Genomic DNA, 42,294 nt, shown 5'->3' with positions numbered 1-42,294 from the left:
AATTAATTTGATGGCTTCAGCTTTAAATTCTGTGGTGTAAGTCTTGTGTTTCTTGCTCATGGTAAACTCCTGATGAGTGTGTTTAGTTTACCAAGTTAAAACCTCCTGTTTTTTCAGCACACATCAAGTAATGGAATAGCATCATTTACATCTTTTAATGCTTCTTTATATGCTCCCAACTCCAAACATCGTAGACGTGCAGCTCCATAATGTGCATGTGCTCTATTTCTTATTATTTCAGAAGAGGATATATCATTATGTAATGTCGTACAAATTTCATCATAAAGAGATAATGAACATTGGATATCCAATAACTCTAAAGAGCGTGCTAATATGCCTAATGTGCGAAAAGGCTCACCTATTTTATTATTATTTTCCCGAATTCTAGCAGCCTCTCTATAATGAATTACCCCCTCATCGATCCTTTTATTCTTAATTAAAGATGCACCTAAATTATTGTGGCACCAAGCTATATTTTCAAATCCAACCTTCTTTAAACTCGAATCAAGAACGCTCTTATAAATTTGTATGGCTGTATCTAAATGTCCCTCTTTTGCATAACTATTTGCATATGATAAAGTGATTCCTACTCGAGTATCATCATCCATTTTCAGTTTTAATGCTTCTTTTAAATATCCTTTTGCAACATTAAAGTCGTTAGAATTTTCAGCAAGCAACCCTGTACGTACCAATATTTTCAGATATGATTTTTTCCATGATTTCTGTTTTAAAGACTGATTTACTAATGAATAAATTTGCTGTCTTACATTTGGATCATCTTCTTGATAATGACTCAAGGCCTCCAAAAAATCGTTTTCAGAATTTTTCTCCAAAGCAAGCTCTAATTTCTTAGGATCTGTTTTAAAAAAATCCAACAAACTTTTCCTTAAAATATTAGAAATATTTTCCGTGATTGAGTCACTTTCAGATATTTTATCTAAATCAATAAAAGATAATGTTTGAATCTGAGCATTAGTCCTGTCAAAGGCAAAAGAAATTTTTATCTGATTAGGAGGCTCATTTTGTGCTAAAGTATCTACATTGGAATTACTATTCATATCTACTATTCAGCCCCTATTTGACTGTACATTACTGTTTAGTATTTATCTTCGAAACCTAGGTGTCCAGCTCTCTATCAACTTCTCCTCATCATCGTCCTCATCTCCACTATAAATCTCTTGGCCAATTTTTGAAGAGGAAAGTATAGTCAAAGTTTTTCCATAGTTACCTAGCCCAATAACTTCCTCGGTAAGTATGCTTGAATTTGTTCCTCCAAGCCAATCAAGGATATCAATTTTTATACTGGATCGTTCACCACGTAATCCCCTTGATGGATCAGCATTAAATCGAGCAGTCTCAGTATTTAACGGTACTAATGCTCCTCGTTTGAACCAAGTTAAATTTCGAAATGATTTCATCGCCTCAGACATAATACAGTAATCAATTGTCGAACCAGTGCTGACAATAATTGCAATAGCATCACTGGTTAGTTCAACATAACGAATTGCTGTAGCAGTTAAAGATGTTTTGCAAGTCTCAGCAGCAGCTTCAATATCTACCAAACCAAGAGGATGACGACCAATTAAACGCCTGAAAAGCTTAGAAGGCATTAATAAACCTACAGCAAAACTATCAGCTTCACGCTCATACGGATCTTGAGAAGAAAAACCAGCATGAGACTGATGAAAACCATCGTTAGGAAGAACATGATCAATATGACCATCAAGAAAATAATGCCCTAATTCATGTGCTACGCTAAAACGTTGAAAACCATCACTGGGAATATCAGAGGCATAAAGAATTCCAAAAGTATTGCCATGTCTCAAAAGCATTCCTGAAACACCAGATGCTACATTTGGCTTTGCCTGAACAACAATATCTCGACGCTCTGCAATTTCAAATGGATCTATGGGCAAACTTACTAGACCTTCTTCAACTAGAAGCATTTCTCCTTTTTGTTTTGCAGTTTTTAAACGCAGTGCAAGACTCATATTTTATTTCCCCTGCTTATTTCGATTAGCAAGCATTTGTAGAAAATCTTTCGCAAGCTCACGATCATGCCCAGTCAACTTACTAACATCTCGAAAAAGTGGATCAGCCGATTCAGCCATAGAGGGATCATCTACCCGCCCAAGCAAATAATCTGTTGTTACTGTTAATGCATTTGCAAGGCGCCGAAGAGTGTCAAATGAGGGTTTACGTGATCCAGACTCGAAATGAGCTATGGAGCTTGGTGGCATATTTGCTTTAACAGCTAGATCACTCTGACTCCATTGGCGTAATTCTCTAGCAGATTTTAATCGCTCTTGGAATAGCTCTGAAGGTGAAAGTTCATTACTCATGTCTAATTCGCCATAAAATAGTTGACTAGTTTTTCAATGTATATTATAAACTAGACATATACATCATGTCGATCTCGATATGTAATTTATGGAGTATACTAATGACCCGAGAACATGTAAGTCATAAAGATATTGCCCGTTTTGCTCAAGAAAGGGTCAATCTCCCAAAAGTAAAAGCAGATGAATTTCGTGCACAAGCTAAACGCCTACGCGACAAACTTGAAACGTATCTTGGTGAGCATCCAGATTTCACCCTAAAAAAAATGCTGCTTTCAGGTAGCCTTGCAAAAGGCACTGCACTACGTTCACTCAATGATATAGATGTAGCATGCTATATCAGTGGAGCTGATGCACCTCATGATGTGAAATTACTCCTCGAATACCTTGCTACGAGGTTACGTAAGGCTTTTCCAAACTTCTCACCAGACCAAGTTAAACCACAAACCTATAGTGTTACAGTATCATTTCGTGGTTCAGGTTTAGATGTAGATGTAGTACCTATCTTGTATGATGGAAATTCCTCTTGGTACGGAAATTTAGTAAGCCAAGATGATGGTTCATTATTAAAAACCAACATACCTCTTCATCTTGAATTCATGCGGAAACGTAAACAAGCTCAACCAGAGCATTTCTCTCAAGTGGTTCGTCTAATCAAGTTCTGGGCTGCACGTTTAAAAGCAACAAACGAAAATTTTAGATTTAAGTCTTTCATGATTGAGTTAATTCTTGCTCGTCTAAGCGATCAGGGCCTGTCGTTTAATGATTATCCTGAAGCACTTCAACATTTTTTCACTTATTTGGCTCAAACAGACTTACAAGAGTTAATTCTCTTTACTGACAATTATCCTGCATCATCTATAGGAAACTTTAATGATCGCATTCAAATCATTGATCCAGTTAACGCATTGAATAATGTAAGCCGACTGTATACCGAGGTTAATGCAAATGCAATTTACGAAGCTGCTCTTGATGCTGGTGATGCAATCGATTCCGCTTTAGCTGCACCAACTAAGCGGGAAACAGTGTACTACTGGCAAAAAGTATTTGGTTCATCATTTCAGGGGTAAGTAAGATATGTCTAGTTTTACCATTACTGAGTCAACAACTTTTACCATTACTCATGCACGTCATATGGCAGCTAAAGTTTCTGCTGACTTAAAACGTATGCAACGGTTCTATGGAAGTCCAACAGACAACTATATTGGAGAAATTGAAATTGAAACCATTGAACTTCTGAAAGCAGGCTACTTCGGTACTCTAACCGTGGGATTTAAACATAATGATAAATGGATAGAACCAACGCTTAGATATACTGCACGTGATCTTTATGGAATGGCAGCTGATGATGATGATCCTGGTCGTGTTAAACCTGGGGCAAATACTTCAGGAGCATCATTCTATAATTATCTAACATATTCATCTGCATGGGATGTCCTCACTCAAGCTGAAAAAGATGCTTTCAAAGCACGAATGCCTTATCAGCGTACTAGTGCCCAAGAACCTTTGGTAAATGGATATATGGAAAACGATAGAAACTATTCAGCTGGTGGTAAAGCATTAAGCAGAGCCAGCGTAAGGAGCTACAAATGACTTCACATAACAGACCACCACTTGATCAACTATTTGAACATCGACTTATTTTTCCAGATTTCGAACCTCAGGAAAGATTAGGAAAACTTGTTGGGCTTGATGATCAAAAGGCTCGCCTCATTAAAATTCTCAGTCTTCTAGTTAACCCTTCAGGTTTAAATAACTGGGCACAAAGATTTCATCCAGACGCTAAAGATTTATTAAAGCATGTACTCCGTCGCCCACCACTTGTAGTATTAGCAGGAGATGTTGGCTCAGGAAAAACTGAACTCGCAGAAACGATCGGTGATGCCGTTGCACGCCAAGAAAAAATTGATATCACACTATACCCTCTTAGTTTATCAAGTAGAGGACAAGGTCGTGTTGGAGAAATGACTCAGTTGTTATCAGCTGCATTTGATTATACAGTTGAAGCTGCTGCTAGCCTCAAAAATGTAGATGGTACAGCACGTGGAGCTGTCATACTTTTAGTAGACGAAGCAGATGCACTTGCTCAATCTCGTGAATCAGCTCAGATGCATCATGAAGACCGTGCTGGAGTAAATGCATTTATTCGAGGTATTGATCGAATTGCTAATGGTCAATTACCAGCTGCCGTAATTATGTGTACAAATCGCCTTGGTGCACTAGATCCTGCCGTTAAACGCCGAGCAGCAGATATTCTGACTTTTGAACGACCTAATGAAGGGCAACGCCATGCTGTTCTCAATGAATCACTTCAAGCCCTAGGATTTAGTGATAATGAAATTAATCACTTTGTGGCCGCAACAGGAGAGAAAGCCGATCGTTATGGCTTCACTTTCTCAGATTTAACTCAGCGACTCCTCCCAACAATTGTCCTTGATGCCTATCCTTCAGAATGTGTGAAATTTGAACGAGCATTAGCAATTGCTAAACAAATGAATCCAACTCCACCCTTTGAGGAGAAGAAACTATGAGTGCATGGTCATTATCTGTTCTACTTGCTAGTCTGCATGATGATATTCAGCATCGACTAGAGACTGCTAGGAAATCATTCTCTCACCCTGGAACAAAGGGCGATGCTAGTGAAGAGGTTTGGCTTCAGATGCTTAAAACCTATCTTCCACAACGTTATCAAGCTGATAAAGCATTTGTAGTTGATAGTACAGGAACTTTCAGTGAGCAGATTGATGTTGTGATATATGATCGGCAATACTCACCATTCATTTTTCAATATCAAGGACAAATCATTGTCCCAGCTGAAAGCGTTTATGCCATTTTTGAGGCGAAGCAGACAATTAATGCGAAGTATGTTGAATATGCACGTCAAAAAGTAGCCTCTGTGCGTAAGCTTCAACGCACAAGCCTGCCAATCCCATACGCAAAAGGAACCTATCCACCAAAACCATTAATTCCAATTATAGGGGGCATTTTGACACTTGAAAGTGATTGGACACCATGTTGCGGCGATGCTTTATGGAAAGCTTTAGGCGACGGCAATGGCAGTAATGAAGATCACTTAGAAATTGGATGTGTCGCAGCACATGGACACTTTATTTGGGAGCCCACAAATGGTAAATATGAATTCACACAAGAAGGGAAACCTGCCACCGCATTTCTGTTCAAGTTAATTTCAATGTTGCAATTTAGCGGTACCGTTCCAATGATTGACGTGAATGCATATGCTGAATGGTTATCAAAGTAAATTATGCTATTCCAAAATTTTATTCGTACAAATCACGATATTATTCAGGCTAATGAATCAGATTTTGATTTCTTAGATCGTTGTGCTTGGCCAAAAGCTAAACAAATACGATTACTATTAGAACAGTGCCTGAATAATTATCCTGTAACTGAAAAACTCGAGATAATTGCTCGTCTAAAATCAGGTGATCATCGACAATTCACTTCTACTACTTTTGAACTTTTATTACATGAATATCTAGTATATCAAGATTTTATATTATCCCCTCACCCAGAATTAGCAAATGGTTCATCTAAACGTCCAGACTTCTTGGTTACATGCCCAGATGGACAGCAGTTTTATTTAGAAGCAATTTGTACTTCAGAAAATAATGGTAAAAACGATTCTGCTGAAGCACTAAAAGATTCAACCCTAGACTATCTAAATTCTAGACCTCATAAAAATTTTGTTCTTTCGATTAACTCTTCTGGAGATCCCATAACTCAACCAAGTGGTAAAAAATTATACTCTATAATTAAGACCTGGCTAGATTCACTTGACCCTGATATAGTCTTAGCAGATTCAGAAAATAATGGATACTCATCATTTCCAGAAATCTCATGGGCACATGAGGAATGGAAAGTAATTATAGAAGCAATTCCTTTAGCTGTTAAACATCGTGGAACACATAAACAACTTATCGGAATCCAAAATTACGATGCAAGTTGGATTAATAGCTGGATACCTATTCGTGATGCAATTCAAAAAAAGACAAATAGATATGGGCAACTTGATTTACCACTAATTGTTGCAGTCAACATTAATAGTTTCAAACTCAACCCAATTGATGAAATGCAGGCACTCTTTGGTGAGGAACAATTTAGCTTTAATTTGGCTAGTTTAGATAATCCACATTTTTCCAGAGTTTCAAATGGTGCTTGGTTTGGTCCAGCTGGACCAAAGGGAAAAAGATGTAGTGCTGCTTGGCTGTTTGGAAATCTTTCCATATATTCATTAACAAATATAGACCATACGCTTTATATAAATCCTTGGTCAACTTTACCAATACCTTCATCAGCATTAATAATGCCAAATGCAAAAGTAGAAGGTCATCAACTTAAATTAATGGAAGGCAAATCATTTAAAGATATTTTCAACCTCAGTAAGGGTTGGCCAGATGAATAACACTTTTTAGGTTTACTTGAGCTAGTCTCAGAAGCTTTTCAGTTAGTTTTATAAATAACCAATACTGGATCAAATTAACTTAACATAATCTAATTTGATAAAAAACCACTGTCTAATAAAAAAAGTATATTGATTTTTTATTTGTCATATTTTTACACGTATCTCGGCTGTACCCGTAGTCCATAGGCAAGGCTTTTCCCTGCGCCTAAATATTCATGTTCTGGTGAAACTGTTTTATTTTGTTCTGTCATTTTTATATCCCCTATTTTTTAACTTTGCTCTTAGCTGCCACGATACGTTGAATATGCAAATGGGCTGATGAGTAAAGGAATATGAAAATGCTGCGAGGCATCTTTTACATAAAAATGAATCACAGCTTTTGGAAAAAAGGTTTCGGTATTTAAAGTCTGAAAATATTCAGCAGTCGCAAATTCAAGGCTATAAGCACCTGCTGTAAAGTCCTTCAGCGCAAAATCATTGACACGACCATCTGCATTGGTTTGGGCTGAACCTAGTAACTCTCCGTGTGCATTAAATAATTGAATGCTGACGTTTGCTGCGGGTTTGCCTAGATTGGTATCTAAAATATGTGAGCTAATCATGCGCTAAGCTCCTGTTTTAATCTTAATAAGGCAATTTCAGCCAGTTGATGATGAACAATTCGTTTTTCGGTTTCAGGATCATTCAATAATCGATATTGCAGCGCCTGTAGTACATCTTCACTACTGAGGCCAGAAGCTTTGATTAAAAAGAGGTATCCGTACTTTTTCTCATACGCGACATTGCCTTTGAGCAATGCAAATTGAGTTTCTTCATCTGCTGAAATTTCAGACTGTTCTTGAGTTGAAAATTGTTGTTCCAAACAACTTAATTCTGCCTGTGCCTTTTTTTCACCAATCCGTGGATGGTTATCTAGAGCATTTTTGATTTCATCCCAAGTCCAAGCATTTGCAGCTTTTACTGCTTGCTCTATGATTTGTGTGACACAGGTATAAGGACGCTGCGCTACAATATGTTCTGCCCAGCCTTCAATTTGCACACAGTGCTTTAAAAAAGTTTTTACATCTGCTTCGGATGCTTTATTAAATTCAACAAGTTGCACTATAAAATCGCCTAAAATTATTGAATGATTGTTCAAATTTAGTTTTGCAATATCAGTGCCAACCTAGGTCTATGATGTCAGTTACCTAAGTACAGGCCTAAAAAAAGAGGAGCTAAGCTCCTCTTTATCCAAATATTTTTTTACTAGACTGCATGATGTGTATACCAATGTTCCGCGATATCACCACGGCGACAGATCCAGACTTTTTCATGTGATTGCACATAATCTAAGAATCGTTGTAGTGCTTTAAAACGGCCTGGTCGCCCTAAAATACGACAATGCATCCCTATCGATAACATTTTTGGCGCGCTTTCACCTTCTGCATATAGCACACCAAAAGCGTCTTTAAGGTATTGATAAAATTGTTCACCACTGTTGAAACCACCCGGTGAACAAAACTTCATATCATTGCTTTCGAGTGTATAAGGAATAATTAAATGTGGACGGGTTCGACCATTTTCATTTGTCAAACGACTCCAAAAAGGTAAATCATCACCATAGTGATCGCAGTCATATTTAATTTGCGGAAATTCAGCCAATAGCTGACGTGTGTTGGGACTGTCACGCCCTGTGTACCAGCCAATAGGCGTCCTTCCAAATAAAGCTTCAAGCACACTAATTGCCTGATCCATGTGCTGACGTTCTAGCTCTATCGGCATATCCTGATAATGTAACCAGCGTTGACCATGTGAAACGACATCATAGTTGGATTGTCTGATCGCATCGACGATATAAGGATTACGTGCTAAAGCCATACCAACGCCAAAGACCGTCATGGGTAAATCACGTTTTTTAAATTCTTCATGAATCCGCCAAAAACCGGCTCTAGAGCCATATTCATACATCGAGTCCATCGACATATGTTTGGCAGGAAAACTGGCCGCTCCAATAATATCGGATAAGAATTGTTCTGATCCTGCATCCCCATGTTCGATATGGTTTTCTCCACCTTCTTCATAGTTCAACACGAACTGCACTGCGATACGTGCCTGATTAGGCCATACGACTTGAGGTACATCGCCATGATATCCAATTAGATCTCTGGAATAATCCTGTTGTTGGATCTGATCAATTAAGTCTTGTCCACGTAAGTAGCCTGTAGTCACTTCAACTTCCTAATTTGTTATATCAAACAGTAAAAAATTAGGTAGAAACAAGCAAATTATGCGCCAATGTCGTAGACGGCTAAATAACTTTTCATATCAATGACCATTGCCTTTTTTTATAATATTGAATGGTTGCCCTGAATCATCTGCAATGATTGAAATTTGCCAAATTTCATCTATTTCTGGAAAATTCTGATGCAGTTGATCAATGAAATAGTAATAACCCAGTGTATTTTCGGTAATATAAATGATTGTATTTGAACACAATATATAGAGTTGAATCTCATCAATGGTTCCAATATTTTGGCGTACGACATCTATACTTTGAATATCTTTCCATAATATAGTTTTTGTGCTTATTTCAGGCCCAGTTATAGTGTATGTGAAACCATCATTAAAATATTCAAAATCACCTTTATCCTGTCTTATAATCTCAAATTCATTTGTTTTATTTTTTATGTCTTGTTTTAAATCAATTGAATCTACAAACCAAATATGAGGATGATAAATTATTGCATTCCAAATAATAAAAATACAAAGTGTAATAAACCATATATTAGCTGTAATTACTATTGTAAGCACTGCCAATATAAATAAGATAAAACCCAAATTTATGTTTAAAAATAATATAGTTGAAGTTCTTATTGGTAGTTGTACTTTCATTGGTAACTGCTTGAACAAAATATCATCATCATTCAATTTTTCGTTATATTTAAAGTAAAAACAAATTGCCAGTATTAAAAATGATATTAAGCCAATGAATGTAAAATTTTTTTCCCATATTTGCCAATTAGATAAAAAATATATAAAAATGACCATAAATATTGAAATTGAACAATACATCGTAAGTAAGGAATTTAAAAAAATATGCATTCTCATTGATTTTTTAATCTTTTAAATTTTTTAATGGTATAACTATACTTAAATATACATAAATTTAAAGCATCATGATCAAATATCTTTGTAAAATCAACACACTTAACTCTGAAAATTAATTTATATTCATAAGTCATTTTTCACTCAGTTCCAAATAAAAGATTCAAACAATAAGATTGGCTAGCAATTGATTAATCCACGCTTTGGAGAAGACAAAAGATTTTGATTAGGCCCACCTCACATCCAAGTAAGTTACATAAGTTTTAGTGACTTATGGTGGTCTGTCTTAAGAATCTTTATGCAATAGAGCCATAAACGAGCAAAACTCTACAAAATATTAAAAAAAATATTTACTCATAATTTTTAAATTTTACTCTTCACTCAACAATGCAATATATTGAAAATAAATAAATTACAAAAATATAGATAAACCTAATATAATATTCATAAACTTCACTTTCTTTTTTTATCTTCCCGATCAACAAATAACTCCCATTATAAATTAGATCAACAAAGATAATAAAAAAAACTACTGCACCAATAAAACTCCAGAAACCTATCCCAAAAAAGTAATACTTTATTAAAAAAATCAAAAACTCAATAATAAAAAAAATAGCTATAATTAGCCTTTTATAATCGTGATAAACTCTAATTACAAATTTATCCATTATTGTTCCTTTTTAAACTATCGATCCATCTCATTACGAACTGCATCATTATTTACTTCTTCAGTAGACATCAATTATTTAATACACATCACGGCGGTAACGACCTGCTTTACGCAGTGTATGCAGTTGTTCAATGCCCAGTATCTCTTGCAAAGTGGCATCTACCGCTTAGGCCATATTCAAACTGCCGCAGATATAGAGACAAGCCCCTTGCTCTAGCCAATCAAACAACTCAGCTTTTTTTACAACTAGGACATCTTGCACATACTTTTCAGCAAAACCATCACGAGAAAATACCCGATCGATTTCTGAAATTTTACCTTGGTTTTGTAATTCATGCAGTTCATCAGCAAAAATTGCATCGAAATCTTGTTGATGCTCACCATAAATTAACCAGTTTTGATAGTGCTCTGTTGCGACACGTTGCTTAAGATGTGAAAGCAAACCCGCCATTCCTGAGCCATTGCCAATCATAATTGCCGACTTAACGCCCTCTGCTAAGTGAAAATTTGGATTCGCACGAATATAGGCATGAATACATTGTCCAAGTTTTAAATCGTGCGTTAATAAGCCAGAACCTAAACCTAGTTCATCGCCATGCTGCTCTTGACGTACAACGAGCTCTAAATATTTTTAATTAAATAGAGTTTGATAATTTCACGCTTAGACTAAACAACTAAAGAAAGATTATAATTAAAGCTTAGAATTCATTCGCCATTTGCGAAATCTTCGAGCAATCATGTCCAAAAATCTTGCAACGCTGATTGGATTCAGTGCAATCTTACAATGGTCTTCTATTGTTGGTTTACTTAAGAAAATTAGTTTCAGTATTGGCCCTGATCTTGCTGTGCTCTTTATGTATACCTTGAGCGCAATTATTCTATTGCTCTTATTTAAAATTCCAAACCTTAAACTGGTTCCGCGCCAATTTTTGATATACGCCACCCTTTTATTTGTGATTTATGAGTTGTGTTTTTCGTATGCCATTGCTTTGGCTCAAACAGCTCAACAAGCGATTGAAATCAGTTTGGTCAATTATTTATGGCCGAGTCTGACAATTGCCGCGTTAATCTTATTTAAAGAATTAAAATTTAACTTTTTCGTAATCATTGGTTTAGCCATTAGTTTGGGCGGCATTATTTTGATCCAAACGGGTAATGGAAGTTTTAACTGGTCTACAGTCTTTACGAACATTCAGTCCAATACATTAAGCTATTTTCTTGCTTTTATGGGCGCGAGTTTATGGTCACTCTACTGTGTGATTACCCGTAAATACAGTCATGGACATAACCCTATTTCATTCTTTTTCGTCGTGATCACCATTGTGCTATGGCTAAAAATGTTGATATTTCACAGTATCCCGCGAATGCCTGCCGTAGACTTACATACTGGTAAGTATATGTTAATCGTGTCCATCGTGACCGCATTGGGCTATGCAGCGTGGAATGTAGGTATTATTAGAGGCAATATTACGATATTGGTGACCTTATCGTATTTTAGTCCGATTTTTTCTTCATTAATTTCAATGTTTATTTTACAGACACCACTGAGTTTAAGTTTTTGGCATGGTGCCATTTTGGTGACGTTAGGTTCGCTTGTATGTTGGATTTCAACCAGCTGGCCACAAATAAAAGCCAAATTAATGCAATTGCGCCATGAATAATATGGCGCAGTTAATTGCCTCTGATTATCTTAAACTGAATAACAAAACCGCGATTAGGCACAGCATATGAAGTAACTGTATTGGTGCAAAATATAGAAAATATTTCCAGCCACCTGTGAGAAATGCATTCACACATTTTGAAATTGCATGGGCTGATAATCCAATCACCACAGCATAGACCAGTGTCAAATTATCGATATTACCTTGCATCACAACGGTTGCCATAGCTGCATGGACTTCAAAGAGTGATGCTAATAATGTCCCTAAAATTAAGCCTTTATCACCTAAAGCGAGATTTAATCCATAAACAAGTGCTTGGATCAAAGTAAGCGTGATGGCAATGATTGCCGCCTGTTTTAAGCTAAACATTCGACTATCAGTATTTTCTAACGGCACTGTTTCATTCGCCTCTACACGAAGCATTTCAGGTTCTGACTCTTTATTATGCTGAACTTGAGATGAGCCATAAATCAGATATAACGCAGCAAGGACCAATATCAAGATGCCGACGATACTTGGTATAACTAATATTTTAAACCAAGCAAAACTCACCCCAAGGACAATGATCAAAAGTTGAACCAATGTCGCAACACATGAAATAAGTCCTGCCCCTGCATTACTTTTGGCACTGGCTTTTCCTGCTCGTACTTCCATACCTAAGCTTGCGATTGTTGCTGTGCTCGACACAAAACCTGATGCCAAGGCCGATAAGATAATCGCTTTATCAGAAGATAGAAGCCGCTTGGCGATGTGCGCTAATGACTGCACCACCAAGATCAATATCAGTAATTTTAAAATCACATAGGGATTTAATACAGAACCCCAATAGGCCTGATTCGGCGTTAACGGTAAGGCAATTAGGATCAATGCCAGTAAAAATACACCATCTCTTAACTCATAGTCTTTGATCCAATGTGCTGCAAAATGATGTAAGCCTTTTTTTCCAACTAATATGAGGGTCAACACCACAGCCAAACACGCAGCCAATGGAATATTAAATACACAAGCAGCGCCGATTAAATAGGTCATAACAAAAGCTAGTTCTGTGGTTGTGCCAATATCTTGTTTTTGCTGGCTTAATCCATAATAGCTAAACATACTGACGACAATTGCACCGATTACACCAACAGCTAAATGGATTAAAAAACACAATGCTCCAAACAGCGCACAAATGGTAAATGAGCGTAAACCGGCAAAGCTCTGTTCACTGTCCAAATTGTTGTTACGTTGACGCTCCAAACCGATGAGCAATCCACAGCCTAAAGCCGAAGCTAAAATAGTTAACAACGCTGGGAAGGATAATGTTTGTATGAGTATTTCCAAATTTAAGCCCTCCCATCAATACATTGTTTATTTTGGCAATATAAATAAAAAATAATATAAAAATTTAACGCTAAAATTTGAAAAAAACATATAAATTGAACAACTTGAGAATTTTCAATCATGTTCAAAGTTTAGTCATACTTTAAATCATAAACAATTCCATGATAAATATGCTAGTGGACATCAAATATTTCTCATCTTTTAATTAAAAAAAATATTCGAAAATCTGACTTAAATTCGGACTTTTTTACCTTCATGTCTGTTTAAAGCACACATTAAGCCCAAATCACCATAATCGCCGCAATCACCACTAGGGCTAAACCCCAATGATCAGTTCTTGCGAGTTTTTCCTTAAAGAAATAGGCAGAGATTAAGAGGCTAAATAATATTTCGATTTGACCTAGGGTTTTGACAATCGCAACCGTTTGCATACTCATAGCAGTAAACCAGCCCAAGGATGCTAGAAAGCTACAGACACTAACGCGAAAGGTCAGACCGACTCTATCCCACATGGCAATGAGCGTTTTGCGGCTAAATAGACTGAGGTACAGCAGCATAATCACACATTGAAAGCCAATTACACTCAACAATACCCACGCCGCACGATACAAAGTCGGTAAATCACTTAGCTCTAAACTGGCTTCACGAACCAATAAAGAGGTAATAGCAAAACTTAATCCACTCCCTACACCGATGCATAAAGTTGGCAAAGATAACTTTTGTCGTTGGGAACCTTTGCTTAAAAGAAAAACGGCTATGCCACCAACCAAAACACCAATCCAACCAAATAAACTTAAATGTTCACTTAAGAAAATCACCCCCACTATGGCCGCAAAGATGGCTTCACTTTTCGCTAAACCGACGCCGATGGCATAATTCTTTTGCTTAAAAAGCAAGACCATTAAAATCGTCGCTAAAATTTGACTTAGTCCTGCAATCACCACATAGATCCAAAACATAGGTGTAAATGTGGTCACCTGAGTCACAGGCTGTTGTTGGTACAGCACAAATAAATAAATGCAGGCAAATGGGAGCCCAAAAATAAACCGTGCAAGGGTGACACCATACACATCAACAGTGGTACTGAGTTGTTTTTGAAATGCATTGCGCCATGACTGCATAAAAGCAGCCATTAAAGTGAATAAGATCCAAACTGGAAACATAAGAAAGGTGGTTTAACGGTGGATGCCTCATCAATTTACGCTTTTATTGAATTGAATGCGACCCAACACGGCTAGATTATTCATTGAACTTGGTTATGGATTTATTGAAAAAAATTTATTTAAAAACCTCATATTAAGAATATGGTATTTATCAAAATTTAAGTTTTTATAAAAAAAAACGCAAAGGCATGTTACCTTTGCGTTTTGCTCCTTACTAACATTTAGTTAGTGACTTATATTAAGTTAGCTTTCAAGTAGTACAGCACCAAATTGCTCACGTAGATCTTTTTTCAGCATTTTACCTGTTCCGCTCAAAGGAATAGCATCCACAAAAATCACTTTATCTGGTACCTGCCATTTAGCAACTTTATCTGCATAATAATCCAAAATTTCTGTATCAGATAAATCGACATCTGGCTTTTTAATTGCAATCAATACAGGACGCTCATCCCATTTCGGATGGGTCGCTGCAATCACTGCCGCCATTGCAATTTTAGGATGTCCCATAGCTAAATTTTCTAACTCAACAGAAGAAATCCATTCACCGCCCGATTTGATCAAATCTTTTGAACGGTCACTAATTTTTAAGAAACCGTCTTCGTTCAGGGTTGCAATATCCCCGGTATCAAACCAACCATCTGAGGTTAATGCAGACTCTGTTTTGCCAAAGTAATTGCCAATAATCCAATGCCCTTGGATCTGTAAATTACCCGTCGTTTCACCATCACGTGCAACTTCGTGTGTCCCGTTTTCTTCATCGGTAATACGTAAATCGACCCCAAATGGTGGACGACCTTGTGACAATCGTACTTGTAATTGTTCTTCTTCAGATAATAATAAATGTTTGGCTTTAAACTGGTTTGAAGAACCTAATGGACTGGTTTCGGTCATTCCCCAAGCATGAATCGTTTCGCAGTTAAATTGTTCTTTAAACACTTTCAACATCGCAGGTGGGCAAGCAGATCCACCAACCACATTACGCACTAAACTTTCAAGCTGACTACCCACTTGTTGCGCAGCATTGATTAAACCCTGCCAAATCGTTGGAACACCCAATGCAACGGATACTTTATAATCATCAATCATTTGCGTCAGGCTCGCACCATCTAAACCTGGGCCTGGTAGCACTAAAGTGCAACCTACCATAGCCGCAGCATATGGCGTACCCCATGCATTGACATGGAACATCGGCACAACAGGCATCATAATATCTCGCGCTGAGATATTTAATGAATCCGGCATACAAATCGCATAACTGTGTAAGACTGTTGAACGATGGCTATACAACACACCTTTCGGATTGCCTGTGGTACCCGAGGTATAACATAAAGAACTAGCCGATAATTCATCTAATTCTGGCCATGTATAATCTGCAGATTGCCCCGCGATGAGTTCATCATAAAACTTCACATCTGGCACCGCTTCGACAATCACTGCATCTGGTGCATCCAAACAAATAAAGTGCTCAACAGATTTTAATAGTGGTTTTACTGCTTTGATTAAAGGCAAAAAGGTTTTATCAAATAACATCACGCGGTCTGCGGCATCATTGATGATAAAAATTAATTGTTCTGGAAATAAACGCGGATTAATGGTGTGACAAACATAGCCGCTACCTGAAATAGCGTACCAAGATTCTAAGTGACGATGGTTATTCCAAGCGATCGTTGCAACACGATCCCCTAAATTTAAACCGAGCGAAGCAAGAACATTGGCAAATCGTTTTGAATTTTTATGAACATCACCCCAAGTGGTTTTCGTAATCGTCGTGTCTGTATTTTTTGAAATGACTAAACTATCCGCATGATAGCGACCCGCATGTTCAATCATGCTACTAATCAAAAGCGGTTTAAACATCATATTACCAAGCATTCTTTGCTCCCACATTCATCCATATTGAGTTGTTGTTTTTCCACACTGTCCTGCAGATTTTTTAAAACTTTGCACCATGTCAAAAGTGATTGTTCTTTATCGACAAGGTTAAAGCAGTAGATATGAAACGCATATCCAAAACTGATTCTTATGTTTTAACCTTAATTGATTTTAGAATCCACTGTTTTATTGCTCAAAATATGAATGCTTTAGTGGTATATAATGCAAAAATTAATAGCATCATCCCAATTCAAAATATGTTCCTATTTTGTTTCCGCTCTGTTGCTTTAAAAAATGTCGATTTCAGTTATCAAATAATTGACTGAATCAATTGGCATAAAAAAAACCCAGTCTAGATACACTGGGTTCGACGCATTAGCCGTTGTAGTTAAGTTGAAATAGTTACAGCACTTCAAACTCAATACGACGGTTTTTCTTACGACCTTCAGGCGTAGCATTGTCTGCTACAGGCTTATTTGAGCCCATCCCTTCAGTACTTAAGTTCGCCGCCGCAATATTTTTTGAAATCAGGTAGTTTTTAACTGCATTAGCACGATCTTGGCTTAAACTTAAGTTTTTCTCAGGATTCCCTGAGCTGTCTGTGTGACCAATAATTCGTACTTTTTTCCCACCGACGCGATTCAGTGCGATAACCATTTCATCTAAGATCTGTACCCCAGATGGCGCTAAAATAGCACTGCCCGATTCAAATTCAATAATACGATTACGTAAAGCCGCATTAATAATTGCCTGTTCAGCCTGATTGACAGAAAGCTGTGCATTGAAACGAAAAGGTGCTGTGACCAAAGACTGAAACTTGGTGGTCGTGGGTTGGATATCGTTTTGATTCGACATCTTGCCACTTAAATCGACTTGCGTTCCGCGAACAGAGAGTTTTCCCTGTTTTACTTTTTTTAAGTCATCATTAATCATTTGGCTTACGCTATTGCTCCAACCATTGGGTGCAGTAACCGCTCGAACCTGAATTTTATCAACCACATTTGCCTGACCATAGGTCAAATAGGCTTTATTTAATATTTCTTGCTTGGTTGCTTCATTCGGTACAGCGCCTTCAATCACAATAGGCTCTGCCCAAAGCAAAGTCGAACAACCTAAAATGCACACACTCGCAAGAAATTTGGGCAACATTGGTAAGATTCTTTGCATCATTATTCTTCTATAAAAGTCTGTCTAAAAAGTTTAATGCCATGAATAAGGCTGATCTGACGCTCACTCAAAGACTGTTCCAATACGGCTAAGCCTGCATTTTGTTCAAGATAAGGATCAATCCAACTGGCATCAATCAAGGAAACCCAATGATCACTTTGCATATTTTGGGTAAAAACATCATTGAGTGCAGTAATATCAGCACCTTGAAAACCAAATAGTAAAACAGGTGAATCACTGTGTAGGATGCCAATGAGTAACTCAGCATCTTGGTTTTCGACAAAACGACTAATCAGGTTGACCCAAAAAGCCGCAATTTCATAGCAGTAACTAATATTATTGATCGGTAAGATCAACACTTTATTCAACCGAGACGTACCCTGATGAATAATCGGTTGTAGCAGCAAACCGAGACCAATCATGCTTTGCGCCAACTGATAAGGCGTAAAATTCAATAAACGTGCAAATGAATGCAACGTATGGTGCTCATAAAAAGAAGAGGTTTCCTCTGTTCCGAACACTTGGATTTCGTTATTCAATTTACCTAATTTATCGAGCAAAATATCGGGATCGCGAATTGAACGCATCACTCGGTTACGCTGATATAAGTCAATTAAGGTCTGTTTATAACGATATGGTGCATACAAAATATTATCGAAAGGATCATCAATTTCTAGCAAATGAGCCAGCACCATTGGAAATTGACGCTTTGAACTGTCTTCACTACTAATCAAATTGGCAACCAAAAAACGCTTATCTTTTGGACTGGCAATAAAGAAATCTAATGAAGGCAGTGAGTTATACGCTGCATTAAAATTGTCTGAACGCATAGCGAATTCAAGCGCCTCCGTGATCCACTGATCAATTAACTGGATCAGTGAATATTGTTCACGGCTCTTTAAGAAGTCACCACGAGCTGGACATTTTCCATAATACAGCGGTGTTGTTCTCACTTCATACATCGTCACACTCCTTGTTCTTTTGCACGAATGCCAGCGCTCCCGCTCCTATTTTTAAATTCATCATCATGGTGTTGCTGTTCCTTGTACAACACTCATCGGTGAAGTCGCGGGCGGCGCTACAGGCGCTTGTCCTGCAGGCATCGTTTGCGCTGCGACGACACGAACACCTTTATTCGTCACCACTTGATCAACGAGAGTCATACCTGAATAGCCTGAACCTGTAGTTGGGCCAGATGCGTTACCACTGATTAAACGGAAGTTCACTTTTACAAACACTTTTGGATTTTGTTTGCTACGCCATACCATTTCAAATGAATTACCATTTTGTGTACGCTGAGCGCCTTCAACCAATCGGTTAATACCATATTCACCCGGCTCATCAAAAATCGTATGCGTTTGACCATCCAAGTCAATCGCGGTAATACGTGCACCCGGAATTGCCCCTTTATTTGGCCAAACGAAGTTCACCCATTGCTGAACACCGTTTTCATACACCATACGTTGACCATCAATATCAATGGTATATGAGAGTAACTGCGTATTTTCTAATGGGAAGAACTGGAAGTTCGATTGATTAGTTGCTGCAGGTGCTGCTTGACTCAATTCCCCTGTAGCAACGCCATTACTTGGCGCTACATAGCGTTGGAAATTTGCCACAAATTGTGGATTTAAACCAATACCCAAATCTTTCCATGTTTTCGTGGTTAAGGTATAGCCACGACGAATCACCAATGGATCTAAATATTCTTTTACAAAGCGCGCGATACTTCCGTTTTCACCAAAAATTTGGCTAATTTCATTACTGGTCGCTTGTAAAGTGGCATTACTGTTAAATGGATATTTAGGTGCAAGATTGGTTGTAAAAGGTTGATACGCCTGCATTGCCCACAACTTATTAATTTCGTTTTGAGCTGGGATCAGTAATACTTCAAATGACTGGGTCACTGGCTGCATAAAGAGTTTTTGAATCAACTGCTGATCTAATTCATTCAGACCCACAGACATTTTTTCATCCACAAATTTTTGCGTGCTATTAAAGACAGAGCTTTGATCATTGATGGTTTGTTTCACCAATGTCATGCTTGCAGGCCCCATATCACCGCCACTCTTCAAGTCATTGAACTTACTGCGCACTTGACTCAAAGACAACATGTATTCATCTAAAATAGATTTGTTTTGCTGATCATCACGTTTACGAACCAGTTGATAGAACACATCAAACTCTTTTGCGATAACACCTTGACCGGCTTTAGAAGCAACTTGCTGTGCCTGCTGCGCATCATCACGGCTGAGAACTTTACGTTTAAACCACGCAATAAAGCCTTTCTGAGGTGCAGCCAGTTCTGCTTGAACAATTGGATTATCCCAGCTGGTTTCTTTCGCTATACGGTCGACCACTTTACGAATTGGCGAATTTTCAGGTTCACCTAAAATATCGATAAAACGTGACTGCTGAGCAACATCAGCACCCTTGCCATAATGTACTGCATTTAAGAATTTACGCCATTCAGCGATATATTCCTGCTTATAAAGTTCGGTTAACTGTTTACTGATCTGGTCTGGACTACCACTAAACGTCAGGTCATCAGAGCGATTGGTATTGAGTACCCAATCTTGAGTATCCGTCGGATTATTCGCAGCTTGGTTAATTGCATCTTTTACATAATCATTCCAAGCTTGGTAAGTAAAGATACCCGGCAAGGCATAACTACCCAACATGCTATTTTGGCCTGTTTCACCTAAAATTTGCTTCACAGTTACTGCAGGGAAACGTACCGAACCACGCATTTTAATTTCATTATAAACGCGGTCGCGTGCAGGAATACCCATGGTAACAGCCGTCAATAATTGACGTGTTTGATCAACCAATAAAGGATCAGATTCCATTTGCGGGAACGCAGGATCAGCAGCTAAAGTCATCGCATAAGATAAAACTTGTTCTGCTTTTTGAATCATTTCCCCACGTGGCATTTGACCACGATTTGAATCTAACCATGAACGCCAGAAACGAGTAACTTGGTCACTCAAATGGCTCGATTCCATATATTTATGATTGCTCATCATCAAATACGCCTTCAGTGCATTGTAGGCATCCTGAGGATTAGTATCCGATGGTTCTAAATAGGGCTGATTTGATTTCACAGCTTGAGTGATTTGCACATTGACGTGATTTTCTTTCAACGTCGCTTCATTGGCTTTAACGCGCTGTAAGTACTGCGCCATATTTTGCTGAGATGGTGCCAATACAATTTGTTGAATACCTCGTAAATACTCAACTTTGAGTTTTTCACGAATTTTATTCCCTTGGTATAAACCAAAGCTATATTTCAAAGGACGATCTTCATCAAAATGATCGAGCTGCTGTAAATGCCCTTGTAATATCAGCAATGCATCCAATTGAGTCGAAAGCTCACTTCCGCTACGGCTTTCCATTTGTACAACTTTGTCTAGGTCTGCCTGAACTTCAGCCACGAGTTGTTGGTTATTACGATACGACCAAACCCATAATCCAAGCACCACAGCAACCAATAATAATGCAGCAATAAATGCCATAAAACGCTGACGCTTACGTGCAGGATTGATATGTTGTTTAACCAGATTTTTATCTTTTAAAATGACGGTTGAAAAGAGTCCTTTTAAGAAATAACCATGATCTTGCGAAACAGAATTTGTCGGAATGCCAAACTCACTATCCGTACTTTTCACCAAATGAAAATCTTCAGCAATTTGTTCGGTCATTGGACTTTCAATCACACCTTCTTGCAACGCACTGGTGAAATAGAAACCACGGAATACCGGTTTAAACTGATAAGGGTTGTCTTGAAACAACGTACCAATAAACGTTTTTAACACTGGCTTTAAACTTTTAAACTCAAGCGGAAATGTCATTACACTTGGAGAAATATTTTGCGAATGACGACGACTCAAGTGCGTTGTACTGACGCTCTTCAAACCATCGTATAAAATTGAATAATGCTTTTCGAACATCTCAACAGCATGTTCGGATGAGTCTGGATCATAAGGCAGTGTTGCACCCCAAACTTGATCAAATTCATCCTTATCATAACAATCAAAAAATTCAGTAAAGCCGACAATCAAATCCATTTTTGAAAAAACGATATACACTGGCGCAAAAATTTCTAAACGTTCAGTCAAATCCTGTATACGTGCGCGTAAGTTTTTGGCTAATTTGATTGATTTTTCAGGGCTTTGACTGACAAGCTCAGCCACAGAAACAATTACGATTAAACCGTTAATCGGCGCTTTAGAACGGTTTTTCTTTAGAATATTTAAAAAGCCTAACCATTCAGAATGGTCTTCGGCATAAACTGAATATCGACCTGCGGTATCGAGTAACACACCATCTGTAGAGAAAAACCAATCGCAGTTACGAGTACCACTTAAACCTGCCGACACCATTTTCTGATGAGTTTCTTCAAATGGAAATCTAAGACCAGAATTATAAATCGCTGAACTTTTACCCGCTGCTGGGTTACCAATCACCATGTACCAAGGTAATTCATATAGCGCTGCATTACCCTTTTTATCGCCAAGTTTTGATTTACGGATAAGTTGAATCGAGTCTTTCATTTGCTGATTGATCAGCGCAAGTTCTTCTTTATTCTTTTGTTTACCGTATTCAGCTTCATTATCTTTGGCAATCGCCTCAGCAAGCTCTTCGCCTTGCTGTTTATGACGATAATGCTGCACTAATTCATAAATACCCCACAGAATTAATCCGAGAATATAAACAGCAACCACAATGTAAAAAGTCTTTTGCGGAATCGAATTATGCATAGCCACAATGGCCACAAAAAATGACAAAGCCACCATCGCTTTAGGATTGGTGACGTACTGCCAAACATAACCGAGGATCGTATAAAATAGTGTGTTCACAATGTTCTCAATTTCGTCTTAATTCTAATTAAACAGTTTCTTGTTCAAGTTCATCTTCTACTGAAAATGCTTGAATAAAAGCAAATGTCGATTCTTGGTCTGTGCTATAAATCATGGCAGTTAACTCTTCTGGCAAGTGCATACCCAACATGAATCCAAAAATTTTTGCCAATTGCTGGGTATTTCCAAGATTCTGTTTTGTATATAAAAAATGATAGGTTTCAATCGCGGTTTCATTAAATTTATACTGTAATTTTTTCACCACTTTCATATCCGTTGCATCATCTAACATCAATAAAAAGGGTTGTTCTTGATCATACTGATCTAAATTATTCAGTGCTTTAAGCTCTAAATGACGTTTCAACTCAGGCTCATGTGCCACCACTTGTAGCACTTTATTTGGAGTTAAACCTCGAACTTGAACGTCTGAAGCAGCCAAACACCAACTCGATGCAAACTCTGCAGCAATGTATTTTTCTTGTAACCACATCTTTTCATCAATCCATTCTTGGTCGATTTCAGAGTCAGCATTCAGAATCAAACTGACTTCAAACTTTTGTTTTGAAATCATCTCTAAAATGCTTAACCATTCTGAATAAGCGACTTGAGTGCCGATAAAATGTGGCTCGATATGAATTTGTTCGGGAATGATCGAAAATCCGTCAGAAAGATACTGCTGAATAATCTGGGCATAATCATCATTCCATTGATGAATCAAATTATCAGCAAGCAAAATATGGACATTTAAACGATTTAAACGTGAAACTTGCTGTGCATTGTTCGCCAAATGTTCTGGATATTCATCTTGCGTATAATCTGGATCCACCCAACCCGGATGCATACGGTACTGATATGCCAATTCACTATCATAAAAGAGTGCTGATTGCTTCAGATGCTCAGCAATTAAAAATAGACTTTCAACGTGTTGCTCTAGTTGTTGCTGAATAAGTGACTGGATTCGTTTTTCACGCATGGTGATGGCACTATATTCATCATCTGCTTCTTCATTAGTGAGTTCATCTAAATCTTTGATTCGAAATGAAAGAACAGGCAAACCGTATGCATTGAATAATTTATCATCGAGTTCAGGACTTTTAAATTGTTGAATATCTTGGATGATTTGTTCATTTTCACCAAAACTATGCCAAGCCGCTGAAGAATAAACATTTAAACGAAATTGCTGTACATCAATAGGCTTCGGTTTTGCTTGTTCAATGGCATCAAGTTGTTGTTGCTCAGCTTGTTCTTCTGCACGTTTTTCAGCTTCAAGTTTTTTTTCTTTTTGATGTTGAATGCCCTTATAAATCAAATAAGGCGACAAAATAATTGCACATAAAGCGACAGGAAGAAGTAGAAAATAGGTGACCAGATCAAAAGCTGTCGGGTCATAGCCTGTATCTCGCCAGTAAAAAATCACGAAAGCAGTACACAAAACAAAAAGCGTACTAAAGGTACCAATTATTAATTTCAGCATTATTATAAATTCCCCATTAAGGCATAACAGGTTTCTGTATTATCGACCTGTTTATTCGGCTGTAAAAATGCTCCCTGAGCTAAACCAATTCCGCTCAAAGAATTTAAACACACCGGTTTTATTTCTTCTTTTTGTAAAATTAAGCGCACATCCACCATTAATGTTGGACTGCACCAAGTTTGAATCATTTGTTTTAATTTTAAGCTGCGTGACTGATTCGGTAAAAATGTTAAATAATCTTCATGATTTAAAGGTCCAATCACGATTTCAATTTTTTCGTCAATCTGTTGAATCTTTTCACCACAAAATGTATTTAGTCCCAATAAACTCGGCTGAGATCCACCTAAACATGTTCTCTGATCTTCTTCAAATACAAAAGTTTCAGGGATAAATTCTCGAATATCAAAATTCTGCTTAAAGATACAGTTCAGCATGGTTTTTAATGCATACGCTGTATTGTTTTGTCCCTGCATTAAACCTGAAAACTCTGCAAAATAATCATCTAAATCAGGCTGATCATGCTGGCTACGGATATAACCATTTAATGCATGTAAAATATCAAGATAGTGATTATCCTGCTCGATTTCATAACGAATAGGTAAATGATAATTTAAACTGGCATCAACATAATGTGCTGTTAATTTATGATTAAACAGCCCTAAAAACTTTTGTGTTTCGTGTCGCTGATGTCGCCCGCTGAGCTTAATCTTATTGGTATAACTATAAGGTAATGCACCTTGAATACCCGTTAAACCCACCATTAAATTTGTCAGTTCAACTTTTTCATCATTGAACTCTAAACTTTCAATTTCAGTATTCGGGAAGTTCAGATTAAGTGAACTATTAAACTCAAAGTCATTTGCCCAATGGACTTGAGCTGCTCCATAAGGTGCATGTCTTAACAAACGAGTGGCTTGAACAAACTCGTAGGCTTTCGGTTCTTGGAAAAGTCCGTCAATTACAGAGCTTTCTTGCCACCAACGTTCTGCACGCATTGGTATAACTCCTGTTGACTATTTGCATCAAAAACCGAGACATCGACAAAGCTGTTCATATTGACTTTTAAATTAAAGATATGGGCTAGCAATTGACTAAATATATACAGGCTATGCCCTCTAAATATATCCGCATCGATATCGAGCTGTACTTTTAAGCCTCTGACAAATAATGGAAATGGTTTACTATCCACAAGTTTCTGCGTGGTAGAAAACTGAATATTTTTTATGGAGTCGATAATAATTTGGTTTTCTTTTGATTTAGGTAAATTATACAATTCCAAAAGTTCTTTAATATGAGAGACCGCATCGCCTTTCATTAAAGACATATTATTCAAAGATAAATGTGAAATCACTCGCCACTGTTCTTGTTTATTTTGTTCAAAATAATATGGAATCGACGGACGTTTGAGCATCAGAGCACGACGTGCCAAATTACTATCATTCAGTGTTAATGCATTCTGATCTTTATTATAACTTTCGTAAGGTAACTCACGATTACTACATAGTAGTTCCGTACTAATAAAATCAGACTGAGTGCTATGCGGATCTAAAGCACGAGATATGATTGAATAGTTTAATTCCTGATGTTTATTCTTCATCTGCTGCGGATTTAAACTATAAAAAAACTGAATTTTATCTTGATGATAATGACTCATTGCAAAAAAAGGCAGTACAGGATAATACACTTCATCTTGGTTACTTTTTTCACGCACCATGTTCATTTTTAAAATGCTATAGGCTTGAAAATATTCAGGATGATGTGCGTCTGTCACCAATGGATATTCCATTCGCTTATGATTAATCTTTTGCGGCTCTGCTTGTTTATTGAAAAGATTAACAATTGGTGTAGCAAACAATTTAAAATTTGCCGCATTTAATTCTGAATAATTTCGAATCGCTGCTTGATCATTTAAATTGAGTTTAAAGTGCATTTGAACATCAAATTCACTATGTTCTAAACTTAAAAACTTAATGAAATCTAAATTTAGATTTAAAAAATTGAATTTTTCAGGAACACAAAAATATTCCATCAATAAACGATATGCATGATGCGTATGTTGATCGATAGGTAGAACACTTTGAATTTCATCAAAGCCCATAATTTCAAATGGATTGGCAATATCAAAAATGTGCTGCCCCACACGAATCGAAAAACTCGTAGTCGATTTAAAAATACTATCTAAAACCTGTAAAGGAAAATTAGAAATAGCGTCTAAAAATATCGGCAAAGTTTCATTTTTGAGTAAATCGTGCTTATTCGAAAAAATTTCAAATCCTAAGCTCAATGTGGCATTTTGATTTAAATGCATATGTGCCGATGGATGAGTTTTGAAATTGAGCTGTTTTAATTGAATCGGTAATAAAGTGACTTCTTGTACCGTCTGATATTCACATTGAACACCACGCGTACTTTTGGCTTTTAGACTGGTCGCCTTTGGAATAACGTGTCGATCTGTTAATTGCTTAATTTTATTTATATCTTCGAAGCTCACCACAGAACATGCAGGAAATGGTTTTAAATATTGAGGAAACATCACCTCAAAAATTGATCGAGTAAAAACGTCATAACTATCTGCAAGTTTTTTATCAATCCGTGCAGAAATTAAAGAAAAGGCTTGAATTAAACGCTCAATATGCGGGTCATCTATTTGTTCTTGGTTTAAAGACAAACGCTGGGCGATTTTGGGGTATTTACTGGCAAACTCACGGGATTGTTGTCCAAATTCCTGTAGTTGTTTTTCGTAATACGGTAACAGCTCTTCAATCACAGATAACCCACTTCATTAAGCTCTTGGAGAAATAACATATTGTTGTGTTGTTGGTTTTAATAAGGCATCAAAAATAACTGGTTCGTATAAAGGATGAATATTTAAATATGCCTGAATACTTAAACATAGTGCCCCCATATTATGGCCATCCATGAGCATTTCGACTCGAATCTGTTTTAAACGCGGTTCATGTGCAGCAATCGATTGCTCAATTGACTGGCAAATTTTGTCGCGATCCGATGGATTTGCTGTCGATAAGCCCACAAAATCGATAATGCCAAATTGCAAAATAGACTTTTTTGCTAATGGAAAGTCATCAATCAGTTCATCTAACTTTGCCACCCGACTATTGAGAAGATCCTCTAAATCGGAAGCAACAGATTCACGAAGTTCTTGCAAAGACAGACCTTGAGTCTGCTGAGCATCTGCTGGTAATAAGCGGTCAAATAATGTCGTTCTAAAACCGTAAGGATAAAGCTGATCGAGATTCATATCTTCTTATAAATATTTAAAAAAATGAAAATAGAGGCTACCCAAGTTAGCCTCTATCTGAATCCATCTATTACGCTGCGTATGAAGCAGTGTTGTTAGATAATGACCACTTCTTAGTAACAGCACCTTTCGCAGTACCGTTAATATCTTGTTGGTTATATGTCCACTCTACTGCAGCATATTTCAAACCAAATGATTCGTGCGGAACACCTTCATCATTTACAGTTGGAGTCACACTAGAAACCAACACATGTTTCAGTTTGATTTGAAGATATTTAATACGTTTATCGCCATTCGCACGGTAGAAATCAATTTGAACTTCATCAAATGTATAACCTGCTGAACATGCTTCCCAAAGTTTAGGGCTTGTCGCGTCTAAATCTTTAACAAAAACCATATCAGAATGTTCTACACGTTCTGCAGTGTGACCACCCACGCTTGAAGAAGTCGCAGATTTAGGTTGACGGATGTTATGCGTCCAAGAGTTTACTTCTAACCAACTCTTGTGCTCTGCATCACGAGATTCGCCGTCTACTTTGTACTTACCACGAAATTGAATGTATATATCTTTCATTGTTCTGAATACCTATTTATTTAAAGTTATTATAGTGTTGACCCAAATTAATTTGAGGACTGAGGTAACTCGGTCACAAGTCGTAATGAAACAGACAACTCATCCAACTGGAAATGTGGTCTTAAGAAAACCACAGATTTGTAGTGACCAGGCAAAGCTGGATTTTCTACAACTTTTACAGAAGCTTCACGCAATGGATACTGAGCTTTAGCTTCTTGAGATGCACCATCATCAAGTAATACATATTGCGATAACCATTCATTTAAGAAGGTCTCAACATTACCCGCTGATGCAAAACTACCCACTTTGTCACGCATCATTGCTTTTAAATAATGTGCAATACGTGAAACTGCCATGATGTATTGGATCTGGCTAGACAATGCAGAGTTGGCATTTGCTGTATCGCTATCATATTTTTTAGGTTTTTGCGTCGATTGCGCACCGAAAAATGCTGCATAATCCGTATTTTTGCAGTGTACCAACGGAATAAAACCAAGGTCACTCAGTTCTTTTTCACGACGGTCAGTAATGGCAATTTCAGTTGGACATTTAAAGACCACTTCGCCATCATTGGTTTTGAACGTATGGACAGGCAAGCCTTCAACTAAACCACCACCTTCTACACCACGAATCGCAGCACACCAACCATGCATATCAAAAGCATTGGTTAAACGCGTACCAAAGGCATAAGCCGCGTTCATCCATAAATATTCATTATGATTTTCACCTGAAACTTCTTCAACGAAGTTAAATCCTTCAGTGGCAATGCCTTCTTTTGGATCATATGGCAAACGACCCAATACACGTGGCATTGTCAACGCAACATAACGTGCATCGTCACTTTCACGGAATGAACGCCATTGTACATATTCTGCTGTTTCAAAGATTTTAGATACATCACGCGGACGATCAATATCAGTAAAAGACTCTAGTCCCAACATATTTGGGCTTGCAGCCGAAATAAACGGTGCGTGTGCAGCCGCCGCGACATGTGAAATTTGCTCAAGCAAATACATATCAGAAGGTGTACGGTCAAACTCAAAATCACCAATCAGTGTTGCATAAGGTGCACCACCGAATGATCCATATTCTTCTTCATAGATTTTTTTGAACAATGTGCTTTGGTCAAAATCGGTCGCACCTTGGAAATCTTTAATCAATTCTTTTTTCGTCGTATTTAACATACGAATTTTTGTTAAAGAGTTTGAAGGTGTTTCTTGGCAGAAATAATACAAACCACGCCATGTCGATTCAATTTTTTGAAATTCAGCATGGTGCATGATTTTACTTAACTGAGATGAAATCAACGCATCAATTTCAGCAATACGCTTATCAATTGATAAAGTCATATTGTCCGAAACGGTGATGGTACCTGCCATGACTTCTTTGGCAAGTTCACCAATCAAACTTTTTGCACGATCATGTTCTTGATCTGTACGCGCGATACGACTTTGTTCGACAATTGAATCTAAAAGTGAATATTCTTCGGTTGCTTCAAGGTTTGCAGCAGTTGCAGTATTAAAATTACTCATTTTCTGCCTCCACGCTCAACTTACGAATTTGATCAGTGTTATGTAACACTTCATCCAGTAAATCTTCTAAGCGTTCATTATTTGAAATTTTATTACGCAAGTCAGACAGACGCTCACGTGCAGCAACTAACTTTTGTAATGGATCAACCTGTTGTACAACTTGCTCTGGAGTGAAATCGGCCATGCTCTTAAATGTAAGATCTACCGACATTTTTCCACCGTCTTCAGTCAAGGTATTCTCAACTTGAAAATTAGCACGTGGCGCTAAAGACTCCATTACCTCATCAATATTATCTAAATCAACATTAATGAATTTCTTGTCTTTTAATTTGGTTTTCTCTACTTCAGATGCCGCTGAGAAATCACCTAACACCCCTACAACGAATGGTAATTCTTTAATTTCTTTACCGTCGCCAACTTCAACATCGTAAGTCAATTGAACACGAGGAGGACGAATTCGTTGAAGTTTTTTCTGTACACTTTCACGTTTTGCCATGAGTGCTTTTCCTTGTTATTTATTCTTCAATGTATCGAAAGGTGAACCACCAGTAGCAGGTTTTTTCGCTGTAGTCTGCGGTTTTGCTGTCGTGGTGGTTTTCTTTTTGCTTGCAGCTGTAGTCGTTTGTTTAGGCTTGGTAGACGCTGTATTGGTTCGTTTTTTAGCTGGTGTTGTCTGTTTAGATTTCACATTGCTCGAAGATTCTGTACTTTTTTCACGAACATCTGCTGCAGCAGACGTAGATTTATCAATCGTCGGCTGAATATAACGAATATTATCCGACAACACTTTGGCAGGAGAATAGGTCTGTTCATCTAGAGTACGATTTTCATTACTCCGCATATGATTCAGCGCATTATAAGAAATAGCGATACCTGCTAAAAAAGTGACATCAGTAAGTTCAGGCGACTGATAGTTCTTTTCTCGCAGCAGATTGACCGCTTGCAATGCTTTTAAATTGTAACCATTGGCTTGATATTTTTTGGCAATATCTACAAAGATTTCATTTTTTAAGTTCTCATTTTTCTTATTTTTTTTGTCACATAACTGATTATAAAAACCAATAATCTCTGGATCTGTATCACCTACTGCCAGTGGATAATCCTTTAAACAGGATTTTTTCACAGATGCCGCTTTATCTTTTGCAAAAACGGTTTGTGTTAAACTGGCTGCTAAAATTATAGGTAATAAAACACTAAATTTATTCAAAATTGCCTCTGTATTTCTACGTGCTAAAACTTAATTTATGTGGAGAAATCACCACTTATTTTCCCGTGGGTTTTCTCTTCATTTATCAAAATTAAAAATATGCTGCAGATTTAACAAAAAATAAGCACATAGAGTCAATACAAAAATGTGCCAAATACTCCAAAGTTTGTCGACGATTTGTTTTTTTTTGTTTCATTTTATAAAAAAATCTTTTTCCTTTTTTTATTTAGTCTGTATTATATCGCCTAAAGCAAGACACTAATAATATATAAGGTGTTGATTTTAAAGTTTTTATTTTTATAGCAAGAAAAAAGAGATCACAGTCAAACTTGTAAAATTTCGTACTGTGGATTCTAAATTTGATGAGTTATTTATGAATAATTTAAAAGTTTTAATTACTAAACTTTCACCTCACGCCCGCATTTCACTCGAAAAGTCAGCCAATACATGTATTTCACAGCAAAATTATGAAATCGAAATTGAACATTTTTTACTCGAATTATTAACCTATAACAATAAAAATGACCTTCAAATACTCTTAGAAAAATACAAAGTTTCTGCAGACGGTTTGGCAGATGACCTCAAAGAAAGTATCGCTCAACTTCCAAAAGGAAATACGCGCACTCCTATTTTTGCCCAATCCATTGTGCGCTTACTTGAACAAGCTTGGTTATTAGCATCTGCTGAACAAGATCCACAAATTCGTAGTGGTCATTTACTTGTTGCGCTCCTTACCGCGCCAGATTTATACCAAATTGCAGCAAGAGCTTCTTCTCTATTCGATTTATTACCTATCGATACGATTAAACATAAATTTTTAGATCTTTGCCTAAAAAGCATTGAAAATGAAGATTTAGCAACTGCAACACTTGATGAAAAATCAGCAGCACAAACGAATGCAACTACGCCAGTTAAAACACCAGCTCTAGACCAATACACCATTAATCTTACTGAAAAAGCTAAAAATGGTGGCATTGATCCTGTGATTGGTCGTGAGTTTGAAATCCGCTTAATGCTCGATATTTTGATGCGTCGTCGTCAAAACAATCCGATTTTAACGGGTGAGCCTGGTGTTGGTAAAACAGCCGTTGTTGAAGGTCTGGCATTAAAAATTGCAACCAACCAAGTTCCAGATGCTTTAAAAAATGTCAGCATTCATACTTTAGATATGGGCTTACTACAAGCGGGTGCCAGTGTTAAAGGTGAATTCGAAAATCGCTTAAAACAAGTTATTCATGAAGTTCAAGCCTCTGCACATCCAATCATTTTATTTATTGATGAAGCACACACGTTGATTGGTGCGGGTGGTCAAGCAGGTCAAAATGATGCAGCAAACCTGTTAAAACCGGCGCTTGCACGTGGTGAGTTAAGAACCATTGCCGCAACCACATGGGCTGAATATAAGCAGTATTTTGAAAAAGATGCCGCATTAAGCCGACGCTTCCAAGTAATTCAGGTTGAAGAACCGACTGAAGAAGTCGCAATCGATATGCTGCGTGCCATGATTCCCGTGATGGCAAAACATTTCAATTTACAAATTGACGATGAAGCTATCGTTACTGCAGTCCATGTTTCGCACCGTTATATCACTGGCCGTCAATTGCCTGATAAAGCGATTAGTGTCTTAGATACGGCTTCTGCGCGTGTTGCGTTAACTCAAAATGCACAACCTGTAAAATTGGATCAACTTCAAGCTCAATTACATAATTTGAAGCTTGAATTAGCAATTCTTGAAAATGAACATAAGAATATTCCGATTCACCACGAACGCATTGAAAATGTAAAAACACAAATATCTACGCTGGAACAAGATATTCAGTCGACTGAAACGCAGTGGAAAAAAGAACTCGAGTTTGTTCAACAAATTAAAACGCTTGAACAAGAGTCCGAGCAAAAACCAGAAAATATTGAAACTTTAAGCAATATTCGTAACCAACTGGCAACTTTACAAGGTCAAACGCCGCTGGTTTTTGAACGTGTAAATGCCCAAATTATTAATGAAATCATTTCAGACTGGACCGGTATCCCAGTTGGTAAAATGGTGAATGATGAAATTCAGCAAATTTTGAAGCTTGAAGCACAGTTAGAACAACGTGTGATGGGTCAAGATTATGCACTGCATCAACTGGTACAAGGCATTAAAACCTCTAAGGCAAAATTGGAAGATCCAAATAAACCTCAAGGCGTTTTCATGCTGGTTGGCCCAAGTGGTGTGGGTAAAACCGAAACTGCACTCGCGTTAGCAAACGAGTTATATGGTGGTGAGTCACATTTAATCACCATTAACATGTCTGAGTATCAAGAAGCACATACCGTCTCGTCTTTAAAAGGCGCTCCTCCGGGCTATGTCGGTTATGGCCAAGGCGGCGTATTAACCGAAGCAGTTCGCCGTAACCCATATAGTGTGGTTTTACTCGATGAGATTGAAAAAGCACACAGCGATGTTCAAGAGCTATTCTACCAAGTATTCGATAAAGGTACTTTGGAAGATGGCGAAGGTCGTGTCATTGACTTTAAAAATACTACGATCTTATTGACTTCAAATGCAGGCTCTAGTGCCATTATGCAGGCCTGTTTAAATCAGCCAGTAGAAGAATGGCCGTCAGCAGAAGAACTTTTAGATGTATTAAAACCAGCTTTATATAAACAATTTAAGCCGGCATTTTTAGGTCGTATGCGTATTGTGCCGTATTTTCCTTTACACGATGATCTGCTCGTACGCATTATTCAGCATAAATTAGGCAAAATTACCGCGCGTATTGAAAAACAATATGGTACGCAAACACGTTATACCGACGATTTAGTCGAATTATTATTAAGTCGCTGTACTGAGGTCGATAGTGGTGCGCGTAATGTCGATAACATTTTAAATGCGACGGTCTTGCCTGCTTTAGCCACTGAATTACTCATGGCAATGAGCGAGCAAAAGATTCCATCGATCATTGAAATCGATGTCAAAGACGATGAAATTATTTATGTTTTAGATCCTAAAAGTAAACCTGCGAAAAAACGCAGCAGCAAAAAGACCAAAACCTTAGAAGCATAAGTTAGGAACGATGTAGAATATGAGTTTAGAGCTCGACGCTTTATTGCAACCGATTACGGATGATTTACCTTGCGGTCATGATTTTTCATTTTCAAATGATTTTCATGCAATTAAAAAAGCTAAAACACAAGATGACCCGCTCTTGGATCAAGGCGACTGGATCGCAGAACCTAAACAGGCAGATTGGGGCTTTGTGCACCAAAAATCGTCAGATCTACTTCGCGAACAAACTAAAGATATTCGCTTATATGGTTGGTTGCTTGAAGCGTGGACTCACATTCATGGTTTTGAAGGGATTGCCAAAGGGATTGAACTTACACAAAAAAGTTTGCAAGACTTTTGGCTGCAGCTTCATCCTGAAATTGAGGATGATGACCTTGATCAACGTCTAGGTCTATTACAAGGGATAATTAATCAAATCCCAACATTAATTAAATCAGTTTCAATCGTTCATGGTACGGCAGCGTATTCCCTGTCCGACTATGATCGACTGCTGCATGTTCAAAACCAAAGACGTAAATCTAACCATGAAGATGATGATCAAGAAGAGTCGTTTAATGGTATGGAACAGTTTGAACATGCCTTGTTCAATACGTCAAAATCAATTCAATACCAGTATTACCAACAGTTTTTAGATATTTTAAATCATTGGGAAAACTTAAAAACGACTCTTGATGGTTTGATGGGGTTAGATGCGCCAAGCTTTGCTGGTATTGACTCTCAAATCGAAATGATTCACTTGAGCTTGAAAAAAATCTATAAAGCAGATGCTTTTATCAATTCATCAAGTGCTGAACCTGTTCAATCAAATTCTCCAATTGAAAGCCCGACACTTTCCACTGTAAATTCCGTGCAGAATGATATGCAAATAATACAACAACAGCATACACAGCAATTTAAACCTCAAGTGCAAAATCATCTTGAAAACCGTGAACAAGCCATGAAAGTCTTGCAAGATATTGCTGACTATTTCCAAGTGAATGAGCCGCATAGCCCTGTCAGTTATATGCTGCAAAAAACCATTAAATGGTCACAAATGCCACTGCATGAATGGTTAACTCATGTGATTAAGGATGAAAACCCTCTTGAAGCTGTACAAGAAATGTTAGGTGTTCAGCAACAAAGTAATGAATCGAATAGCGACTGGTAAAAACAATGTTTAAAGCAGAAAAAATTTTATGGGGTGAAGGATTATTTTTACGCCCACAACACTTTCAATTACAAGATGCTTATCATGAACAGCGTTTAAACCATACGGTTCGCGCAACGATACCGTTCGCTTATGGTATTCAAAGTTTAATTTTTGATGAATCGCAACTCAGTACCAACACATTAGCTTTGAATAAAGTTGAAATGATTTGGCAAGATGGCGAGATTTATCAAGCACCTGCACAAGACTTATTACCTGAGCCTGTACTACTTGATTCATTAAATTTACGCGGTGAAATGCAAATTTATTTAGCATTACCAATCGTTCAACCAAATAAACGAAACGTCAATTTTGAAGAAAATACCCAATCGAGTCGCTATCATTCACATTTGACTGAAACTCATGATTTGTTTACAGATGCAACGGCTGCTGAAATTACCTTATTACGCCGCCGTGCAGAGTTCAAAATCTTTGAATTAGGCCAAGAACCACAGCACAATCTTGATGGTTTTCTTTATATGCCAATAGGCCGCATCAAGCGCCAAAGCTCTGGTAATTTTGTTTTAGATTATCAATTTATCCCACCAATATTACATATTAGTTCGTGTGATTCGCTGATTACTGGGCTTAAACGAACGCTCAATATTATCAAAGCTAAAATTAAAACCATTCAATCGAATAATCGTGAAAACGAACAAAAGTTAATTGAATTCCGTTCAGGTGATATCGTGTCATTTTGGTTGGTTAATGCGCTAAATACTGCGCATGCGACCTTAAATCATTTATTGCAATATCCACTGATTCATCCTGAACGTTTGTATTTTGAATTATTGCGTCTGACAGGTTCCTTGCTCACCTTCTCGACAGCTTACGAAGTAGATCAGCTTCCACAGTATCAACATCATAATTTGCAAGAAAGTTTTACTCAATTAGATGTGATTTTACGTGAGTTGCTCGATACGATTATTTCAAATCGATATATCAGTATTAACTTGAAAGAAACCCGTCAATCCTACTGGGTGGGCAGTCTTGAAAGTGATAAAATTACTCGTGATTCTCGCCTGTATTTAGCTGTTTCAAGTAGCGTGATGCCTACACATGACATTATTTCTTATGTACCGCTGCGCTTTAAAGTCGGCAATACTGTCGATGTTGAACAGCGAGTCATGGCGGCATTACCGGCTGTGCCATTGCAACATATGATGCAAGTGCCAACAGCAATTCCGGTACGTTCAGGTGTGAGTTATTTTGAAGTTGAGCCAAATAATGATTTGTATCAACGTATGCTTGATTCTGAATCCATCTGCGTTTACATACCAGCTGGCTTCCAAGATATCTCGATTGAACTTATTGCTGTGATGAATGGTTAAGGAGCAATCATGAATATTTCAAATAATGCCCCTTCACTTTTTGACGACGGTCAAATAGGATTAGGCTCTTCAAAACCAAGTGCTGAACCGACAATCAACAGTTCAACCAATTTAGTTGATCTACTGCATGATGGGTTTTACATTGTTTTCTTACTCAAAAATCAATATGTTCCATCCAGCCCTGAAAGTTTCAGGACAAAAATTATGGATCTATTAAACCGATTTGAAAGCCAAGCCCGTAAGCTTCAATTCAGCAATGAAGATATCACGGACGCAAAATATGCCTATTGTGCTTTATTAGATGAAACCATTGTCACCCAACAAGATGCACGCTTTTTTGATTTACAAAACAATTGGATGATGAATCCACTGCAATTAAGTCTTTTTGGTTCACAGCTAGCAGGTTATCGTTTTTTTGAAAATTTAGAGCAAATTCGTTCTAAAAATAAAGATCGATTAGCTGCACTTGAAGTTTATCATTACTGCATGCTCCTTGGTTTTCATGGTAAATACCGCCTTGAATCGATTGAAATGCTCAATTCACTCGTTGCACGTGTCGGCGATGAAATTGATTATATGAAAGGTAAAAAGGCGTTTTCGCCTTTCGCGGCATTACCGGATCAAATTAAAAACATTATTCACCGTGAATTACCATTTTTTTGGATCATTATCTTTTGGGCTTTGTTTGCTGTATTAGCATTTGGTGGACTGAGATATATGTTATCTAGCCAAAATAATCAGGCGTTATCACAATATCAAAACGTCATAACTGCCCCATCGGAACAGGCTTATATCACCATTCATTTACCATAAGACTTAGACACCATGGCAAACGAAAAATCGAATAACGTTAGAATTTTACAGTCGACTCAAAAAAATAATTTACCGCCTTTAGCTCATGCTGCTATCGGCTTTCTTGTTGGTGCAGCGGTGATTATTGTTGTTGGCCTGGGATATTTTTATCTAAATTCTGACGATCAGCCTACAAATGCAGAAATGACTACTTCTGCCCCAACTGAAGATAAAGCTGAAACTGAGGCATCCGCTGTACCTCGTCAAAACGAAAATGAGCAAGCTTCAGCTGAAAAAGCGCAGCAAACCGTTCATGCAACTGAAGAAAAAGATCCGGATAATGACTTATATTCGAATGATTTAGCTACTGCTTTCAATCATGGTAACACGGCTAAGGCAACTCAGCCTGTTCAAGCTGTGGCGAATAACCGTTCACCTTTTGAAATTACCCAACCGCAGCGCCCTGTTGTAGCTGCTACAACAACCGTTAAATCACATATTCCAAATACTATAGCGAAACCAAAAGCTTCGCCAACAACGGCCAAGGTGACCAAGCCTACAGAGCCATCTACGAAAGTAGTGAAAGAAGATGAGCACTTCGAAGAACCGATGGGCGGAACGCAAATTTCTGAAACCAAACGTCCAAAAGTGGTTGCTGCAACAAGCACTGCCAATGCGACTGTGAGCGCTACAGTTTCTCCATGATCATTTTTTTGGTTAGTTGTTTCTTTGTCTTAGCACTGGTGACAGTGCTTTGCTTTTCTTATGAACTCAGAGTTAAAGTTCAGGATTTTTTCTTTCAAATCATTCCACAAAGTAAAAAAAGAATTCAGCACGCCAAAAATTTTGCTTATGAACTGAACTATGCAGCAGCACCACAACAAATTCAATCACACTGGCATTTACAACAATGGTGGATTTTATTTGCAGGCTTCTTACTGTTTGCCAGTATTTTATTATTTGCTTTTACTCGCCCGATTACTGCAAGTAAAGTGGAAGCTGATTATTTGCGTAAAGTCGACCCACAAATTTACGCCATGCTTGATGGACAGGTTTTAGATGCGCCTCCTGAGGTTGAAGAATATCTTGTTCAAGAAGCAATTGCAGAAGAAGCTGCAATGATTGAGCAGCCATCTGTTATGGCCTCAAGCTTTAATCCAGAAGTTCAAGATATCCATACGCATTCATACTCTACGGATGTGCCTTCAGCAGATCGTAAATGGCATAAAATGAACCCTCGTTATAAGCAGCGTTTATTGATGGTGTTCAAAATCATGCGTGAACAACATGGCTATGAAATGATTTTGCTTGAAGGTTATCGTAGTCCAGAACGTCAAAATAATTTAGCCACCAATAAAAATACCACTCGTGCGCGTGGCTTCCAAAGTTATCATCAGTTTGGTTTAGCAGCCGATGTCGCCTTTAAACGCAATGGAAAAGTGGTCATTACTGAACGAGACCCTTGGGCTATGCGTGGTTATCAACTTTACGGTCAAGCCGCTGAGTCTGTCGGTTTAACATGGGGCGGACGCTGGAAATCCATTCAAGATTATGGCCATACAGAATATCGTATGCCAGGCCTGAAAAAAACTGCAGAGATGGCGGCACTACTCACCTCTGAAGGTCAGCTTCAAGCCAATAATATTTCAATTGAGTAATATTTCGATGTTGTGCCTTCAAAATATAATTGAAGGCACATTGTATTATTCTAGATAATTTTGTATTTGCTCTATTACTTCAGTTGTTTTTTCTGCATGTAACCAATGGCCTGCGCCTTCTATCTCTACAATTTTCGCATTTGGAAATTGTTGTTCTATCGTATTGGTATGTTCCACTTTTGAAATATAAGGTGACTCTCCACCTTTGATGAACAATACAGGCTGTTGCCAAGTATTTTCAATATTTTCCCAACCAATAATCTGGTCATATTGTTTATACAACGCATCTACATTAAACAACCATTGTCCTTTGCTAAAAGACTTGAGCAGAAACTGTATCACCATATCGAAATGAATATACTCACGCATAATTTCAACCGCTTGTTGTCTAGATTGAATTTGTGCATTTTGTACAGCGATCAAAGCTTTAAATATTTCATCATGATGACGTTCTTGATATGCAAAGGGCGCGATATCCAGTACAACAAGTTGCACTACCCGCTCTGAGATTAAAGCCAATTGCATTGCGACCTTTCCTCCCATGGAATGGCCAATCACTGAAAACTTATCGATGCCAATTACATCTAATGTCTCAAGTACATCGTTTGCCATTTCACGATAATTCATTTCTGTACTTTGAGGTGATTTACCATGATTTCGTAAATCGAGCTGAATCACTGAATGTGAATTTTGAAAAGCTCTGGCAAGCATCCCTAAGTTGCTCAGGCTGCCAAATAAACCGTGAATAAAGACTAGTGGATGCGTTTCGCCTTCTAATTTTTGATGATATTCGTAATTTAGGATCATTTCTGAATACTATATTAAATTGACATTATGATGCCTAGTTGATGGAATGAAATCAAATGACCGTTAAAATTTATTAATCAAACTTAGGCTATTTTATGTAACAACTATTTAATTTGCTTAGGCTATTTAATAAAATGAAATAGCGAGCTACATTCAACCTAAAGCATTTTTGTCTTTAATTTGCAGATTTAAAGTGATTAAAAGGAATTTTTAAATAACGAATACCATTCCCTTCTGGTTTTGGAAATTTACCTGCATCCATATTGATTTGTATTGCAGGTAAAATCAGTTTTGGCATAGCCAAATTTGCATCACGCTGAGTTCGCATTGTGACAAAATCTTCTTTTTTCGTACCAACGTGAATATGAATATTCTGCTCCTTTTGTGCATGTACACTGCTTTCACAGCAGTATTCTGACCGATTTTCTGGTAAATAGTCATGGCATAAAAACAAGCGCATTTCAGGTGCTAACTGATAAATCTTTTGTACTGAATCGAATAATACTGCTGCACTGCCCTTGGGAAAATCACAGCGTGCTGTGCCATAATCAGGCATAAATAAGGTATCACCAACAAAAACAGCATCATCACCAACCACATAGCTCAGACAAGCAGGTGTGTGTCCAGGCGTTGGAATGTTATACGCATTTAACTCGCCGATTTTAAATGCTTCATGATCTGCAAATAAATAATCAAAAGACTGATGTGAATTAAAATATTTCACATCAAAATTATAAATGGCGCTGAATGTTTCCTGCACAATCTTGATGTTATGGCTCATCGCAATTTTGCCACCAAGAACCTGTTTTAAATATTGTGATGCCGTTAAGTGATCTGCGTGCACATGCGTTTCTAAAATCCATTCTACGCTTAGGCTATTTTCTTGGATATAACGAATAATCAAATCTGCATGCTTAGTTTGAGTAGTTGCGGAAGCAGCATCATAATCCAATACACTGTCTATAATCGCACATCGATTTGTTTGCGGATCAGATACCACATAACTAAATGTATTGGTATTTTCATCAAAAAAATGTTGTACCTGTGCACGATTTGACATTACTTTGCTCCCGAAATTTTACGATGTAGATAGACGCCTGCAAACATCGCTATAACAAAATAAATCGCTTGATAATAACCAAGACCGATCAAAGTAAAGGCTGGCGCAGGACAAATCCCAGCAATCCCCCAACCTATTCCAAAGATAACACTCCCCATGACGAGTTTTGCATCAATTTGATTATTACTCGGTAATTCAATCGCCTTCCTATCAAAGGTTGTCGGTTTTGATTGACGAACGGCCATTTGAAATGGAATAAATGCAACTGCAATGGCTCCCATCATCACAAAAGCTAAACTCGCATCCCACTGCCCTGTAATATCAAGGAAACTTAAGACCTTTTCTGGATTAGACATGCCCGAAATCATTAAACCTAATGAGAAAATTCCACCAAAAATAAAAGCCAATATATTTTTCATCATTAAGCTCCGATTACATGTCTCATTACATAAACTGTGATAATCCCAGCCAACATAAAACTAGCAGTTGCAAAGAATGAACGCTTAGAAAGACGACTAATACCGCAAATGCCATGACCGCTAGTACAACCTGAACCTAATCTCGTTCCGAATCCAACCAATACCCCGGCAATGATCATCATCCATGGGCTTGCATCCAGTTCAATTGTCACAGAGGTCATTTTCCCGTAGATAAAAGGCACAATAAAAAGTCCCGCTAAAAACCATATCGCAGGTGTTTTTAAAATCGTTTGAGGATTCAACATTTGCGCAATTAAACCACTGATACCGGCGATTCGACCATGTACGTATAGGTAGCCAACTGCGGCTAGGCCCAATAAGGTCCCGCCGAGAAAAGCGGTTAGAAATGGATGCATATTCATCAGCCATAAAAACAATATATGTTTTTATAATATGTTATTTAAAAAAAGATGCAAGCTCTCCAACCGAAATATTCGTTCTGACTTGCCTTTTCCTGATTGAAAAATTTAACGCTTCAAGAGTGTTTGATTAGTTTTATTTAGAATTAATTTATAAACTTGAAAAATCACGAAATATTTCCTCGGAGATTTTTCAATAAAGGCTGTTTATTATGAAGTTAATTGAAATAATAGATAATTTATAGATCAATACTGATATCGCTGAGTGCATCGCTCACCCATGTTAAAGCATCTGAACCCAATTCTATAATATTCGAACCAATTTCAGCTAAGTCAGTCAAATCTAGAGAAGATAAAGGATCAGATGATGTATTATTTTTTTGCTGTTCTTGTTCAGCTTGCTGCTCAATGGCTTGATCAAGATGAGTTTGATCTAATGGAGATGAGTTTGAATGTTGTTGTAATTCATAGTCGTTATTTTGCATAGGTTCATCCTGTTATTTTGTTTTTTATTACGTTCAGTTGATATTAATTTGGCTCAAACTCTTTGAGCACCTTATCTACAAACCACCAAGGTAAACGCTGAATACCTGAATTCATCTTTAAAATTTCAGCTTGTTCAATTTCCGCAATGAAAGAAGCATGCTGTCCATCGGCAGAGTTATCAAATAAATAACTACGATCCGTTGCTTCTACCGCCTGCATTAACAGATCCATACTTCGATAATAACGTTCGCGAATTTTTTGTTCTGGCACACCATGTCCACCCGTTTTCACGCGGTACTGAACACGTGAAATATTGATAACAGGATCAATAGTGGAAACATAATATAGATAGGTTTGATGTGTGCTGAAAAAACAGGAGGTTTTAACTTGGTAAACTAAACACACTCATCAGGAGTTTACCATGAGCAAGAAACACAAGACTTACACCACAGAATTTAAAGCTGAAGCCATCAAATTAAT

The 42,294-nt window shown here is 37.5% G+C and carries 39 protein-coding genes and 1 pseudogene; 12 read left to right on the top strand and 28 right to left on the bottom strand.

All coding sequences use genetic code 11. The annotated features are described in order from the left end of the window. Positions 1–113: 113 nt before the first annotated feature. The 3 genes from FTU37_RS11820 to FTU37_RS11810 are packed head-to-tail and all read right to left on the bottom strand — an operon-like array spanning position 114 to position 2,342. Positions 114–1,058: a hypothetical protein gene (locus tag FTU37_RS11820; RefSeq protein WP_180124393.1), complete on the bottom strand. Its 945-nt coding sequence runs from the start codon at positions 1,056–1,058 to the stop codon at positions 114–116. Between the two features lie 45 nt (positions 1,059–1,103). Beyond that, the gene (locus tag FTU37_RS11815) at positions 1,104–1,991 is read right to left on the bottom strand and encodes an ImmA/IrrE family metallo-endopeptidase (protein ID WP_057063727.1); all 888 of its coding nucleotides are present in this window, start codon (positions 1,989–1,991) and stop codon (positions 1,104–1,106) included. Positions 1,992–1,994: 3 nt separating this feature from the next. After that, the gene (locus FTU37_RS11810) at positions 1,995–2,342 is read right to left on the bottom strand and encodes a helix-turn-helix domain-containing protein (protein WP_057063725.1); all 348 of its coding nucleotides are present in this window, start codon (positions 2,340–2,342) and stop codon (positions 1,995–1,997) included. A 101-nt stretch (positions 2,343–2,443) separates the two neighbouring features. Here FTU37_RS11810 and FTU37_RS11805 point away from each other — a divergent pair, with 101 nt between their 5' ends. Genes FTU37_RS11805 through FTU37_RS11785 form a run of 5 tightly spaced genes read left to right on the top strand, consistent with a single transcriptional unit; the run spans position 2,444 to position 6,762 of the window. Next, complete coding sequence (locus tag FTU37_RS11805; RefSeq protein ID WP_057063723.1) at positions 2,444–3,409, top strand: CBASS oligonucleotide cyclase; 966 nt, start codon at positions 2,444–2,446, stop codon at positions 3,407–3,409. 7 nt (positions 3,410–3,416) lie between these two features. After that, a complete protein-coding gene (locus FTU37_RS11800) occupies positions 3,417–3,932 on the top strand; it encodes a hypothetical protein (RefSeq protein ID WP_057063722.1) in 516 nt (171 codons plus the stop codon). Next, positions 3,929–4,870 carry an AAA family ATPase gene (locus tag FTU37_RS11795; protein WP_057063719.1) on the top strand — a complete coding sequence of 314 codons (942 nt, stop codon included), beginning with the start codon at positions 3,929–3,931 and terminating at the stop codon, positions 4,868–4,870. The genes FTU37_RS11800 and FTU37_RS11795 overlap by 4 nt, the downstream gene beginning before the upstream one ends. Further along, on the top strand, positions 4,867–5,598 hold the full coding sequence (locus FTU37_RS11790; RefSeq protein WP_057063717.1) for a DUF6602 domain-containing protein: 732 nt from the start codon (positions 4,867–4,869) through the stop codon (positions 5,596–5,598). The genes FTU37_RS11795 and FTU37_RS11790 overlap by 4 nt, the downstream gene beginning before the upstream one ends. A gap of 3 nt (positions 5,599–5,601) precedes the next feature. Next, on the top strand, positions 5,602–6,762 hold the full coding sequence (locus tag FTU37_RS11785; RefSeq protein ID WP_057063715.1) for a hypothetical protein: 1,161 nt from the start codon (positions 5,602–5,604) through the stop codon (positions 6,760–6,762). A gap of 281 nt (positions 6,763–7,043) precedes the next feature. Here FTU37_RS11785 and uraH read toward each other — a convergent pair whose 3' ends face one another. The 5 genes from uraH to FTU37_RS11760 all read right to left on the bottom strand — a co-directional run bounded on the left by uraH (position 7,044) and on the right by FTU37_RS11760 (position 10,988). Next, positions 7,044–7,364, bottom strand: coding sequence for a hydroxyisourate hydrolase (gene uraH, locus FTU37_RS11780; protein WP_180023718.1), 321 nt, complete (start codon positions 7,362–7,364; stop codon positions 7,044–7,046). Next, positions 7,361–7,864, bottom strand: a complete 504-nt coding sequence (gene uraD / locus FTU37_RS11775; protein WP_168379625.1) for a 2-oxo-4-hydroxy-4-carboxy-5-ureidoimidazoline decarboxylase — start codon at positions 7,862–7,864, stop codon at positions 7,361–7,363. Before uraD ends, uraH begins: the two co-directional genes overlap by 4 nt. A 143-nt stretch (positions 7,865–8,007) precedes the next feature. Then, on the bottom strand, positions 8,008–8,970 hold the full coding sequence (gene puuE / locus FTU37_RS11770) for an allantoinase PuuE (RefSeq protein WP_168379626.1): 963 nt from the start codon (positions 8,968–8,970) through the stop codon (positions 8,008–8,010). A 96-nt stretch (positions 8,971–9,066) separates the two neighbouring features. Then, positions 9,067–9,633 (bottom strand): hypothetical protein, encoded by a 567-nt coding sequence (locus tag FTU37_RS11765; RefSeq protein WP_180124392.1) that lies wholly within the window; start codon positions 9,631–9,633, stop codon positions 9,067–9,069. A gap of 1,049 nt (positions 9,634–10,682) precedes the next feature. Then, positions 10,683–10,988 carry a hypothetical protein gene (locus FTU37_RS11760; RefSeq protein ID WP_168379470.1) on the bottom strand — a complete coding sequence of 102 codons (306 nt, stop codon included), beginning with the start codon at positions 10,986–10,988 and terminating at the stop codon, positions 10,683–10,685. A 265-nt stretch (positions 10,989–11,253) separates the two neighbouring features. Here FTU37_RS11760 and yddG point away from each other — a divergent pair, with 265 nt between their 5' ends. Further along, a complete protein-coding gene (yddG, locus tag FTU37_RS11755) occupies positions 11,254–12,177 on the top strand; it encodes an aromatic amino acid DMT transporter YddG (RefSeq protein ID WP_168379471.1) in 924 nt (307 codons plus the stop codon). Between the two features lie 24 nt (positions 12,178–12,201). Here the strand turns inward: yddG and FTU37_RS11750 are convergent, their stop codons facing one another. The 14 genes from FTU37_RS11750 to FTU37_RS11685 all read right to left on the bottom strand — a co-directional run bounded on the left by FTU37_RS11750 (position 12,202) and on the right by FTU37_RS11685 (position 30,607). After that, positions 12,202–13,500, bottom strand: a complete 1,299-nt coding sequence (locus FTU37_RS11750) for an MgtC/SapB family protein (RefSeq protein WP_168379472.1) — start codon at positions 13,498–13,500, stop codon at positions 12,202–12,204. Between the two features lie 275 nt (positions 13,501–13,775). Beyond that, positions 13,776–14,663, bottom strand: a complete 888-nt coding sequence (locus FTU37_RS11745) for a DMT family transporter (RefSeq protein WP_168379473.1) — start codon at positions 14,661–14,663, stop codon at positions 13,776–13,778. A gap of 243 nt (positions 14,664–14,906) precedes the next feature. Further along, positions 14,907–16,535 (bottom strand): long-chain-fatty-acid--CoA ligase, encoded by a 1,629-nt coding sequence (locus tag FTU37_RS11740; RefSeq protein WP_168379474.1) that lies wholly within the window; start codon positions 16,533–16,535, stop codon positions 14,907–14,909. Positions 16,536–16,937: 402 nt separating this feature from the next. After that, entirely contained in the window at positions 16,938–17,684 is a 747-nt protein-coding gene (locus FTU37_RS11735; protein ID WP_252725867.1) for an OmpA family protein, read from the bottom strand. 20 nt (positions 17,685–17,704) lie between these two features. Next, positions 17,705–18,664 carry a type VI secretion system-associated protein TagF gene (gene tagF / locus FTU37_RS11730; protein WP_168379476.1) on the bottom strand — a complete coding sequence of 320 codons (960 nt, stop codon included), beginning with the start codon at positions 18,662–18,664 and terminating at the stop codon, positions 17,705–17,707. 63 nt (positions 18,665–18,727) lie between these two features. Next, positions 18,728–22,561, bottom strand: a complete 3,834-nt coding sequence (tssM, locus tag FTU37_RS11725) for a type VI secretion system membrane subunit TssM (RefSeq protein ID WP_180124391.1) — start codon at positions 22,559–22,561, stop codon at positions 18,728–18,730. Positions 22,562–22,589: 28 nt separating this feature from the next. Beyond that, entirely contained in the window at positions 22,590–24,035 is a 1,446-nt protein-coding gene (locus FTU37_RS11720; protein WP_180124390.1) for a hypothetical protein, read from the bottom strand. 2 nt (positions 24,036–24,037) lie between these two features. After that, positions 24,038–25,030 (bottom strand): type VI secretion system baseplate subunit TssG, encoded by a 993-nt coding sequence (tssG, locus tag FTU37_RS11715; protein WP_168379478.1) that lies wholly within the window; start codon positions 25,028–25,030, stop codon positions 24,038–24,040. After that, positions 24,994–26,802, bottom strand: a complete 1,809-nt coding sequence (tssF, locus tag FTU37_RS11710; protein WP_180124389.1) for a type VI secretion system baseplate subunit TssF — start codon at positions 26,800–26,802, stop codon at positions 24,994–24,996. The genes tssG and tssF overlap by 37 nt, the downstream gene beginning before the upstream one ends. A 15-nt stretch (positions 26,803–26,817) precedes the next feature. After that, the gene (tssE, locus tag FTU37_RS11705) at positions 26,818–27,294 is read right to left on the bottom strand and encodes a type VI secretion system baseplate subunit TssE (protein ID WP_078190770.1); all 477 of its coding nucleotides are present in this window, start codon (positions 27,292–27,294) and stop codon (positions 26,818–26,820) included. Between the two features lie 70 nt (positions 27,295–27,364). Then, on the bottom strand, positions 27,365–27,868 hold the full coding sequence (locus FTU37_RS11700) for a type VI secretion system tube protein Hcp (RefSeq protein ID WP_078190771.1): 504 nt from the start codon (positions 27,866–27,868) through the stop codon (positions 27,365–27,367). Positions 27,869–27,915: 47 nt separating this feature from the next. Then, positions 27,916–29,400 (bottom strand): type VI secretion system contractile sheath large subunit, encoded by a 1,485-nt coding sequence (gene tssC, locus FTU37_RS11695; protein ID WP_168379480.1) that lies wholly within the window; start codon positions 29,398–29,400, stop codon positions 27,916–27,918. Continuing rightward, positions 29,393–29,896 (bottom strand): type VI secretion system contractile sheath small subunit, encoded by a 504-nt coding sequence (tssB, locus tag FTU37_RS11690; RefSeq protein ID WP_078193364.1) that lies wholly within the window; start codon positions 29,894–29,896, stop codon positions 29,393–29,395. The genes tssC and tssB overlap by 8 nt, the downstream gene beginning before the upstream one ends. A 15-nt stretch (positions 29,897–29,911) precedes the next feature. Next, positions 29,912–30,607: a hypothetical protein gene (locus FTU37_RS11685; protein WP_168379481.1), complete on the bottom strand. Its 696-nt coding sequence runs from the start codon at positions 30,605–30,607 to the stop codon at positions 29,912–29,914. Between the two features lie 373 nt (positions 30,608–30,980). On the opposite strand from FTU37_RS11685, the gene tssH reads away from it, so the two are divergent. Genes tssH through FTU37_RS11655 form a run of 6 tightly spaced genes read left to right on the top strand, consistent with a single transcriptional unit; the run spans position 30,981 to position 38,623 of the window. Then, on the top strand, positions 30,981–33,653 hold the full coding sequence (gene tssH / locus FTU37_RS11680; RefSeq protein ID WP_168379482.1) for a type VI secretion system ATPase TssH: 2,673 nt from the start codon (positions 30,981–30,983) through the stop codon (positions 33,651–33,653). A gap of 19 nt (positions 33,654–33,672) precedes the next feature. Beyond that, positions 33,673–34,803 carry a type VI secretion system protein TssA gene (gene tssA, locus FTU37_RS11675; protein ID WP_168379483.1) on the top strand — a complete coding sequence of 377 codons (1,131 nt, stop codon included), beginning with the start codon at positions 33,673–33,675 and terminating at the stop codon, positions 34,801–34,803. Positions 34,804–34,808: 5 nt separating this feature from the next. Continuing rightward, positions 34,809–36,173: a type VI secretion system baseplate subunit TssK gene (gene tssK / locus FTU37_RS11670; protein ID WP_168379484.1), complete on the top strand. Its 1,365-nt coding sequence runs from the start codon at positions 34,809–34,811 to the stop codon at positions 36,171–36,173. Positions 36,174–36,182: 9 nt separating this feature from the next. After that, the gene (icmH, locus tag FTU37_RS11665) at positions 36,183–36,986 is read left to right on the top strand and encodes a type IVB secretion system protein IcmH/DotU (RefSeq protein ID WP_168379485.1); all 804 of its coding nucleotides are present in this window, start codon (positions 36,183–36,185) and stop codon (positions 36,984–36,986) included. A gap of 12 nt (positions 36,987–36,998) precedes the next feature. Further along, positions 36,999–37,670 (top strand): hypothetical protein, encoded by a 672-nt coding sequence (locus FTU37_RS11660; RefSeq protein WP_168379486.1) that lies wholly within the window; start codon positions 36,999–37,001, stop codon positions 37,668–37,670. Further along, positions 37,667–38,623, top strand: coding sequence for a M15 family metallopeptidase (locus FTU37_RS11655; protein WP_168379487.1), 957 nt, complete (start codon positions 37,667–37,669; stop codon positions 38,621–38,623). Before FTU37_RS11660 ends, FTU37_RS11655 begins: the two co-directional genes overlap by 4 nt. A gap of 45 nt (positions 38,624–38,668) precedes the next feature. Here the strand turns inward: FTU37_RS11655 and FTU37_RS11650 are convergent, their stop codons facing one another. The 6 genes and pseudogenes from FTU37_RS11650 to FTU37_RS11625 form a co-directional block, all read right to left on the bottom strand. Then, positions 38,669–39,430 (bottom strand): alpha/beta fold hydrolase, encoded by a 762-nt coding sequence (locus FTU37_RS11650; RefSeq protein WP_168379488.1) that lies wholly within the window; start codon positions 39,428–39,430, stop codon positions 38,669–38,671. Between the two features lie 175 nt (positions 39,431–39,605). Next, positions 39,606–40,490 (bottom strand): MBL fold metallo-hydrolase, encoded by an 885-nt coding sequence (locus FTU37_RS11645; RefSeq protein ID WP_168379489.1) that lies wholly within the window; start codon positions 40,488–40,490, stop codon positions 39,606–39,608. Then, positions 40,490–40,909 (bottom strand): DUF6691 family protein, encoded by a 420-nt coding sequence (locus FTU37_RS11640; protein WP_168379500.1) that lies wholly within the window; start codon positions 40,907–40,909, stop codon positions 40,490–40,492. Before FTU37_RS11640 ends, FTU37_RS11645 begins: the two co-directional genes overlap by 1 nt. A 2-nt stretch (positions 40,910–40,911) precedes the next feature. After that, the gene (locus FTU37_RS11635) at positions 40,912–41,325 is read right to left on the bottom strand and encodes a YeeE/YedE family protein (RefSeq protein ID WP_168379490.1); all 414 of its coding nucleotides are present in this window, start codon (positions 41,323–41,325) and stop codon (positions 40,912–40,914) included. Positions 41,326–41,567: 242 nt separating this feature from the next. Next, positions 41,568–41,813: a hypothetical protein gene (locus FTU37_RS11630; protein WP_168379491.1), complete on the bottom strand. Its 246-nt coding sequence runs from the start codon at positions 41,811–41,813 to the stop codon at positions 41,568–41,570. Positions 41,814–41,856: 43 nt separating this feature from the next. Further along, positions 41,857–42,171, bottom strand: a pseudogene (locus FTU37_RS11625) (zeta toxin); the annotation flags it as partial. Positions 42,172–42,294: the final 123 nt, after the last annotated feature.

The organism is Acinetobacter sp. YH12097, assembly GCF_013419225.1.
Taxonomy (GTDB): Bacteria; Pseudomonadota; Gammaproteobacteria; order Pseudomonadales; family Moraxellaceae; genus Acinetobacter; species Acinetobacter amyesii.
This window is presented reverse-complemented; position numbering and strand designations above follow the sequence as displayed.

What these genes read in the sequence shown, in the direction of transcription:
- FTU37_RS11650 (WP_168379488.1), bottom strand. Translation starts at nt 39,430, where the DNA reads ATGATCCTAAATTACGAATATCATCAAAAATTAGAAGGCGAAACGCAT.
- uraH (WP_180023718.1), bottom strand. Translation starts at nt 7,364, where the DNA reads ATGATTAGCTCACATATTTTAGATACCAATCTAGGCAAACCCGCAGCA.
- FTU37_RS11760 (WP_168379470.1), bottom strand. Translation starts at nt 10,988, where the DNA reads ATGATTGGCAATGGCTCAGGAATGGCGGGTTTGCTTTCACATCTTAAG.
- FTU37_RS11660 (WP_168379486.1), top strand. Translation starts at nt 36,999, where the DNA reads ATGGCAAACGAAAAATCGAATAACGTTAGAATTTTACAGTCGACTCAA.
- FTU37_RS11655 (WP_168379487.1), top strand. Translation starts at nt 37,667, where the DNA reads ATGATCATTTTTTTGGTTAGTTGTTTCTTTGTCTTAGCACTGGTGACA.
- tagF (WP_168379476.1), bottom strand. Translation starts at nt 18,664, where the DNA reads ATGTATGAAGTGAGAACAACACCGCTGTATTATGGAAAATGTCCAGCT.
- FTU37_RS11740 (WP_168379474.1), bottom strand. Translation starts at nt 16,535, where the DNA reads ATGCTTGGTAATATGATGTTTAAACCGCTTTTGATTAGTAGCATGATT.
- FTU37_RS11810 (WP_057063725.1), bottom strand. Translation starts at nt 2,342, where the DNA reads ATGAGTAATGAACTTTCACCTTCAGAGCTATTCCAAGAGCGATTAAAA.
- tssC (WP_168379480.1), bottom strand. Translation starts at nt 29,400, where the DNA reads ATGAGTAATTTTAATACTGCAACTGCTGCAAACCTTGAAGCAACCGAA.
- tssB (WP_078193364.1), bottom strand. Translation starts at nt 29,896, where the DNA reads ATGGCAAAACGTGAAAGTGTACAGAAAAAACTTCAACGAATTCGTCCT.
- FTU37_RS11630 (WP_168379491.1), bottom strand. Translation starts at nt 41,813, where the DNA reads ATGCAAAATAACGACTATGAATTACAACAACATTCAAACTCATCTCCA.
- FTU37_RS11805 (WP_057063723.1), top strand. Translation starts at nt 2,444, where the DNA reads ATGACCCGAGAACATGTAAGTCATAAAGATATTGCCCGTTTTGCTCAA.
- FTU37_RS11795 (WP_057063719.1), top strand. Translation starts at nt 3,929, where the DNA reads ATGACTTCACATAACAGACCACCACTTGATCAACTATTTGAACATCGA.
- FTU37_RS11700 (WP_078190771.1), bottom strand. Translation starts at nt 27,868, where the DNA reads ATGAAAGATATATACATTCAATTTCGTGGTAAGTACAAAGTAGACGGC.
- FTU37_RS11720 (WP_180124390.1), bottom strand. Translation starts at nt 24,035, where the DNA reads ATGCTGAAATTAATAATTGGTACCTTTAGTACGCTTTTTGTTTTGTGT.
- FTU37_RS11820 (WP_180124393.1), bottom strand. Translation starts at nt 1,058, where the DNA reads ATGAATAGTAATTCCAATGTAGATACTTTAGCACAAAATGAGCCTCCT.
- FTU37_RS11745 (WP_168379473.1), bottom strand. Translation starts at nt 14,663, where the DNA reads ATGTTTCCAGTTTGGATCTTATTCACTTTAATGGCTGCTTTTATGCAG.
- FTU37_RS11735 (WP_252725867.1), bottom strand. Translation starts at nt 17,684, where the DNA reads ATGTTGCCCAAATTTCTTGCGAGTGTGTGCATTTTAGGTTGTTCGACT.
- FTU37_RS11765 (WP_180124392.1), bottom strand. Translation starts at nt 9,633, where the DNA reads ATGAAAGTACAACTACCAATAAGAACTTCAACTATATTATTTTTAAAC.
- FTU37_RS11645 (WP_168379489.1), bottom strand. Translation starts at nt 40,490, where the DNA reads ATGTCAAATCGTGCACAGGTACAACATTTTTTTGATGAAAATACCAAT.
- tssG (WP_168379478.1), bottom strand. Translation starts at nt 25,030, where the DNA reads ATGCGTGCAGAACGTTGGTGGCAAGAAAGCTCTGTAATTGACGGACTT.
- tssE (WP_078190770.1), bottom strand. Translation starts at nt 27,294, where the DNA reads ATGAATCTCGATCAGCTTTATCCTTACGGTTTTAGAACGACATTATTT.
- FTU37_RS11640 (WP_168379500.1), bottom strand. Translation starts at nt 40,909, where the DNA reads ATGAAAAATATATTGGCTTTTATTTTTGGTGGAATTTTCTCATTAGGT.
- tssH (WP_168379482.1), top strand. Translation starts at nt 30,981, where the DNA reads ATGAATAATTTAAAAGTTTTAATTACTAAACTTTCACCTCACGCCCGC.
- tssK (WP_168379484.1), top strand. Translation starts at nt 34,809, where the DNA reads ATGTTTAAAGCAGAAAAAATTTTATGGGGTGAAGGATTATTTTTACGC.
- FTU37_RS11635 (WP_168379490.1), bottom strand. Translation starts at nt 41,325, where the DNA reads ATGCATCCATTTCTAACCGCTTTTCTCGGCGGGACCTTATTGGGCCTA.
- icmH (WP_168379485.1), top strand. Translation starts at nt 36,183, where the DNA reads ATGAATATTTCAAATAATGCCCCTTCACTTTTTGACGACGGTCAAATA.
- FTU37_RS11815 (WP_057063727.1), bottom strand. Translation starts at nt 1,991, where the DNA reads ATGAGTCTTGCACTGCGTTTAAAAACTGCAAAACAAAAAGGAGAAATG.
- FTU37_RS11790 (WP_057063717.1), top strand. Translation starts at nt 4,867, where the DNA reads ATGAGTGCATGGTCATTATCTGTTCTACTTGCTAGTCTGCATGATGAT.
- yddG (WP_168379471.1), top strand. Translation starts at nt 11,254, where the DNA reads ATGTCCAAAAATCTTGCAACGCTGATTGGATTCAGTGCAATCTTACAA.
- FTU37_RS11785 (WP_057063715.1), top strand. Translation starts at nt 5,602, where the DNA reads ATGCTATTCCAAAATTTTATTCGTACAAATCACGATATTATTCAGGCT.
- tssA (WP_168379483.1), top strand. Translation starts at nt 33,673, where the DNA reads ATGAGTTTAGAGCTCGACGCTTTATTGCAACCGATTACGGATGATTTA.
- FTU37_RS11800 (WP_057063722.1), top strand. Translation starts at nt 3,417, where the DNA reads ATGTCTAGTTTTACCATTACTGAGTCAACAACTTTTACCATTACTCAT.